Origin of the sequence: Methylobacterium sp. J-067 (assembly GCF_022829465.1) — a bacterium.
GTDB classification, from domain to species: Bacteria; Pseudomonadota; Alphaproteobacteria; order Rhizobiales; family Beijerinckiaceae; genus Methylobacterium; species Methylobacterium litchii.
Genome location: NZ_JAKSXZ010000135.1, coordinates 111,585 through 153,586 on the forward strand (window position 1 = coordinate 111,585; position 42,002 = coordinate 153,586).

The window sequence follows — 42,002 nt, forward strand, 5'->3', positions numbered from 1 at the left end:
ACGGACACCGAATCGCCGTCGTCCTGCCTGCCTACAACGCGGCGGCGACCCTGGAACGCACCCACCGCGAGATCCCCTTCGACATCGTCGATGACGTGATCCTCATCGACGACGCCAGCCGGGACGCGACGGTGGCGGTGGCCGAGCGGCTGGGCATCCACACGGTGCGCCACGCCAAGAACCTCGGCTACGGCGGCAACCAGAAGACCTGCTACCGCACCGCCCTGGATCGCGGCGCCGACGTGGTGGTGATGCTCCACCCGGATTATCAATACGCCCCGCGCCTCGTGACCGCGATGGCCTCCATGATCGTCTCCGGCGAGTACGATGCGGTGCTGGCCTCGCGCATCCTCGGCAACGGCGCGCTCAAGGGCGGGATGCCGCTCTACAAGTACGTCGCCAACCGGGGGCTCACCCTCGTGCAGAACTGGCTGATGGGCCACAAGCTCTCCGAATACCATTCGGGCTACCGGGCCTGGAGCCGCAGGGTGCTCGAAGCCCTGCCCCTCGACCGCTGCTCGGACGATTTCGTCTTCGACAACGAGATGCTGGCGCTCGCCATGCACCAGGACTTCCGCATCGGCGAGATCTCCTGCCCGACGCGGTATTTCGACGACGCCTCGTCCATCAACTTCCGGCGCTCCTGCATCTATGGCCTCGGCGTCCTACGCACGAGCCTCGCCTACCGCCTGCACCACGCCGGCCTGAAGGCGGACCCGCTCTTCGCGGACGCTCCCGCCCCCGTGGAGGCGCGTCCGTGAGGCGCCCCCCGCTCCGCCGCCTCGCCGGCCTCGCGCTGCTCACGGGGCTCGCTGCCGCGCCGCTGGCGGTGGGCGTCCTCGCCCCCGATGCCGCCGAGCGGCTGACCGCCTCGCTGCGGGGCCTCGGCCCGGCGGGGCCGGCGATCATCGTGGCGGTGCAGGCGCTGGTCGCCGCCTCGGGGATCGTGCCGGCCTCCGGCGTCGGCATCGCGGCGGGGGCGCTCCTCGGACCGGTCGAGGGTTTCTGCGTCGCCGCCCTCGGCACCCTGGCGGGGGCGCTCATCACCTTCGGCCTCGCGCGGACGATGCTCGGCGCCCGCACGCTGGCCCGGTTCGGCGGACGGCGGCTCGCGGCCCTCGACGGCGCCCTCAAGGCCGAGGGCTGGCGCCTCGTTTGCCTGATCCGGCTCTCGCCGATCATGCCCTTCGCGCCGACGAGCCTCGCCCTCGGGGCGAGCGCGGTCCCTCTACGCGACTACGCCCTCGGCACGCTCGCCGCCCTGCCGGCCCTGTTCGCCTACGTCGCCCTCGGGGCGCTGGGGCGCGGGGGCGGCCATCTCCTCTCCGGCGCCGGACCGGCGGAATGGCTGCGCCTCGGAATGCTCTGTGCGGGCGCGCTCGCGACCGTGCTGCTGATGCTGCGCCTGCGCCGGATCCTGGGCGACGCGCTCCCGCCGGAGAGCCTGCCGGACGGGGACATCCCCGCGTGATGCGCCTGCCCTCCGGCCCAAGATTCTGGTGCCTCGCTTATCTGGTCCTGTGCGCCCCGGTCTGCATCGCCCTCGCGCTGATCGTCCCGCCCGGCGAGGTCGCCGACGAGGGCGCCCACCTCGCCCGCGCCGCCGCGCTGATCCAGGGCGACATGGTCGGCCATCGCGAGAGCGTGCGCTATTCCGACGGCTCGACCCATCTTGCGGCGGGGGTGCGCCTCGACCCGGTCTGGGACCGGATCGGCCGCTCCCGGCCCAAGGATTTCGGCGGCGCCATCTCGGCGGTCGAGAGCGAGCCCGACGCGCGCGGCCGGATCTTCGTGCCGCTCTACACGGTCGGCACCTATCCGCCCTTCCTCTACCTGCCCGGCGCGGCGGGGCTCGGCATCGCGCGCGTCCTCGACCTCGCGGCGGAGGTCGGCTTCTATCTCGGTCGGCTCGGCAACGCGACGGCGACCCTGGCGATCGCGCTCGCCGCCCTCGCGCTCGCCCATCGCGGGCGGGTCGCGCTGTTCGCCGTCCTCGCCCTGCCGATGACCCTGTCGCTGGCGGCCTCGTTCAACCAGGACGCCCCGATCATCGCCCTCGCGGCGCTCGCCGCCGCGTTGCTCACGCCCCGGCCGCTCACCGGAGCGGGCGCCCGCTGGCGGCTGTCCGGCGCGATCCTCAGCCTCGCCCTCGTGGTGCTGGCCAAGCCCCCCTATGCCGGGCTCGCCGCCATGCTGCTGGTGCCCCTGCCCCCCCGGGGCGAGTGGATGCGCCACGCCGCCCGGCGCCTCGCGGCGGCGTTCTTCGCCGTGCTGCCCGCCATCCTCTGGACGGCGGCGGCGACGACCTATGTCGCGACGCCCGTGCCCCGCGCCGCCTACGAGGCCGGGCCGCTCTGGTCCGGCCCCCGCCCGGCGACCTTCACCGCCACCGATCCGAAGGCGCAGGCGCAGGTCCTGCTCGAAAAACCCGCCCGGATCGCCACCCTGCCGGGCCATTTCCTCGGCACGGTCAAGCACCTGACCATCCTCTACAAGGGCGCCATCGGCATCTTCGGCTGGCTCGACAGGCCGTTGCCGGGCGTCCTCTACGGGCTCTGGGCCGTGGCCCTGCTCGTGCCGCTCCTCCTGCTGCGGCAGGGCACCCTGCCCCCCTGGCCGGAGCGTTTGATCCTGCCGGCGGCGGCCGTCGCCTGCCTGTGGCTCGTGGTGATCTCGCAATACCTCACCTGGACGAATGTCGGCGAAAACCGGATCGACGGCCCGCAGGGGCGCTACCTCCTGCCCCTCGTGCCGATGCTCGTCCTCGCCTTCGCCCGCACCCGACGGGAGGAGGCCGGGCGCTGGCCGGCGATGCTTCCCGTGGCGGCGGCGGCCGTCGATGTCGTCGCCCTGCCGCTGGCGGCCCTGGCGATGACGATCCCCGCCTGACGCTTGCCGGGATCGCGCAGCCGCCTACAATTCATGGTTACTCCCCGGAGGGACCAGCCATGCGCGCCCTGTCCTGTCTCTTCCTTCTTCTGGGATGCCTCGGGTCCGGGGCGTGGGCCGGCGAGGCGGAACAGGCGGCGGCCCGGGCGGTCATCAGCCGGCAGGCCGAGGCCTTCGGCCGGGACGACGCCCCGACCGCCTACGCCCAGGCGGCCCCGGCGATCCGCGACATCTTCCCGAACGCGGACCTGTTCCTCGGGATGGTGCGCAACCAGTACCAGCCGGTCTACCGCCACCGCAGCTTCGTCTTCGGCACCGCCCGCGACGTCGGCGAGACCTCGGTGAGCCAAACGGTGGCGATCCAGGACGAGAACGGCACCGACTGGACGGCGGAGTACACCCTGGACCGCCAGCCCGACGGCGAATGGCGCATCACCGGCTGCCGCCTCGTCAAGGCGCCGGGGATCAGCGCGTGAGGGACCGGTCCAGCTCTCGGCACGCGAGTGCGATGTAGCGCGGGATCTCCCGCTCCTTGGCGTAATAGGCCACGAGCCGCCGGGCGATCCCGAGATGGGCGGCGGCGGCGTCGAGGGTGAGGTTGTTGCGCCTCAGGAAGGTCGAGAAGTCCGCGTTGGTCATGGCCGCCTCGGCCAGTTCCTCGATCGTCTCCGCGCCGATATCGAGGTCGTCGTGCCCCGGCCACACCACCGAAGCCCCCCACTCGCCCAAGCAGAGATCGGCGAACGGCACCGCGCCGTCGCGCAGGGGCTTGAAGACCTTAAAGGTGAAGATCACCGGCGCGAGGTCCACGATCTCCGCGCGGCCGGCGCGGGTCCCCTCCGCCCAGCGTACCGTGACGGCGAACCGTCCCGGCCCCGGCTCGACGCCCGCCAGCTTCGGCAGCGCGCGGCCGACGGTGACGATGTCAGTCTCGCTCATTGAGACGCCTCGAAAGACACGACCGTATCATACTGCACGCGACAGACTCCCTCCCCCCTTTGCGGGGGAGGGTGGCCCCCGATAGGGGGTCGGGAAAGGGGAGCGACGGTGCCGAACCGGGCACCACTTCTCACCATGCGCTCGCTTCGTTCTGAAGCGGGGTTCCCCTCTCCCGACCCCCACTCACGTGGGGGCCACCCTCCCCCGCAGAGGGGGGAGGGCGAGCGCCCTTCAGGTGCAACGGCATCGACTTCGACACGCAAGCCCGCATCGTGTAGAGGGACCGCCTTCCCACGGAGGCCCCTGTGCTCCACGTCTCGACCCGCGGCGAGGCCGCGCCGCTCTCGTTCTCGGATGCGCTGCTCGCCGGATTGGCCCGCGATGGCGGCCTCTACGTGCCCCAGACCTGGCCGCGAATCAGCCGCGACGAGATCGCCGCGCTGGCCGGCAAGCCCTATGCCGAGGCCGCCAAGCGCGTGCTGCGCCCGCTCGTGGACGGCGAGATCGCCGATGCCGACCTCGACCGGATGATCGACGACGCCTACGCCACCTTCCGGCACCCGGCGATCTGCCCGATCACCCAGATCGACGACAACCTGTTCCTGCTGGAGCTCTTCCACGGCCCGACGCTCGCGTTCAAGGACGTGGCGATGCAGCTGCTCGGCCGGCTGATGGACCACGTGCTGCGCCAGCGCCGCAGCCGGGCGACCATCGTCGGCGCCACCTCCGGCGACACCGGCTCGGCCGCCGTTGAGGCGTTCCGCGGGCTCGATCAGGTCGACGTGTTCATCCTCTACCCGCACGGGCGGGTCTCGGAGGTGCAGCGGCGGCAGATGACCTCCGTGGACGCCCCGAACGTCCACGCGCTCGCCATCGACGGCACGTTCGACGATTGCCAGAACATCGTCAAAGCCTTGTTCCAGCACGGCGATTTCGCCGACGAGGTCCGCCTCTCCGGCGTGAACTCCATCAACTGGGCCCGCGTCGCGGCGCAGGTGGTCTATTACTTCACCAGCGCCGTGGCGCTCGGCGCCCCGCACCGCGAGGTCTCCTTCGCGGTGCCGACCGGCAATTTCGGCGACATCCTCGCCGGCTGGGTCGCCAAGAAGATGGGCCTGCCGATCAAGCGCCTGATGATCGGCACCAACGCCAACGACATCCTCGTGCGCACCCTGGAGCACGGCGCCTACGAGTTGCGCGGCGTCGAGCCCACCACCTCGCCCTCCATGGACATCCAGATCTCCTCGAATTTCGAGCGGCTGCTGTTCGAGGCCCTCGGCCGGGACGCATCGAGCCTGTCGCGGCTCATGGCCGGGCTGAAGCAATCGGGCGGGTTCCACCTCGACGACGCGGTGCTCGCCACGATCCGCAACGAGTTCGACGCCCACGCGGTGCCGGAGAGCGCCGTGATGGAGGAGATCGCCTTCAGCCACGCGGCGACCGGCGTGACCCTCGATCCGCACAGCGCCATCGGCGTGAACGCGGGCCGCCGCCTGCTGGAGAAGGACCCGGCGACGCCAGTCGTGGCACTGGCCACCGCCCATCCGGCGAAGTTCCCCGATGCGGTCTCCAAGGCGACGGGCGGCCGGCGCCCTGCCCTGCCCCCGCACCTCGCCGACCTGATGGACCGGCCCGAGCGCCTGACCCGCGTCGCCAACGACCAGGGAGCCATCGAGCGCCTCATCCGCGAGCGCGCCCGCATCACGAAGGGCGGCTGAGCCACCGATGAACCAGCATTTCTCGACGCACGCCGCCTCCCCGACCCTCCGCGTCACCCGCCTGCCCAACGGGGTGAGCGTCGTGACCGAGCCGATGCCGGGGGTGGCGACCGCGAGCCTCGGCGTCTGGGTCGGGGCGGGCTCCCGCCACGAGCGCCCCGCCGAGAGCGGCCTGTCGCATCTCATCGAGCACATGGCGTTCAAGGGCACCGCCCGGCGCACCGCGCGGGGCATCGCCGAGGAGATCGAGAACGTCGGCGGCGAGATCAACGCCGCCACCTCCACCGAGACGACGAGCTACACCGCCCGCGTGCTGGGCGAGGATACCGGCCTCGCCCTCGACGTGATCGGCGACATCCTGACGAGCGCCACCTTCGACGAGGGCGAACTCGCCCGCGAGAAGGGCGTGATCCTGCAGGAATACGCGGCCATCGAGGACACGCCGGACGACGTCGTCTACGACGCCTTCACCGAGGCCGCCTTCCCCGGCCAGCCGGTGGGTCGCCCGATCATCGGGCGGCCGGAGACGATCCAGAGCTTCGACGAGGCGGGCATCCGCGCCTACCTCGCCCGCGAATACACCCCGGACCGCCTCGTGGTGGCGGGGGCGGGCTGCGTCGAGCACGAGGCCATCGTGGCGGCGGCCGAGCAGCATTTCGGGGGCATGAAGGCCGTCGAGGCGCCGCCGATGGAGCCCGGCCGCTATGGCGGCGGCGAGCGGCGGATGAAGCGCAAGCTCGAACAGGCCAACCTCGTGATCGGCCTGCCCGGCCTCTCCTTCCGCGACGAGGGCTATTACGCCCTGCACATGTTCGCGCAGGTGCTCGGCGGCGGCCTGACCTCGCGCCTGTGGCACGAGGTGCGCGAGACGCGCGGCCTCGCCTACGAGATCCAGGCCTTCCACTGGCCCTTCTCCGATTGCGGCCTGTTCGGCATCGGCGCGGGCACGGCGGGCTCGGACGTGGCCGAACTCGTGGACGTGACCTTGGAGGCCACCACCCGCGCCGCCCGCGACCTCGACGAGACCGAGATCGCCCGCGCCAAGGCGCAATTGAAGGTCTCGCTGCTCTCGGCGCTCGAGACGCCGGGCGGGCGGATCGAGCGCAACGCCCGCCAGATCCTCGCCTGGGGCCGGGTGATCCCCGCCGCCGAGGTGATCGCCAAGGTCGATGCGGTGACGGTCGAGGACGTGCGCCGGGTGGCCGCGACGATGCTCGCCGGGTCGCCGACGCTCGCCGCCATCGGCCCCATCGCGGGATTGCCGTCGCTGGAGCGGATCGCGGCGGGGCTGTCGGGCGGGCGCTGAACCGCCTTCAACTTGATTTGGCCGCAAAGGGGCGCGATCCGCGAACGGTGGACCGGCGCGCCCTCGGCCTTGCCGGGCCTTCACGCCGTCTTTACCAATCGAGGCCGCCAGGGCGGCCGATGCAGACACCCCCGGCCGGACACGTCAGCCCCTTGCGCATCCTCGCCCTCCTTCTGATCCTGGTCGGCGGCCTCGTCTCGGTCGGCCCCGCCCGCGCCGTGGAGGCGGTCAGGGTCGGCCTCGACCAGCCGGTGATCGACCTGACCGGCGCCATCGAGCGCTACCGGTCGGACGGCGACCTCGTTCAGATCTCCACCGCCGCCGGCAAGGACGGCATCAAGCGGCGCATCGTCGTGAAGGCCCGCGACGCGGGCGCCCGGCCCGACTGGATCGCCTTCGCGCTGACGAACGACACCGACGAGCAGATCGACCGCATCCTCATCGCCCCGCATTTCCGGCTGGTCGGCTCCGGGGTGATCTGGCCCGATCTCGGCGGTTCGCGCATCGCCGCCATCACCGCGAGCCAGGGCATCCGCCCCGAGCGCGACGAGAACCCGGACGCGGACCAGTTCACCATCACCCTCGATCCCGGCACGACGGTCACCTACGTCGCCGAGTTGCGCAACGCGAACGTGCCGCAACTCCACCTGTGGGACCAAGACGCCTACCGCCGGAAGACGGCGGGCCTGACGCTCTACAAGGGCATCATCATCGGCATCAGCGGGCTGCTGGCCCTGTTCCTCACCATCGTCTTCGTGGTGAAGGGCGCGATCATCTTCCCCGCCGCCGCCGCGCTGGCATGGTCGGTGCTCGCCTATGCCTGCATCGATTTCGGCTTCCTGCAGCGGGTCTTCCCCGTCACCGAACTGGCCGAGCGGGTCTATCGCGCTTCCGCCGAGGCGGTGCTCGGCGCGACGCTGCTGGTGTTCCTGTTCGCCTACCTGAACCTCGCCCGCTGGCACGTCCGCTACAGCCACGTCGCCTTCTTCTGGCTCGCCTTCCTCGCGGGCCTCGTCGGGCTCGCGGTGTTCGATCCGCCCGTGGCGGCGGGGGTGGCGCGCATCTCCATCGCGGCGGTGGCCGGCATCGGCCTGCTGCTGATCCTCTACCTCTCCGTCCACAACGGCTACGACCGGGCGATCCTGCTGGTGCCGACCTGGCTCCTGCTGATGATCTGGGTGACGGCGGCGGGCTTCGCGGTGACGGGCCAGATCGGCAGCGACCTCGTGCAGCCGGCGCTCATCGGCGGCCTCGTGCTGATCGTGATGCTGATCGGCTTCACGGTGCTGCAGCACGCCTTCGCGGGCAGCGGCCTCTCCCACGCCCTCGTCTCCGACACCGAGCGCCGGGCGCTGGCGCTGACCGGCGCGGGCGACGTGGTGTTCGACTGGGACGTGCCCGCCGACAAGATCTTCGTCGGCCCCGAGATCGAGGCGCAGCTCGGCCTGTCGCGCGGGGCGCTGGAAGGCCCGGCCGCGAACTGGCTCGGCGCCCTGCACCCGTTCGACGTGGAGCGCTACTCGGCGGCCCTCGACACGGTGATCGAGGAGCGGCGCGGCCGCATCGTCCACGATTTCCGCCTGCGCTCGTCCGCCGGCAGCTATTTCTGGTACCGGCTGAAGGCCCGTCCGGTGATCGGCGCCGACGGCGAGGTGATCCGCGTGGTCGGCACCATCGCGGACGTGACCGAGGTGAAGACCGCCGAGGAGCGCCTGCTGCACGATGCCGTGCATGACAGCCTCACCGGCCTGCCGAACCGCGAATTGTTCGGGGACCGCCTCGACGCGGCCCTGGCCTTCGCCGGCCAGGACGCGCGGCTCAAGCCCACGATCCTCGTCCTCGACATCGACCGCTTCACCGGCATCAACGACGCCATCGGCCTCTCGGCGGGCGATTCGATCCTGCTCACCCTGTCGCGGCGGCTCGGGCGGCTGCTGCGCCCGCAGGACACCCTCGCCCGCCTCTCCGGCGACGAGTTCGCGGTGATCCTGCTCTCCGAGCGCGACCCCGACCGGATCCTCGCCTTCGCGAGCATGATCCAGCGGGCCATCGCCACGCCGATCACCTATGCCGACCGGGAGATCTTCCTCACCGTCTCCATCGGGCTCGCCCTCTACGAGGGTGGCCAGAAGCGCGACGAGGTGCTGAAGAACGCCGAGGTCGCGATGATCCAGGCCAAGCGGCAGGGCGGCGACCGGATTGAGGTGTTCCGCGCCCACATGCGCGCCGAGCGCTCCGACCGGGTGATGCTCGAAGGCGATCTGCGCAAGGCCATCGAACGCAACGAGATGCGGGTGCTGTTCAACCCCGTCGTGCGCCTCGACGACCGCACGGTGGCAGGCTTCGAGACGGTGCTGCGCTGGGACCACCCGAAGCTCGGGCGCATCCCGGCGGCGACGTTCCTGCCGCTCGCCGAGGAATGCGGCCTCATCGTCAACCTCGGCATCTTCGCCCTGGAGCGCACCGCGCTGGAACTCGCGGCGTGGCAGCGCTCGCTCGAAGTCGAGCCGCCGATCTTCGCCGCCTGCAACCTGTCCTCGCGGCAGTTGCTGCGCCACGACCTCCTGCACGATGTGAAGACGGTGCTCGCCCGCTCCGGCGTGCTCCCCGGCTCCCTGAAGCTCGAATTCAGCGAGAGCCTCGTGATGGAGAACCCGGAATACGCGGCGCAGATGCTCTCGCGCATCCACGACCTCGGGGCGGGCCTGTGCCTCTCTGATTTCGGCACCGGCTACTCGGCGCTCTCCTACCTGCAGCGCTTCCCGTTCGACACGATCAAGGTGGACCGCGACTTCGTCCGCCAGATCGCCTCGGGCCAGACCGGCATCCTGCGCTCCATCGTGAAGATGGCGAGCGAACTGAACCTCTCCATCGTCGCCGAGGGCTGCGAATCGGAGGCCGACGCCGTGGCGCTGGTGGAGCTTGGCTGCGAATACGCCCTCGGCCCGGCCTTCGGCGAGCCGATGACCATGCTCCAGGCCCGCCAGATCGTCGGCGCGGCGCCGGAGGCCGCGTAGGTCCGGTTAAGCCCGCCTTAACCACGTTCACCCAGAGTCATCCACAGGTCGCGTGTGGGGGGATGAGCGGATGGCCGAGGCGGCGAGGCGTTTCCAACCGGCGGGCAGCCCGGATCTCGTGCGCCGCATGATCGCCCGGCCGGTGCGGCTCGCGCATCAGGCGCGCACCCGCCTGCCCGAGCGCGAGGCCACGCCCGTCCAGGCGCCGGCCATGGCCCGCGCCGAGGCCGCCATCGCCCGGCTCGAAGCCGAGCTCGGGGTGATGAAGGCGGTGGTGCGGGTGCAGCGGCAGGAGATCGAATCCCTGCGGGCGCAGCGCCGGCTGCTCACCGAATCCTCGCCCGACGACGACGTGCGGGCGACCCGCGAGCGCTGGGCCGACCTCGTCGATTCCCTGCTGATCCGCGCCCGCTGAAGGCATCCGGCCGGCGCTCGCCCGTCCGTTCCCGTCCAGGATGAACCAGTGTCGCACGATGTCCGCGGGAACACCGATCCCTTCCTTCCGCATCGTGCCGTGAGACGCGAGGGTTCCGCCATGCGCGCGCGCTGCTCGCTCGTCGTCAACGGCCGTGCCGTCCGCTGCTCGCCCGGCGACACGCCCCTCGAAGCCGCCCTGGCCGAGGGGATGATCGCGCCGGTCCCCGGCCTGCACGGCACGCATCTCCTCGGCCAGGGCGCCGCCCCGGCCGCCCGCCGCAGCCAGGGCCGCCGCGCCCGCGAGGCCCCCGCGCCGCTCTCCGAGGTGCCGGAGAGCCGCCCCGGCGAGGCCGTCCCGGCCCCCGCCCCGCAGGAGCGCGCCCGCCAGACCCTGAAGGGGACCGTGACGCAAGTGCGCCGCCTCGGCCCCGGCATCCTCGAAGTCGTCGCCACCCTGACCCGCCGGCCGCTCCACGAGCCCGGCCAGCATTACGCGGTGAGCCTCCCCGGCCTGCCGACCCAGACTCTGTGCCCGACGTTGCGCGTCGATGGCTCGACCGAGATCAACGAGGCGGTGTTCCACCTGAACCGCGAGGCGGAGGGCGACGCCCTCGACGCCCTCGCCATCGGCCGCGAGGTGAAGCTCAAGGGCCCGATGGGGCGCAGCCATTACCGGCCGGGCGGCGGGCGGCTGGTGCTGGCCGCCTCGGAGGCCGGGTTCGGGCCGATCTGGGCCATCGCCCGGGCCGCGCGCTACATCGAGCCGGATCGCGACATGGCGCTCGCCATCGGCGCCCGCGATGCCCTCGACCTCTACATGCGCGAGAGCCTCGACTGGCTGCGCGCCACCGGGGTCGGGCGGATCGTGCTCTGCGCCGAGCGGGGCCGCCAGCGCCCGCCGGACGTGCGCCCCGGCCCCGTGGGCGCCCATCTCCCGCCCTTGCGGGCAACCGACGTGATCCACGTGGCCGGCGACATCGGCACGGTCGGCGCCGTGCAGGCGCTGGCCGGCGCGGTCGGCGCGCGCTGCTACCCGATCGTGGTGGAATAAGGCCTCACTTTCCCTCTCCCACCGTCAGGCTTCCCGTGCCCGTCCGCCCGTAGCGGGCGGGGCGGTACATGTCCTCGACGCTGGCGCCGGGATGGACGTAGGTCCCCGGCGAGACCGCCCGCACCGCGTAGGCCACGGTGAAGACGGCCGGCTGGTTCGGCTCGCGGGTATAGGCCGCCACGAAGCGGTCGTCCCGGAACTCCGTATGGACCGGCTGCACGTCGGACTTCGCGAAGGCGAGGCCCTTGAGCGCGTCCGCGTCGAGGAGCTTCGGGTTGTCGATCTCCAAGCCGGCGGGGAGACGGTCCACGAGGAGCAGCCGCGCCGCCTCGGCTTTGGCCTCCGTCACCGTGAGCACCACCACGAGACGGTCGTTCTGCCGGATGCCGGTGGCGGGATCGACCACGCTGCCGTCGAGCCGGTGCAGGCTGCGCTCCACCGTGTAGCCGCGGGACTCGGCGGGCTCGGGATTCATCGGATTGCCGGACACGCCGAGCGACACCTGGACCGGCGCCGCCCCGGTGTTCACGAGCACGCGCCCCGCCCCCGCCAGATCCGCCTCGCGGAACGAGCGGGCGAGCGCCCCCTGCTGGGCCGCCCCGTCGAGGGTGAAGGAGAGGCCCTTCGCCTCGTCCGCCAGCCCCTGCGCGGCGAGCACCATCCAGGCGTTCTCCTGCGTGCTGGTCGGGCGTCCGTCGGCGCGCTCCTGGCCCAGAGCCGCGCTCGCGGGGGCGAGGGCGCCGTGGGTGAGGCCGGTCTCGGCGGCGAGCGCGATCAGCCCGGCCCCGTCGCGCAGGCGCGAGCCGTAATCGGCCCGGTAGGTGCCCCTGTCCCGCTCCGCCGCGAGCGAGGAAACCGCCGCCTCCATCACCCGCGCCGCACGGCCCCGGTCGCCCAGCAGCGCCAGGGCAGCGGCGAGCTGCGCCCGGCCGAGCGCCGTGCGGAAATCGCCGAGGCGGGAATCGGCGAGGTAGCGCAGATCGCCCATCACCGGGCGGCCGTTGCGGGCGAGCACATAGGCCGCGTAGGCGAGGTCGGCGCCGCCGTCGCGGACCTCGCTCGCGTTGGCGACCGCGTTGCGCAGCCGGTCCAGGGCGAGTGCGAACGGCCCCTGCGGCACGGCGAACTTGCGCTCGCGGGCGCGGGTGAGGAAGTCGGCGACGTAGGCATCGAGCCACAGGTCGTTCGAGCCCTCCGCCGACCACAGGCCGAAATCGCCGCTCGAATCCTGGCGCGAGAGCACCCGGTCGATGGCCTCGCGCACCCGCCCGTCCACGTCCGGATCGAGGGCGAGCTGGTCGAGGCTTGCGAGCCGGTTCACGTAGAGCAGCGGCATCGCCCGGCTCACCACCTGCTCCGAGCAGCCATAGGGATAGCGTTCGAGGGCCTGGAGGAGGGCCGGCACGTCGACGCCGGGCAGCATCGAGGCCGCGAGCGACACGCGGCCGGTGCCGGGGATCACGTCGGCCAGGAGGTCGGCCGTGACCGAAAGGCTCTCCCCCGGCGCGAGGGTGCGAACCGACCGCCGCAGCAGCGCCCCGGTGCCGGGGGCGATGCCGAGGCTGAGGCTGCGCGACAGGGGCGCGGCCAGTCCCGGCCCGGACAGCGCGACATCGAGCCGGGCGACGCCCGGCCCCGCCGCCGTGAGCGGCACGGCGAAGCGGGCCTGCCCGTTGGTGGCGAGGCGTAAGCTGGTGCGCAGGGCCTGCGCCCCCACGAGGACCGGCCCCGAGGGCACGATGTCGGCGACGTACTCGCCCGCCGGCCCCTCGACGTTGTCGAGGGCGACGAACAGGCGCGAGCGGTCGCCGATGTCGAGGAAGCGCGGCAGGGTGGCGCTCACCACCACGGGGTCGCGGATCGTGACGTCGGCCTGCGCCTGCCCGACGCGGGTGCCGCTCCAGGCGGTGACCATCACCCGGCCGGTGCCGTTGAAGGCGGGGACGGGGAAGGTGACGCTGGCCGTGCCGTCCGCCCCCACCTTCACCACGCCGGAGAACAGGGCCAGCGGCGCCTCGGTCGGCGGCGCGTCGGCGAGTTCCGCCCCGCCCGCGTCGCCGCCGGAGCGGATCGCCCCGGCGCTGCCCTGCATCCCGTCGATCAGGTAGCCGTAGACGTCGCGGAATTCCGGCCCCAGCGCCCGCTGGCCGAGGAAGTAGCGGGTCGGGTCCGGGGCGGCGTAGCGGGTCAGGTTGAGGATGCCGACATCGACCATCGCCACCGTGATCCGCGCCTCCTCGCCGGGGGCGAGACCCGCGAGCTTGACGGGCAGGGTTAGATCCTGCCGGGGCCGCACCTTCTCCGGCGCGTCGACGGAGACGGTGAGGGCGCGCCTGTCGCGATCGACCGAGAACCACGCGAGGCCGAGCGCCCGCCCCGGCTGGCGCCGGGCCGCCTGGTCGAGGGGCCGGTAGGCCGTCGCGACGAGGTAGGCGCCCGCGCCCCATTCCGCCTTCACGGGCAGGCGGATCGTGGTGCCGCCCTCCGGTACGCTCACCTCGCGGATCTCGTGAACCCGGTCGCTCACCACCATCACGCTCGCCTGGCCCGCGAATTTCGGGCCGAGCTTGGCGCTCATCGTTTCGCCCGCCGCGTAGGCCGCCTTGTCGAGGGTGAGGTCGAGGAGGTCGGGGGCCTGCGCCGTCTCCGAGCCCGCCCAGCCGACCTCGAAGCCGAGGCTCGCGGCCGCCTCGGCGAGGCCGGGCGCCGTCACATCGAGGCGGTAGGCGCCGAGGCCGACCGGCGCCGCAATGCGGCCCATCGCGTCGGCGGCGAGGTCCAGCGTGCCGCTGGCGATCCGCTTCGTGGTCTTGGCCGCCTCGAAGGACCAGCGCCCGTCCGCGCGGTACCATTGGTAGGTTTTTTCGATTTTGTTCAGCGTCCAGGATACGCCGGCCTTCGGGACGCGATGCCCGTCCGGCGCCGCCATCACCACGTCGAAGGCTGCGAGGTCACCCTCCTTGAGATCGGAAAAACCCTTGCGCAGGGCCAGCACCGGGCCCGACGGCAGGATCGGCAGCGTGACGCTGCGGGAGAGTGCCCGCCCGCCGGGCTCGCCCACCGCGAGGGTGATCTTCGCCTCCAGCGGACGTGGGGCGACCACCTCCGGCACCGGCACGGCGAGGCTCGCCGCGCCCTGCGCGTCGGTGGTGGCATGGGCGGAGAGTTCCCGCGTCGTCGCCTCCACGGGCTCGTCGTCGAGGCCCACCGTGAACCCGTCGAGGCCCTCGATGCCGCTCGTCGCGGCGGCCTGCACGGTGACGCTGCCCGACACGTCGAGCCCCGCCCCCGGCGCGCCGTAGAGGAAGCGGGCGGCCACCGCCACCTGCGCCGGCTCGCCCCGCTTCAGGCTCGGGCCGGCGGGGGTGAGGGTCACGTCCAGCCGCTCGGGGACGTAATCTTCCAGAAGGAAGCTCGCCTCCCCCACCGGGGGCGCCTTCGGATCGGTATAGGCCGCGATCCGCCACGTCCCGTGCATCGCCCCCGAGAGCAGCGGCAGCGGATAGGCCCGCCCGCCGAGCCCCTGATCGGCCACCGAGACCCGACGGTACTCCACGCCATCGGGGCGCTTCACCACCAGGGTGAGGGGCAGGTCGGGCACGGCGTTGCCGCGCGCGTCCCGCAGGAGGGCGGCGACCTGCACCGTCTCGCCGGAGCGGTAGACCCCGCGCTCGGTGAACAGATAGGCATCGAGCCCGCCGCCCTCGGGGCGGCCCTTCACGCCCCGGTCGGTGAGGTCGAACGCGCCCTGGTCGAGGTCGAGGAAGCCGTAATCGTCGCCGAGCTGCGCCACGACGAGGCTCGGCGCGGTGCCGCCCTCGCCCCGGCTCAAGCCCGCCTCGAAGGCGGCGTGGCCCTGCGCGTCGGTCTTGCGGGTCGCCAGCACCTCGTTGTCGCGGGCGACGAGGCGGATCTCGGCCCCCTCCGTCGCCTTGGCCGTGCCGAGCGAGCGCAGCACCACGTGGACGCCGTCCCGCCCCTTGGTCGCCGTCAGGCCGAGATCGGAGACGACGAACCATTGCGTGGCCTGGGCTTCGTAGCTCTCCTCGTCCGGTGAAGCCGTGCCGGAGGGCCGGGCGATCATCACGTACACGCCGGGTTCGAGCTTCCCCACCGCCTGCAGCACGGGGAAGGCGGTGACGCTCTCCTGGTTGATCTCGGCCTTGGCGGTGTCGAGGCTCCCCTTCCAGACGCGCACGCCCTTCTGCGCGGCGATGCCCTTGGCGGTCGATCCGCTGAGCTGACCGAGGAAATCCTCCGAGCGCAGGGTCGGCAGCAGGCCCCGGTCGCCGATGCGCAGCACCTCGACATCGAGCTTCGGCGCGTTCACCGCGACGACGGGAATGCCCGCCTGACCGGTGCGCGGCAGGACGTAGTTGCGGCCGGTGAAGCGCGCCTGGGGGGCGCGGTCGCGCACGTAGATCTCGTAATCGGCGGCCTTGAGCAGGGTCTCGCCGACCGACGAGGGCAGGCCGGGGCGCAGCACCACCGCGTAGCGGGTGCCGTGCTTCAGCCCATCGACGCAGACCTGCGACCCCTCCCCCGTCACCGCCGCCGCGGCGCTGCCGGAGACCGCGACGAAGGGCGCGAAATCCGCCTTCGGCGCCACCGGCTCCGAGAAGGTGAAGCACAGGCGCGGGGCGGCGGCGTCGGAATCGACGGTGTAGTTGAGGATGCGGAAGCCATGCTCGGCGCGCAGCGCCTCGTAGGTCGCGCGGGTCGCGGAATCGTCGGCGAGCGCAAGGCTCGCGGCATAGGCATCGAGCGCCGGGCGCCATTCCTCCTGTTCGGCGGCGTTGGCGCCGAGCAGCGCCAGCGCGGCGGCGGCGTCCGGCGCGGAGCGGGCGCGCTCGTAGGCCCGGTAGGCGGCGGCGAGCGCCTGACCGCGCAGGCGCGTGCGGCCCTGGTAATCGTTCTCCTCCGTCTCGCCCGCCGCCGCTTCCGCCGCGCGGGCATAGGCGCGCCAATTGGCCGGATCGCCGGGATCGGCCGCGATTGCGGCGGCCAGCGGTACCAGGGCTTCGGCGGGCTTGTCGGCTTCGAGCAGCCCCTCGCCCTTGCGGCGGGACTGCGCGGCGGGGGCAAGCGAGCCGCCGGCCTCGGACTTCAGTGTCGCTTCGAGGCGGATCGCATCGCTGGCGAGACCGGGGCGGACGAAGCTCCGCGCGAAGGCGGCGGGTGTCGGTTTCGTCTGCGCGAGCGCCGGCACCGCCAGGAGCAAGGCGGCGAGGCCGCCCGCGACCGCTTGGATCCACCACCGCGCCATGGGCCCCTCCCCCGCCGCCGCGACGCGAATCGCGGCGGTATCGCGCGGGGGAGATTACAGGGCGGGCGGGGGAAGGGAACCGCTCAGTAAACCTGCGCCGGCTCTTCCTGCGGGCGGTTCGTCTGGCCGTCCAGGGTCTTCTCGATGACCTTGGCGAGCCCGATCATGATCTGGTCGATGGCGTAGTCCTTCGGCGTGTAGACCGCCCGCACGCCCATGTTCTTCAGGACCAGCTCGTCGTCCGGCGAGATGATGCCGCCGACGACGACGGGGATGTGGTCGAGCCCGGCTTCGCGCATCTTGGCCCGGACCTCCCGCACCAGCGGGACGTGGCTGCCCGACAGGATCGACAGGCCGACCACGTGGGCCCCCGTCTCCTTCGCCTTGGCGACGATCTCGGACGGGGTCTGGCGGATGCCGTCGTAGGTCACGTCGAAGCCGACGTCGCGGGCACGGAGCGCAATCTGCTCGGCGCCATTCGAATGGCCGTCGAGGCCGGGCTTGCCGACCACGAGCTTCGGCTGCTCGCCCAGGCGCTCGCCGAGATCGGCGATGAGGAGACGCGCCTCCTCGGCCGCCCCTGCCGAGACGGTCTCCCGCGTGACGCCGGTCGGCGCCCGGTATTCGCCGAACACCCCGCGCAGGCAGGAGCCCCACTCGCCGGTCGTGACGCCCGCCTTCGCTGCCGCGATGGAGGCCGGCATGATGTTGGCGCCCGAGCGCGCCGCCTCCTCCAGGCCGGCGAGCGCCGCGCGCACCGCCGCCGCGTCGCGGGTCTCGCGCCACGTCTTGATGCGGCCCGCCGCCTCCATCTCCACCGTCTCGGAGACGGAGAAGATCGCCCCCTCCCCGGCGGTCAGCGGCGAGGGCTCGCCGTGCTGGTACTTGTTGACGCCGACCACGATCTGGTCACCCGCCTCGATGGCCGAGATGCGCTTGGCGTTCGATTCCACCAGGGCGCGCTTCAGGGCGCCGGTCTCGACAGCGGCCACCGCGCCGCCGATCCCGCCGATCCGCTCCAGTTCGGCCCGGGTCTGGTTCTTCAATTCCTCGACCTTCGCCTCGATGACGTGGGAGCCGTCGAAGATGTCGTCGTATTCGAGGAGATCGGTCTCGAAGGCCAGGATCTGCTGCATCCGCATCGACCATTGCTGGTCCCACGGGCGCGGCAGGCCGAGCGCCTCGTTCCAGGCCGGCAATTGCACGGCGCGGGCGCGGGCGCGCTTCGACAGGGTGACGGCCAGCATCTCGATCAGGATGCGGTGGACGTTGTTCTCGGGCTGCTGCTCGGTGAGCCCCAGCGAGTTGACCTGCACGCCATAGCGGAAGATGCGCTTCTTCGGGTCGTCGATGCCGTAGCGTTCCTGAGCGATCTCGTCCCAGAGTTCCGAGAACGCGCGCATCTTGCAGATCTCGGTGACGAAGCGCAGGCCGGCGTTCACGAAGAACGAGATGCGCCCGAACACCTCCGGGAAGCTCGCCTCGTCGAAGGCGGGATCGTCGCGCACCGTGTCGAGCACGGCGATGGCGATGGCCAGGGCGTAGGAGAGTTCCTGCACCGGCGTCGCCCCCGCCTCCTGCAGGTGGTAGGAGCAGACGTTCATCGGGTTCCACTTCGGCACTTCCTTGGTCGTGAACAGGATCACGTCCTTGGTCAGCCGCAGCGAGGGGGCCGGCGGGAACACGTAGGTGCCCCGCGACAGGTATTCCTTGATGATGTCGTTCTGGGTGGTGCCCTGGAGGGCGCTCAACGGCGCGCCCTGCTCCTCGGCGACGGCGAGGTAAAGAGCGAGCAGCCACGGAGCCGTGGCGTTGATCGTCATGGAGGTGTTCATCTGCGCCAGCGGGATGTCCCGGAACAGGGTCCGCATGTCGCCGAGATGCGCGATCGAGACGCCGACCTTGCCGACCTCCCCGCGCGAGAGTTCATGGTCGGGGTCGTAGCCGGTCTGGGTCGGCAGGTCGAAGGCGACCGACAGGCCGGTCTGGCCCTTGGCGAGGTTGCCGCGGTAGAGTTTGTTCGACTCGGCCGCGGTGGAGTGACCCGCATAGGTGCGGATGATCCACGGCTTGTCGCGCTTCACCTCGGCGATTCCGGCGCTCGCGCCCATTCCACCCACTCCGTGACGACTTTTGATGCCGCGCTGAGAACGCCGCTTGCGGCGCAGCGTAGCCGAGCCTCATGCCGCCGTCATCCAGGGTGGGTTGCACGAAAAATCGGGGTTGACGGTGAAGGGAATTTGAGATGCCCCTCACCCCAGCAGTTCCGCCACCTCTCGCGCCGCCGCGCCGTAATCGGCGAGGTGGACGCCGTCGCTCAGCGCCCCCGGCCGGGCGAGCCCTCCCCGCCCCTCGCGCAAATCGGAAAAGGGGTCCGCGAAGGCGCAGCCGTGCTTGGCTGCGATCCGGGCGAGGCGGGACGAGTAATCCTCCACCGCCGCCGGCTCGCGCTCCTGGCCCGGCACCGGATCCATCGGCGGCAGGGCGAGCACCACGACCCTGTCCGCGTGGTCCCGCAATCCGCGGACGAGCGACGTGGCCGCAGCCTCGAACCGGGCGATGGCCTCCGGCGAGAGCGGGCGCTCGCGCACCGAGAGGTCGTTGCTGCCGGTGACGAGCAGGGCGACCCCCGCCCGCCGGACCGGAAGCAGCTGCGGCAGGCGTTCCGCGTAGCCGCCGGTCGAGATGCCGCCGATGCCGGCGCTCACCACCGGCCGGTCGCCGAGGGGATAAGCGCACAGGAACTCGGCGTGGGAATCGCCGACGATCCAGGCGAAGCCCGGCGGCGCCGCCGCGAGGTCCCGCCGGATCTGCGGGATGCGCATCGCGATGCGCTCCCGGCAGATCCTGAGGAAGCGCTGCCGCTGGAGCCGCCGCGCCAGCCAGCGGAGCATCAGCGCCCGAACCGCTCGAACTTCGGGAAGCTGCGGGCCATCATCAGGCCGACCTCCGCCCGGTGGCCGAGCCACTTCTCGAGGATCGACGCGTTGGCGAGCCGCCCCTCGGCCGAGCCGTCCTGCCAGGGCAGGCCGTCCTCCAGGCGGAAGACATGGGCCTGGGTGAGTTGCCCGCTGCGGCAGCGCTGCAGCCGCACGCCCTTGCCGCGCGACAGCTCGGCGACCTCCGTGACGGGGAAGACGAGGAGCAGCCGCTCGGTGTTCACCACCGCCACGTGGTCGCCGTCGGCCGGCACCATCACCGTGGCGGTGGCGTCGCCGTCGAGGCCGAGCACGCCCTTGCCTTTGCGGGTGTTGGCGACGAGGGCATCGGAGGGCGCGACGAAGCCCCGCCCATCCGAGCCCGCAATCAGCAGCTTGGTCTCCGGCCGGTAGGGCAACGCCGCCACCACCTCGGTCCCGTCGTCGAGATCGACCATCAGCCGCACCGGATCGCCGAAGCCGCGCCCGCCCGGCAGCTTCGCGGCGTCGAGGGTGAAGATCTTGCCGTTCGAGGCCAGCAGCAGGATCTTCTGCGTCGTCTCGCTCGGGAAGGCGATCTTGAGCCGGTCGTCACCCTTGAAGGCCACGCCCGACAGGTCGGCCACATGCCCCTTCAGGGCGCGGATCCAGCCCTTCTCCGAGACGATCACCGTGATCGGCTCGCGCTCGACGAGGGCCGCCGTCAGGTCGACCCCGGCCGTGTCCGGCGGGTTCTCCAGGCTGGTGCGGCGCTTGCCCAGCTTGGTCTCCGGCCCGAACGTCTTCTTCACGGCGCGGATCTGCGCCTGGATCGACTTCCACTGCGCCGGCTCGGAGGCGAGCAGCCCGTCGAGTTCGGCCTTCTCGGCGGTCAGGGCGTCGAGCTCGCGCTTCAGTTCCATCTCCTCCAGCTTGCGCAAGGACCGCAGGCGGGTGTCGAGGATGGCGTTGGCCTGCACCTCGGTCAGTTCGAAGCGGGCCATGAGGGCGGGCTTCGGCTCGTCCTCCTCGCGGATGATGCGGATCACCTCGTCGAGGTCGAGATAGACGATGAGCAGACCGCCGAGGATTTCTAGGCGGCGGTCGATCTGGCCGAGGCGGTAGCGGGAGCGGCGCTGCAGCACCACCCGGCGGTGATCGACCCATTCCCGCAGGCATTCGGCGAGCCCGATCACCTTCGGCACGAGGCCGCCGACGAGGACGTTGAGGTTCAGGGAGATCCGCGCTTCCAACTCGGTGAGGCGGAACAGGGATTCCATCAGGATGACGGGATCGACGCTGCGCGAGCGCGGCTCCAGCACCACCCGCACGTCCTCGGCGGATTCGTCCCGCACGTCGGCCAGCAGCGGCAGCTTCTTCTCCTGAAGGAGCTCGGCCATCTTCTCGATCAGCCGGCCCTTCGGGATGCCGTAGGGGATCTCGGTGACGACGATGTTCCACGTCCCCCGGCCAAGGTCCTCCTTGTGCCACCGGGCGCGGACCCGGAACGCCCCGCGCCCGGTGCGATACGCCTCCGCGATCGACTCGGCCGAATCCACGAGGATGCCGCCGGTCGGGAAATCCGGCCCCTGCACGAACTTGGCGAGCTGGCCCGAGGTCGCCTCGGGGTGGTTGATCAGGTAGAGCGCCGCGTCGCACAGCTCGGCCGCGTTGTGCGGCGGGATCGAGGTCGCCATGCCGACCGCGATGCCCTGGCTGCCGTTGGCCAGCAGGTTCGGGAAGGCCGCCGGCAGCACCACCGGCTCTTCCTTCTCCCCGTTGTAGGAGGGCCGGAAATCGACCGTGTCCTCGTCGATCCCGTCCAGCAGCAGGCGGGCCACCTCGGTGAGCCGCGCCTCGGTGTAGCGGTAGGCGGCGGGGCCGTCGCCGTCGATGTTGCCGAAATTGCCCTGGCCATCGACCAGCGGATAGCGCTGCGCGAAATCCTGGCTGAGGCGCACCAGCGCGTCGTAGATCGCCTGATCGCCGTGGGGGTGGAAGTCGCCCATCACGTCGCCGACGATCTTCGCGCATTTCTTGTGCGCGGTGTTCGGGTCGAGCCGCAGGAGGCGCATGCCGTAGAGGATGCGCCGATGGACCGGCTTCAGCCCGTCGCGGGCATCGGGCAGGGCCCGGTGCATGATGGTCGAGAGCGCATAGGCGAGGTAGCGCTCTTCCAGCGCCGACTTCAGCTCGACGCTTTCGATGCCGTCGCCGGACGGCGGCTCGAAGGGCTGGCCCATGGTGGTTTCCGGCTTTCAGACTGGAACGTAACGCGAACAGATTAACCTTCGGCGACGCCGAGCGCAACGAATCGCGCCCGCTCTTCCGGTGGCGTGAGGCCGCGCGGCCCCCAGACGTGCCGGTCGAGGAAGTATCCCGTCAAGGTAAACCCTTGCGCAACGCCGTCAGGGCCGGGCGCCCCGCCCTCGCGCAGGAAGGTCGGCAGGGCCAGCAGGCGGTCCTTGTACGGCTCGCCGGCCGCCGCGCTCACCGCGCGGCCGGTGCGGGGGGAGACGTAGGCGAGGCGGTCGTTGCCCCCGGTGGCGGCGCAGGCCGAGAGATCGAGGCCGAAGCCGAGTTCGGTGAGCACGGCGAGTTCGAACCGCACCATCAGCGGCGGGGCGATGGCGGGGTCGTCCAGATGCTCCACGAGGATGCCGGCGGCTTCGTAGAGCGCCGGGTGCGGGTCGCGCTCGGGCAGGAGGCGCAGCAGCGCGCCGAGGGCCCCGAGCCCGTAGAGGGCGAGCCCCGAGCCGATCATCCGCGAGACCTCGGAGGCCAGGGGCTCGACGGCGAAGGCGCCCAGACCCTCGTCGAGCCGCGCCCGCCACGTCACGCGCACCCGGTTGCCCGGCTGGAGCACCGGCTGCATCCGGCGCGAGCGCCCGCCATGCACGAGGCCGAGATGGCGCCCGTGTTCGGCGGTCATGGCTTCGAGGATGACGCCGCTCTCCCCGTGCCGGCGCAGGCCCAGCACCAGGGCGTCGTCCGTCCATTGCATGGGAGGGATATAGGCGTTTTCCGCGTCGCTGCATCCGCCGCACGGCGTGGCCGTCGCGTCAGACCCAGGCCCGCTTGGTCGCGACGATGTTGCGCGCGCCGGCATGTTCGGCGTCGGGGTTGCGGAGTTCGCGGAAGCCGGGCGCCCGGCCGTCGATGAGATACACGACGAGCATGAGGACGAGGGTGATCTTGATGCGCATGGCCACGCCTGAGGACCTAAGCGTGGCGGTGTAGGATCGATCGCTTTTGAATGAGTTGCTGCAGCGCACATTAACCCTGGGTCGGGAGCCTCTTTCCTTCTCCCGTGGTAAAGCGACCCTTCCCGGCCGCGCGGCGGCGTTAACGGATCAGGCTTCCATGCGGATCGTCGCCCCCGCCCTGGCTCTCGTCCTTCTGGCCTCCCCCGTTTGGGCGAAGGAGGTGGGCTTGGTGGGCGAGGCGACGATCGGCGGCGCGTCCCGCCATGTCACCCTGCGGCTCGCCTGCGATCCGGCCCATGCGGGGCTCTCGGCGGCGCTGACGGTCCCGCGCTTCGCGGATCTCTCCGCCACCTTCGCCTTCGACGCCTTCGAGGGGCCGGGCGGCACGGGCAAGCCCCTCACCGCGATCCGGGTGGCGGGGGCGAACGGCGTGCGCAGCATGATCGCCCCGGCGAGCGGCGCGGTGGCCGCCGATCCGGCGACGAGCTTCACCCTGACCGTCGCCGGCCCGAGGCGCACCGAAAGCCCGCTCCGGGGGATCGCGCCGGGCCTCGCGGAGGCGAATGCGCGGATCGTCTGGACGCAATCGAGCCCGCGCGCCGGGGATGCCGCGATCATCGCGACCTTCCCCGTCATCGACGCGGCGGTCATTCGGAAGGTGATCGAGCCCTGCGCCGGGCCGTGATGCCTGCCGCCATCACCGTCATTGCGAGCGCAGCGAAGCAATCCAGGGAAGCGCCACGGTCTGAAGCGTCTCGTTGCCCTGGATTGCTTCGCTGCGCTCGCAATGACTGCGGGGGTGTCAGGGCTCGTCTCTGTCGGTCGGGGGGCTTTCGGCCGCTTGTCGAGGCGTTCCGCGCAGATCTCGGCGACGAGGCGGCTCAGCACCTCGACACGCTCGATCAGCCACGACAGTTCCTCTGCCGTGATTTCGTATTTGTAAGAGTACCGGGCCTTCACATAGGCATCGTGGAGCAGTTCGAAGCGGCGGTGGGCAATGCGCGTGTTGCGCGGCCATGCTTCCACCAGCCTATAGTCGAGGTTTCCGCCCCTTTGGGAACCCCGGTTCAGCTCACCTCCACCTGCGCCACCCCCGGCATGGCGCGGAGCATGCCCGCGAGTTGCGGCGTCGCCTGGTAGCGGCCCGGCAGGCGGATCTCCACCTCGCGCCCGCCGCCGTCGAGGCGCAGCACCAGCGACACCTCCCCCTCCCCGCGCATGGTCAGGCGGCTCTGCACCGCCTGGATGCCGCGCGGGTCTTCCAGGTGGATGCGCATGCCCTTCTGGAAGCGCGCCACCGCCGCATCCAGCGGCTCGGCGGTCATGATGCGGGCGCGGACGTCCTCGCCCTCCAGGTTCGCCTGCAACTGGAGCACCAGCGGGCGGCCGGGCTCCAGGATGTCCCGGTACTGGCCGAGTCCTTCGGAGAAGATAATCGCCTCGAAATGCGCCGTCCGGTCCGACAGCGTGACGATGCCCATCTTGTTGCCGGTCTTGGTGCGCCGCTCGGCCCGGTCCAGCACCGAGGCCGCGACCCGGCCGACGCTCGTCGTGCCCGCCCGCACCGCCCGGCAGAAATCCGTCCAGCTCTGCACCCGCAGCTTGTCGAGGAGGTCGCCGTACTCATCGAGCGGGTGGCCCGAGATGAAGAAGCCGATCGCCGCGTATTCGCGCTTCAGCGTGTCGGCCATCGGCCACAATTCGTGGGGCGGGATGCGCAGGGACACGTCCGCCGAGGCGACGCCGCCGAACATGTCCGCGACGCCGGTCGTCTCGGCCTCGACCGCGCTGGCGGCGAGCCGCATCATCGGCTCGACCGCCGCGAAGGCCCGCGCCCGGTCGGGCTCGATGCCATCGAGCGCGCCGGCCTGGACGAGGCTTTCCATCGTCCGCTTGTTCACGAGGCGCGGGTTGAGGCGCCGCGCGAGGTCGGAGAGGTCGGTGAAGGGCTTGTCGCCCCGCGCCTCGACCAGCGCCCGCACCGCCTCGCGGCCGACGCCCTTGATGGCGGCGAGCGCGTAGAAGATCTTGCCGTCGCGCACCTCGAACACCTCGCCCGAGGCGTTGATCGAGGGCGGCTCGACGGTGATCTTCAGGCGCTGCGCGTCCTGCCGGAATTCGGCGATCTTGTCGGTGTTGTCGATGTCGAGCGTCATGGCCGCGGCCAGGAACTCGACCGGATAATTCGCCTTCAGGTAGGCGGTCTGGTAGGTCAGCAGGGCGTAGGCCGCCGCGTGGCTCTTGTTGAAGCCGTAATCGGCGAACTTGGCGAGCAGGTCGAAGATCTCGTTCGCCTTGGCCTTGGTGAGGCCCCCCGCCTCGCAGCCCTTCACGAAGCGCTCGCGCTGGGCGTCCATCTCCGAGCGGATCTTCTTGCCCATGGCGCGGCGGAGCATGTCGGCCTCGCCGAGGGTGTACCCGGCGAGCACCTTGGCGATCTCCATCACCTGCTCCTGGTAGACGATGATGCCGAAGGTCTCCTTCAGCATCGGCTCCAGGCTCGGGTGCGGGTACCAGTTGGCCTCGTTGCCCGCGTCGCGGCCGAGCTTGCGCTCGCAATAGACGGGGATGTTGGCCATCGGGCCCGGCCGGTAGAGGGCCACGAGGGCGATGATGTCCTCGAACCGGTCGGCCTGCATCTCGCAGAGCGCCTTGCGCATGCCGGCCGATTCCACCTGGAACACGCCGACCGTCTCGCCCCGGCCCATCGGCTCGTAGGTCGCCCTGTCGTCGAGCGGCAGGCCGGCAAGATCGATCTCGATGCCGCGCTGCTTCAGCAGATCGGTGCAGCACCGCAGCATCGTCAGGGTCTTGAGGCCCAGGAAGTCGAACTTCACCAGCCCGGCCTGCTCCACCCACTTCATGTTGAACTGGGTGACGCGCATCCCCGTCTTCGGGTCGCGGTAGAGGGGGACCAGCTCTTCCAGCGGCCGGTCGCCGATCACCACGCCGGCCGCGTGGGTCGAGGCGTGGCGGTGCAGGCCCTCGAGCTTCTTGGCGATGTCGATGAGGCGGCCGACGATGGGCTCCTCCTCCATCGCCTGCTGCAACTTGGGCTCGCCCTCGATGGCCTGGGCGAGGGTGACGGGGTTGGCCGGGTTCTGCGGCACGAGCTTGGTGAGCTTGTCGACCTGCCCGTAGGGCATCTCCAGCACGCGGCCGACATCGCGCAGCACGCCGCGCGCCAGCAGCGTGCCGAAGGTGATGATCTGCCCGACCTGCCGCTCGCCGTAGCGCTCCTGCACGTAGCGGATCACGCGCTCGCGGCCCTCGACGCAGAAGTCGATGTCGAAATCCGGCATCGAGACGCGCTCGGGGTTCAGGAACCGCTCGAACAGCAGGCCGAACCGCAGCGGGTCGAGATCGGTGATGAGGAGCGACCACGCCACCAGCGAGCCGGCGCCGGAGCCGCGCCCCGGCCCCACCGGGATGTCATGCTCCTTCGCCCACTTGATGAAGTCCGACACGATCAGGAAGTAGCCGGGGAACTTCATCGAGACGATGACGTCGAGCTCGAAGGCGAGCCGCTTGCGGTAATCGTCCTCCGTGAAGCCCGGCGCGGTGCCGTGCTGCTGCAGGCGCAGTTCGAGGCCGGCTTCTGCCTGACGGCGCAATTCGGTCGGCTCGTCGGCGGCGATGGCCTGGGCCACGGCGCCGGACGCCTCGGCCAGCGTCGCGGCCTCGCTCCCGGCGACGCGGGAGAAGTTCGGCAGGATCGGCTTGCGGGTCCGCGCCCGGACGGCGCAGCGCATGGCGATCTCGACCGTCGCCGTCAGGGCGTCGGGCAGGTCGTGGAACAGGGCCGCCATCTCGGCCCGGGTCTTGAAGTTGTGGCGCGGCGTCAGCTTGCGGCGGCGGTCGTCCGAGACGATCCGGCCGTCCGCGATGGCGAGCAGCGCGTCGTGGGCGTCGTAATCGTCGGTCTTCGAGAAGAACGTCTCGTTCGCCGCCGCGACGCCGAGGCCGTTTCGGTCCGCCAGATGCAGGAGCGCCGCCTCGATCCGCCCCTCCTCGGGCAGGCCGTGGCGCTGGATCTCGACGTAGAGGTTGTCCTCGCCGAAGGCCCGCTTCAGGCTCTCCAGCCGGCTCGCGGCGAGTTCGGGGCGACCGGCGCGCAGCGCCGCGTCGAGGGGGCCGCCCGCCCCCCCGGTCAGGGCGATGAGCCCGTTGGCGTAATCCGCCAGCACGGCGGCGGCGACGCGGGGCGCCTCGCCCAGCGGCGAGTCGAAATAGGCCCGGCTCGCCAGCCGCAGCAGGTTGGCATAGCCCTCCTCGTCCTGCGCCAGGAGCACCACGCCGTGATAGGTCGGCAGGGTGCGGGCATGGGGATCCGCCCCCTCGAAGGCCACGGAGAGTTGCACGCCCGCGATGGGCTGCAGCCCGTCCTTGGCCGCCTTCTCGGAGAATTCCAGGGCGCCGAACAGGTTGTTCGTGTCGGTGAGGGCCAGCGCCGGCTGCCGGTCGGACACGGCCGCCTTCACGAGGTCGCCGACCTTCACGGCGCCTTCGAGCAGGGAATAGGACGAGTGGACGTGGAGGTGGACGAAGCCCACTTCCTTCAAGTGACGTGTCATGTCCGGCCTTGTTCGGGGGCCGTGGAGGATCGGCCCTGGCCGCCCCGGAGTCGACCGCCCGGAGGCCACTCAGCCCAGTTATCCACCGCCCGAGGCCCGTATTCCCCGGCACTGTGGCAAGCCGGTGAAAAGCGGGGACATCCTGTGGACAACCGCTTCCGGCGGGAACTTTCGCGCAGGTGGACGCGCATCCTCAACGGATCGGTGCGAGGGCTACCGCCCAGGCGCCGAACGCCCCGAACAGAATTCCGAAGGCCATGAACTCCACCATTCCGGTCAGGATCGCCCGCTTGAGCATCGTCGCCGCCTCCCGCATTCGTTGAGGCAGTATGTTCTTGTTTTGTTCTTTTGGAAATGGAGTTTTGCACGTCAGGCGAGTGACTTTCGAAGATGGTCAATGAAGGGTTGCGAAGCGGCTCGGCCGGCTAATCCAGCGGCGTGATCTGCCCGTCGCGGATCGTCACCCGCCGGTCCATGCGGGCGGCGAGGTCGAGGTTGTGGGTCGCGACCAGGGCGGCGAGGCCGGAGGCCCGCACCAGGGACATCAGCACCGAGAAGACATGGCCGGCGGTGCCGGGGTCGAGGTTGCCGGTGGGCTCGTCGGCCAGGAGCAGCCGGGGGCCGTTGGCGACCGCGCGGGCGATGGCCACCCGCTGCTGCTCGCCGCCCGACAGTTCCGCCGGGCGGTGGGCGAGCCGGGCCTGCAGGCCGAGGAAGGTCAGGAGTTCGGAGGCCCGCGCCTTCGCCTCGCCGCGCTTCAGGCCCCGGATGAGCTGGGGCATCATCACGTTCTCCAGCGCGGAGAATTCCGGCAGGAGGTGATGGAACTGGTAGACGAAGCCCATTTCCTCCCGGCGCAGGCGGGTGCGCTCGGCATCGGCCATCGCGGAGGTCGGGCGTCCGCCGATATAGACCTCGCCCCCATCCGGCCGTTCCAGCAGGCCGGCGAGGTGGAGGAGCGTCGACTTGCCGGCCCCCGAAGGCGCCACGAGGGCGACGAGCTCCCCCGGCCAGATCGCGAGATCGGTCCCGCGCAGGATGTCGAGGGCGCCCTCGGCCTGGGCGTAGCGCCGCTCGACCTGCGCGAAGAACAGGGCCGGCACCGGCGGGGCATCGGCTGGCTGGGGGCCAGAGCTCATGGTGATGGCCTCAGCCGTAGCGCAGGGCCTGCACCGGATCGAGCCGGGCGGCGCGCCACGAGGGATACAGGGTGGCGGCGAGCGACAGGAGCAGCGTGGTCACCACCACCGCCGTGATCTCGCGCGGGTTCATCTCGGCGGGGATCTCGGCGAGGAAGCGCACCGTCGGATCCCAGGCGCCGGGGAAGAGGAAGCGCTGGATCGGCTTGATGTTCACGGTGATGAGGATGCCGAGCACCAGCCCCGAGAGGGTGCCCACCACCCCGATCAGCGCGCCGTTGATGAGGAAGACCCGCATCACCGTGCCCGGCGTCGCGCCCATGGTCCGCAGGATCGCGATGTCGCTCGACTTGTCGCGCACCAGCAGGATCAGGCCGGAGACGATGTTGAGCGTCGCCACCACCACGATCAGGCTGAGGATCAGGAACATCACGTTCCGCTCGACTTCGAGGGCCCCGAAGAAGGTCCGGTTGCGCTGGCGCCAATCCGTGAGGAGCAGGGGCCGCTCGGCCGCCATCTCCAGGGGCTCGCGCATGTCTCCGACATGGTCGGGATCATCGACGTAGATCTCGATCAGCGAGACGTCGCCCTCGCGGTTGAAGAAGGTCTGCGCCTCCGCGAGGGGCATGAACACGAAGGTCTGGTCGAACTCGGTCATGCCGACCTCGAACACCGCCTTCACCGTGTAGCTCTTGGTGCGCGGCGCCGTGCCGAAGGGCGTCGAGGCGCCCTTGGGCGTCGAGAGGGTGATCGTGTCCCCCGCCTGCAAGCCGAGGGTATCGGCCAGCCGCTTGCCGATCAGCACGCCGCTGCCGTCATCGAAGCCTTCCAGCGTGCCGCCCCGGACGGAGGTGGTGACGGCGGCCAGCGAATCGAGATCCTGGGCGCGGATGCCCCGCACCAGCACACCCGAGCCGCCATATTGCGAGGAGGCGAAGGCCTGCCCCTCCACCAGCGGCACCGCCGCCTTCACCCCCGCGACCTTCGACAGGCGGTCGGACAGGTCCTGCCAATCGGTGAAGGAGCGGTCGATGGGCGTGGCGAAGAGATGGCCGTTGATGCCCACGATCTTCGAGAGCAGTTCGGCGCGGAAGCCATTCATCACCGAGAGCACGATGATGAGGGTGGCCACACCCAGCGCGATGCCGAGCACCGAGAAGAAGGCGACCACCGAGACGCCGCCGCCCCGGCGCCGGGCGCGGAGGTAACGGCCGGCGAGCAGCCACTCGAAGGGCGCGAAGGGCGGCGTGCCCGCCTTCATGTTGGCGGCGAAACCGGAGGCCCAGTCCGCCGCGCGGCCCCTTAGCCGGCCAACCATCGGTGCGAGCCCCGCCATCGGGCTGCCTTAGACGCGCTTGATGCGGGCCAGCAGGTCGATGGAAGCAAGGCTCTCCCGCTCGCCGCCGGCCCGCCGCTTCAGCTCGATCTTGCCCTCGGCGAGACCCTTCGGCCCGACGATCACCTGCCAGGGCAGGCCGATCAGGTCGGCGGTGGCGAACTTGGCGCCCGGCCGCTCGTCACGGTCGTCGTAGAGGACGGAGAGGCCGGCGGCCTCCAGCTCGCCCTGGATCTGCGCGCAGGCGGCATCGGTGCCCGCATCGCCGACCTTGAGGTTGATGAGCGCCACGTCGAACGGGGCGACCGCGTCCGGCCAGATGATCCCGGCCTCGTCGTGCGAGGCCTCGATGATCGCGGCGACCAGCCGGCTCGGGCCGATGCCGTAGGAGCCCATGTGGACCGGGCGCTCAATGCCGTCCGGCCCGGCGACCTTGGCGCCCATCGGCTCGGAATACTTGGTGCCGAAATAGAAGATGTGCCCGACCTCGATACCCCGGGCGGAGAGGCGGCTCTCCTCCGGAACCTCGGCGAAGGCGGCCTCCTCGTGCATCTCCTCCGTCGCGGCGTAGCGGGAGGTCCAGGCGTCCACGAGGCCCTGCAGCCCGGCGACGTCGTCGAAATCCACCGTCTCCGGCGGAGTTTCCATGTCGAGATAGGCGTGATCGCAGAACACCGCGCTCTCGCCCGTCTGGGCGAGGATGATGAACTCGTGCGAGAGGTCGCCGCCGATCGGGCCGGTGTCGGCGCGCATCGGGATCGCCTTCAGGCCGAGCCCGGCGAAGGTGCGCAGGTAGGCCACGAACATGCGGTTGTAGGCGTGGCGGGCGCCCGCCTGGTCGAAATCGAAGGAATAGGCGTCCTTCATCAGGAACTCGCGGGAGCGCATCGTGCCGAAGCGCGGCCGCACCTCGTCCCGGAACTTCCACGAGATCTGATAGAGGTTCTTCGGCAGGTCCTTGTAGGAGCGCACGCTCGCCCGGAAGATCTCCGTGACCATCTCCTCGGCGGTCGGGCCGTAGAGCATCTCGCGCTCGTGCCGGTCCTTCAGGCGCAGCATCTCCTTGCCGTAGGCGTCGTAGCGGCCGGATTCCCGCCACAGCTCGGCGGATTGCACCGTCGGCATCAGGATCTCGACGGCGCCCGCGCGGTCCTGCTCCCGGCGGATCACGTCGCACACCTTATTGAGCACCCGCAGGCCGAGCGGCAGCCACGCGTAGATGCCCGCCGATTCCTGGCGCACGAGACCCGCGCGCAGCATCAGCCGGTGGGAGACGATCTCGGCTTCCTTGGGCGTCTCGCGCAAGGTCGGCAGGAAGTAGCGGGAGAGACGCATCGATCGCTTCGAACGGGAGCCTTGCGGGGCTCGGTGGCCCCGGCGCGGGGCACACAACACGTCACTGTGGCAAAATACAAGCGGATCGTGGTTCCGGCGAAAGATCGCTCCGGTTTCTCGCGGCGAAGATCCGCAACCGGGGCGCGAACACGCCGTTCCCCGTGGCCGGCAAAAAAGCGCAGATTTTTTCTCCGACCCCGGTGACAGCACGCATTGTTGTTCCTATAAGCGTGCCGCGATGTTTGCGACGCCCGAGAGGGCCGGCGCAGGGTCCGAGTCTCGGGAGGAAAAACCGGCCACCACGCAGGCAATGCGTCGGGCAAACCAAGGCCGAAAGACTGCCATTTCTAAAAGCAAGGCCTTGTGGCCTTGCTTTTTTGTTTGTGCGCACCCCGCCGAGATCATGGAGAGGCGACCGAAGCCTTTCCGTTACGGCCACGTTTACTTCAACCCCACGCTGTATTCGTGAGGCGGCGACCTCAGCGAATGCCGGCCTCGGCGAGCTCGCGGCGCCAGAGGGAGGCGGAGATCTGCGCGCCCTTCTCGGTGGTGAAGGCATAGGGCGACTGGCGCAAGGCGGTCCCGTCCGGTCGGCGGATGATCCAGCGGAAGCTCGGCGACGCGCCCGTGCAGGGCACGATCTCGACGGTGTGGGTCTGATCGATCTGTACGCTCATGCAGCACTAACGTTCGCAACCGCGAGATTGCTCCGCGCGGCGTTCTGCGGAGCCCCCGGCTGTGGCGCGGATACCACAATGGTTGGTTGATCTGTCCCAGTAAGGATAAGCTGCCACACTCTGCCCGAACCGACCCCGCAAGGATTGCGCATTCGAGGAACAGGAGCGGCGGAGCCGATGAACAAGCGCAGCCAGCAGGCGGACGAGGCGACGGTCGTGGCCTTTCCGGCCCGGCTCGCACCGACGGTCGCCGACGAGGCGGTCGCGTCGGTGATCGAGGTGTTGCAGGAGCAACTGGTCCTGGCGCGCGAGGGCAAGCTCCGCTCGGTGGCGGTGGTGTCGGTCTCGGCGGACGGCGAGGCGATCGGCACGCAATGGTCCTGCCGCAAGGGCGACCTGACCAGCCTGATCGGCAAGCTGACCGTCCTCACCCACGACATGATGGCCTCCCGCGAGTAGCGCGGGTCGGAGCGCTCCGTCCTTTGGGATGGGGCGTCCGCACAATCGAGATTAAACACAGTTGCAACGCCCGGACCTCTCACGGGGTCGGGCGTCGGATCGTGTGCGATGTGCGAGGGAGCGAAGTGGCTCCCCGAGCAGGACTCGAACCTGCGACAAGGCGATTAACAGTCGCCTGCTCTACCAACTGAGCTATCGGGGATCGCGGGGGTGTCTCTACACAGCGCTGGCGGAGGGCGCAAGCCCTGTTTGCCGGGATAAAGGCCGGCGATGCCCCCGTGGCCGAAAGGCAACGCCTAAGACAGCCGCCAAGGACAGGGGCGAAACGCCAAAAGCCCCGGCCTTGCGGGCGGGGCTGTGTCGAACCGAGCGATCGAGAAAAGGGTTGGAGGCCTCGGAGGGAATCGAACCCCCGTACAAGGATTTGCAGTCCTCTGCGTCACCACTCCGCCACGAGGCCATCCGGTCGCGGCGCAAGGCCGCGCGGGGCCTGGCGGATGGCCCCGGAGGCCGCGTCTCTAGCAGAGGTCGGCCCCGGCAGGCAACGGGCGAGACGCACCCAATTCAGGTCTGCCACACCCGCGGCATCGGCAGGCCGCGATAGGCCGCCGTGAACCGGGCCATGCGCTCGCGCAACGGCCCCACAATCGGCCCGAGCATCCGCAGAACGAGATGCCCGTTCCAGGCGCTTGCCGCCGCCTCGATCCCCTCCTCCGGCCGCTGGAGCCCGGCGAGGATCGCGCGGGCCTCCTCCAGCCGGGGCTCGGCGCCGGGGGAGGCGTCGAGCAGGGTCGCCGCCGCCCCGGCCCCGCCGCCGATGGCGGGGCGGGCCAGCAGGTCCGTCACCGGGCCTTCGAGGAGGGCCGTGTCGGCATAGGCGAGGCGCCCGCCCCGCCGCACCCGCCACGCATCGGCGAACAGCCCCTGCCCGATCCGCTCCCGCCGGGCCGCCCGGCCGAAGGCGACAATCTCCACCGCCAGCAGCCCCGCATCGGCCGCGAGGTCCACTTCGAAGCGGCGGCGCAGCCGCGCGTGGTCGAAGAGGATCGTCTCCTGCGGCAGCCACGCCAGCTGCGCGCCCTCCCCGATCCGCACCCGGTTCTCGATCACGCTGTCCGGCCCGTCCGAGCGGTAGATCTTCTCCGCCGCCGCGGTGGTGAAGACGAGGTCGCTGCCGCCCGCGAGGTCGAGATCGACGTGGAAGATGTCGCCGCAGGCGATGCCGCCCGCCGTGTTGACCAGAACCGCCTCCGGCACGTCCCCGACGCGGGGAAAGCGCAGGCGCGAGGGGCCGGATTCGGCGAGGTCGCGCAGGCGCGTCGGCCCGCCCTCCCCGCTCGGCCCCACCGCGAGGCGGATCGTGCCCACGGAGCGCTGCCGCAAGGGGGCGCCGTTTGCCTTTTCCGTGTGCATCGCCCTCACCCGCGCGCTGCCTGTTCCGCAGGCAGCGGCTCCGGCGAGGACGGCCGGTCGAGGATGCGGCGGCCGAACAGGCTGGCCACCAGCTCCACCAGCACCCGCGCCGAGCGCCCGCGCTCATCGAGGAACGGGTTCAGTTCGACCACGTCCAGCGAGCCGACGAGGCCGCAATCGTGCAGCATCTCCATGATCAGATGCGCCTCGCGAAAGGTCGCCCCGCCCGGCACCGCCGTCCCCACGGCCGGCGCGATGGACGGGTCGAGGAAGTCGATGTCGAAGCTGACATGGAGATGGGCGCCGGCCTCGGCCGCCCGTTCCAGCACCCGGCGCAGGGGCGCGACGACGCCGAACTCGTCGATCTCCCGCATGTCGGTGACGCCTACTTTCCGGGCACGGACCAGGGCGCGCTCCCCGGCATCCACCGAGCGCAGGCCGAAGAGATGGACCCGGCGCGGGTCCAGCGGCGGCGGCGCCGGCTGGCGGAATAGGGCCGTGAAGCCGGGCTCGCCGCAGAGCGCCGCCAGGGGCATTCCGTGGACGTTGCCGGAGGGCGAGGTCTCCAGGGTGTTGAAGTCAGCATGGGCGTCGAGCCACAGCACCATCAGCGGCCGCCCGGTGCGGGCGCAATGGCGCATGGCCCCATCGACGGAGCCGAGCGACAGGCTGTGGTCGCCTCCGGCGGCCAGCGGCACCGCCCCTTCGCCGAGCGCCGCCTCGACGGCCTCCGAGAGCGCCTGCGCCCAGGCGGCCACCGCCGGCAGGCCCGTGGCGCCGGGCGCGAGGCCGGCGGGGGCGATGTCGCCCCGGTCCTCCACCGTATGGCCGAGGTCCCGCAGCGTGCGCACCAGCCCGGCGGTGCGCAGGGCCGCCGGCCCCATGAGCGCGCCCGGCTCGTGGGTGCCGACCTCGATCGGCGCGCCGATCAGGGCGATGCGCTGCGGGGCCGCGTCGGACTCATGCATCGTCGCTCTCTCCGGACTGACGGGCGGGCTTTAGCAGAGACCGGACCGCGCCGGCATGACGGCGCCGGTTTGTGATCGCTCCGGGACTTCAATCCACGGTTTTGCCCAAAAAACTGGCACGGCCATTGCCTAAGCCTGCGACGTCTCGTGCAGACGACAAGGGGAAGACAGTGAAGACTTGGAAGACCTGGAGTTCGGCCGCCGCGCTGGCCGCCGGCCTCGCCCTCGGTACGCTCTCGACGGGCGCCGCACGGGCGGAAGAGACCATCAAGGTCGGCATCCTCCACTCGCTGTCGGGCACGATGGCGATCTCGGAGACGACCCTGAAGGACGTCATGCTGATGCTCATCGCCGAGCAGAACGCCAAGGGCGGCGTCCTCGGCAAGAAGCTGGAGCCGGTGGTGGTCGATCCGGCCTCGAACTGGCCGCTCTTCGCCGAGAAGGCCCGCGAGCTGATCTCGAAGGACAAGGTCTCGGCCGTGTTCGGCTGCTGGACCAGCGTGTCGCGCAAGTCGGTGCTGCCGGTGTTCAAGGAACTCGACAACATCCTGTTCTACCCCGTCCAGTATGAGGGCGAGGAGAGCGAGCGCAACGTGTTCTACACCGGCGCCGCGCCGAACCAGCAGGCGATCCCGGCGGTGGATTACCTGATGTCCGAGGATGGCGGCGGCGCCAAGCGCTGGGTGCTGGAGGGCACGGATTACGTCTACCCGCGCACCACCAACAAGATCCTCGAAGCCTACCTCAAGTCCAAGGGGGTCGCGGCCGAGGACATCATGATCAACTACACGCCGTTCGGCTTCTCCGATTGGCAGACCGAGGTCTCGAAGATCAAGGCGTTCGGCTCGGCCGGCAAGAAGACCGCCGTGGTCTCGACCATCAACGGCGACGCCAACGTGCCGTTCTACAAGGAACTCGGCAACCAGGGCATCAAGGCCACCGACATCCCGGTCGTCGCCTTCTCGGTGGGCGAGGAAGAGCTCGCCGGTATCGACGCGAAGCCGCTGGTCGGCCACCTCGCGGCCTGGAACTACTTCGAGTCGATCAAGACGCCGGAGAACGAGGAGTTCATCAAGAAGTGGCAGGCGTTCAAGAAGAACCCCAAGGCCACCACCAACGACCCGATGGAGGCGAGCTACATCGGCTTCAACATGTGGGTGAAGGCGGTCGAGAAGGCCGGCACCACGGACCCGGACAAGGTCATCGCGGCCCTGCCGGGCATCGAGCAGAAGAACCTCACCGGCGGCACCGCCCAGATGCTGCCCAACCACCACATCACCAAGCCGGTCTTCATCGGCGAGATCGAGGCGAATGGCCAGTTCGACGTGGTGTGGAAGACCGACAAGCTGATCCCCGGCGAGGCGTGGTCGAAGCAGCTCGACGGCTCGAAGGACCTCGAGGCCGATTGGGTGAAGCTCAATTGCGGCAACTACAACACCAAGACCAAGAAGTGCGGCGGGGCGTAGCCGCCTGAACCTCCCTCCCCCCGCCCGGGGGGAGGGACCGTCCGGCCCGGCCCACCCGAAATGACCCGATGACCCGCCTTCTCACCCTCCTGTTCCTGCTCCTCGCCGGCCCGGCGCTCGCGCAGGCGCCCGACCCCTACGCGCAGCTTGCCGGCGACGGCTATGCCGAGATCGAGGCCGGCGTCGCGGGGCTCGCGGCGAGCGGCGACCCACGGGCGGGGGTGATCCTCTCGGCCCTGTCGGACGGGCGGCTGCTGGTCCGGCCCTCGGACAAGGCGCTGCTGATCCGCCAGGGCGCCGGGGTCGTCGACGCGAGGACCGGCGCCGCCGCGCCCGACGATCCCGCCCTCAAGCCCGTGCGCGCCAACAACCGCGTCCGCCGCGGCATCGAGGCGGCGCAGGGCCAGTTGAATCTCGTGAGCCCCGATCCGGCCAAGCGCCGGGAGGCGGCCGATGCCGTGTTCAAGGCCCGCGACGCCGCCGCCCTCCCCGCCCTCGACACGGCGCTGGCCCGCGAGAAGGACGCGGGCGTCAAGCAGGTGATGAGCGAGGCCCGCGCCGCCGTCCTCCTCGCCAAGCCCGGCACGGCCGAATCCGAAAAACTCGCTTCCCTGCCCGCCATCCAGGCGCGGGGCGACGGCGACGCCATGGGCATCCTGCGCGGCCTTGGGGCCGATCCGAGCGAGGCGGTGCGCGCCGCCGCCGGCCGGGGCATCGCGGCCATCGAGACGCGGCTCGCGATCCTCGGGGCGCTGCAGAACGTCTGGTACGGGATTTCGCTCGGCTCGGTGCTGCTGCTGGCGGCGATTGGGCTGGCCATCACCTTCGGTGTGATGGGCATCATCAACATGGCCCACGGCGAGATGGTGATGCTCGGGGCCTACACGACCTACCTCGTGCAGGAGGCGATCCGCACCAAGGCGCCGGCCCTGTTCCCGTGGTCGCTGGCCATCAGCATCCCCTGCGCCTTCCTCGTGGCGGGGCTGGTCGGGGTGCTGATCGAGCGGTTCATCATCCGCTTCCTCTACGGGCGGCCGCTGGAGACCCTGCTCGCCACCTTCGGCGTCAGCCTCGTGCTCCAGCAGGCTGTGCGCTCGCTCTTCGGGCCGACCAACCGGGAAGTCGGCGCCCCGGCCTTCATGAGCGGCGCCTTCGATTTCTACGGCCTCTCGATCACCTGGGGCCGGATGTGGATCATCCTGTTCTCCCTGGCCGTGTTCCTCGGCCTGCTGTTCGTCCTGCGGAAGACCTCGTTCGGGCTGAAGACCCGAGCCGTCACCCAGAACCGGCGGATGGCCGCCGCGATGGGCATCCGCACCCCTTACGTCGATGCCCTCACCTTCGGGCTCGGCTCCGGCATCGCCGGGATCGCGGGGGTGGCCCTGTCGCAGATCGACAACGTCTCGCCGAACCTCGGCCAGGGCTACATCATCGATTCGTTCCTCGTGGTGGTGTTCGGCGGCGTCGGGAACCTCTGGGGCACGCTGGTCGCGGCCCTGACGCTCGGCGTCGTGAACAAGCTCGCCGAGCCGTATATCGGCGCGGTGCTCGCCAAGATCGGGCTCCTGATCTTCATCATCCTGTTCATCCAGAAGCGCCCGCGCGGGCTGTTCGCGCTCAAGGGCCGGGCGGTGGAATCGTGAGCGCCATGCCCTCCCGCACCCGCCTCATCGACCTGAAGGGCTGGATCTTCCTTGGCCTGCTGGCGGCCTTCTGCCTCGCCGTGCCGGTGCTGAACCTCGCCGTGCCGGAGGGCTCCGGGCTGCACCTGCCGACCTATCTCGTCTCGCTGTTCGGCAAGTACCTCGCCTACGCCCTGCTCGCCGTCAGCCTCGATCTCGTCTGGGGCTATTGCGGCATCCTCTCGCTTGGCCACGGGGCGTTCTTTGCGCTCGGCGGCTACGCGATGGGCATGTACCTGATGCGCCAGATCGGCAGCCGGGGCGTCTACGGCAATCCGGTCCTGCCCGACTTCATGGTGTTCCTGAACTACAAGAGCCTGCCCTGGTACTGGCTCGGCTTCGACCATTTCGCCTTCGCGGCCTTGATGGTGCTGCTCGTGCCGGGGCTTCTGGCCTTCGTGTTCGGCTGGCTCGCCTTCCGCTCGCGGGTGACGGGGGTCTACCTCTCGATCATCACCCAGGCGATGACCTACGCCCTGATGCTCGCCTTCTTCCGCAACGACATGGGCCTCGGAGGCAACAACGGCCTCACCGACTTCAAGGATCTTCTGGGATTCAACGTCCAGGCTCGGAATTTCCGCGTCGGCATCTTCGTGGCGACGGGGATCGCCCTGGCGCTGGGCTACCTGATCGCCCGGGCGATGACGGTCTCGGCCTACGGCAAGATCCTGATCGCCGTGCGCGACGCCGAGAGCCGCACCCGCTTCCTCGGCTACCGGCCGGAGCACTTCAAGACGTTGGCCTTCACCGTCTCGGCGATGATGGCGGGCGTGGCCGGCGCCCTCTACGTGCCGCAGGTCGGCATCATCAACCCCGGCGAGTTCGCGCCGGGCAACTCCATCGAGGCGGTGATCTGGGTCGCGGTCGGCGGGCGCGGGACGCTGGTCGGCGCGGCGCTCGGCGCCGTGATCGTCAACTACGCCAAGACCATCCTGACCGGGGCGATGCCCGATGCGTGGCTCTTCGCGCTCGGCGCCCTGTTCGTGGTGGTGACGCTGTTCATGCCGCGCGGCATCGTCGGGACGCTCATGGAGAAGTTCGGCAGCCGCCGGGCGGCGGCGAAGCTCCCGCCGGAGCCCGAGATCGCCCCGAAGCTCGCGGAAGAGGGACGAGGCTCGTGAGCGACACCGCCGTGATCGACCGCCCGGAGACTTCCGCCGGCCCGGCCAACAAGACCAAGGTGACAGGGGCGCTCCTCTACGTCGATGACCTGCGCGTGACCTTCGACGGCTACAAGGCCCTGCGCGGTCTGTCGCTGACGCTTCTGCCGGGGGAGATGCGGGCGATCATCGGCCCGAACGGCGCCGGCAAGACCACGATGATGGATTGCATTACCGGCAAGACGAAGCCCGACAGCGGCATCGCCCTGTTCGACGGCGCGCACGACCTCCTCGCCCTGGACGAGCCGGCCATCGCCGACCTCGGCATCGGCCGTAAGTTCCAGAAGCCCACCGTGTTCGAGAGCCACACGGTGGCAGACAACGTCCTGCTGGCGCTCAAGGGACCGCGCGCGGCGGCCGCCTCCCTGTTCGGATGGCGCAACCGCGTGGCGGCCGAGCGCATCGACGCGATCCTCACCACGGTCGGCCTCATCGCTCACCGCGCCCGCCCGGCGGCGGACCTCAGCCACGGCCAGAAGCAATGGCTGGAGATCGGGATGCTGCTGGCGCAGGACCCCAAGCTCCTCCTCGTGGACGAGCCGGTGGCGGGCATGACCGACGCCGAGACCGCCCAGACCGCCGAGCTGCTGCGCCGGATCGCGGGGGACCACGCCGTGGTGGTGGTGGAGCACGACATGCATTTCGTGCGGGCGCTCCAATGCCGCGTCACCTGCCTGCACGAGGGCGCGGTGCTGGCGGAGGGCTCCATCGACGCGGTCTCGGCCGACCCGAAGGTGGTCGAAGTGTATCTGGGGCGGTGACCATGCTGAGCGTCGAAGGCATCGACCTGTATTATGGCGCGGCGCAGGCCCTGCGCGGCGTCTCCCTGACCGCCGAGGCCGGGCGGGTGACGACCGTGCTCGGGCGCAACGGCGTCGGCAAGACCTCCCTGCTCCGGGCCATCGTCGGGCAGCAGCCGGTCAAGGGCGGCGCGATCCGCCTCGACGGCCGGGAGATCCAGGGACTTGCCCCCTACGACCGGGCGCGGGCAGGCATCGCCTTCGTGCCCCAGGGACGGGAGATCTTCCCCCTGCTCACCGTGAAGGAGAACCTGGAGACCGGGTTCGCGCCCCTGAAGCGGCGCGACCGCCACGTCCCCGCCGAGATCTACGACCTGTTTCCGGTCCTGAAGGACATGCTGCACCGGCGCGGCGGCGACCTCTCCGGCGGGCAGCAGCAGCAGCTCGCCATCGGCCGCGCCCTCGTCACCCGCCCGAAGCTCCTCGTCCTCGACGAGCCGACGGAGGGCATCCAGCCCTCGATCATCAAGGATATCGGCCGGGCCATCACCTACCTGCGCGGCAAGGGCGAGATGGCGATCGTACTGGTCGAGCAGTATTTCGAATGGGCCCGCGATCTCTGCGACAGCTACGCCGTGATGGATCGCGGGCAGGTCGTGCTGGCGGGTCCCCGCGCCGGAATGAACGAGGCCGAGGTGCTGCGCTGGATGTCGGTGTGAGTGGAAACCGCTCATCTCCGGCGCGAGAACGCAGGGTCCTTAAATCTCCCTCAAGGCAAAGCTCCTAGCGTCCCCTGCAATCAGAGTTTGCAGGGATCTGTCATGCGTCTTTCTTCGCGGCTGAGTGCGCGCCTTCCGGCGATGACCATCGGCTTGGCCCTCATGAGCGCCGCGACCATGGGGGGCATCAGCTGGTACTCGGCGCGGACGAGCCTGCTGAAGGCGGCGAGCGAGCGGCTTCACCTCGCCGCCTCGGCCCGGCAGGACAGCATCGAACTCACCGCCGACCGGATGCAGGCGGATTTCGTCGCGGTGGCGGCGCATCCGCAGATCGTCTCGAACTTCCCCGACCTGATCGAGACCCTCGATCCCGCCAAGCCCGAGACGGCCGGCATCGTGGACGCCTTCCGCGCGCCCAAGGCCGTCGCGGAGCGGATCGCCCTCGACGGCGGCCCGGCGGCGGGCATGTACGGGCGCCGGCACGGCAAGGTGCAGGAGATCGCGCGCAAGCTCGTGGCCCAGCCGGGCTACGCCGACCTGATGTTCCTCGATGAGGCGGGCCGCGTCGTCTACACGACCACGAAGGGGGAGGATTTCGCTGCCACCGTCGCGGACGGCCCGCTGAAGGCCACCGGCCTCGCCCGCCTCGTGGAGCGCCTGAAGACCGCCGAGCCGAACGCGGTCCTGTACGAGGATTTCGCCCCCTACCCCGTGGGCTCCGGCCCCTCGGCCTTCGTCGGCCGGGCGATGTCGAAGCGCGCCAACGTCGCGATGGGCACCTCGCAGGCGGTGGAGCGGATCGGCTTCGTCGTGATGCGCGTGACCCCCACCCTGTTCGATCAGGTGCTCGCCAAGCGCACCGGGCTCGGCGAGACTGGGCAGGTGCTCGCCGCCGGGCCGGACGGCGCCCTGCGCAGCAACCCGCCCCTCGCCCCGCAGGCGAAGGCCGGCTCGCCGGTCTCGGGGCTCGGCCTCAAGGTCGCCGACATCACCGGCCGCGAGGGCTTTACCTACGAGGCCGCCGACGGCCCGCAGATGGGCGCCGCCGCGACGGTCTCGGTCCTCGGGGCGCCCTGGACCGTGATCGCGGAGCAATCGCGGGCGGAGGCCCTTGAAGACGCGCAGGCGCTCTCGCGCACCCTGGTGATGATCGGCCTGATCGTCCTCGCCGCGACGGCCGGGCTCGGCCTGTGGCTCGCCCGCTCCATCGTGCGCCCGCTCGGCGCCCTCACCCGCGCCCTGAAGGCGCTCGCCGCCCGCGAGGATCTGGCCGAAGTGCCGGGCAGCCGCCGGGCCGACGAGATCGGCGACATCGCCCGCGCCGTCGTGACCATCCGCGATATGACGCTGGAGGAGGCCGCGCAGCAACTGAAGACCACCGAGGCCGCGCGCCTGCGCGAGGAGCAGGCCCGCCGGGCGATGCTGACGGACCTCGCGGACCGGTTCGAGCACTCGGTGGTGGGCATCGTCGGCGAGGTGACGGGGGCGGTGTCGAGCCTGGAGGGCACGTCGGGCACCATGCGCCACGCGGTCGGGGAGACGTCGAGCCGGTCGGCCAACGTGGCCAGCGCCGCCCACCAGACCGCCGCCAGCGTCAACACCGTCGCGGCGGCGGCGGAGGAGCTTGG

Annotated in this window: 31 protein-coding genes and 2 tRNA genes (1 of these 33 only partly in view); 17 read left to right on the forward strand and 16 right to left on the reverse strand. The window is 70.8% G+C overall.

The features are described 5' to 3' along the window. The 4 genes in view from MKK52_RS20390 to MKK52_RS20405 are tightly spaced (at most 59 nt apart) and all read left to right on the forward strand, a layout consistent with a single transcriptional unit that may run on beyond the window. Positions 1-761: the 3' portion of a glycosyltransferase family 2 protein gene (locus MKK52_RS20390; RefSeq protein WP_243956943.1), read on the forward strand. Its footprint begins 7 nt before the window's first position; only the last 761 of its 768 coding nucleotides appear in the window; its start codon lies beyond the left edge, outside the window; it ends in the stop codon at positions 759-761. Next, positions 758-1,471, forward strand: coding sequence for a TVP38/TMEM64 family protein (locus tag MKK52_RS20395; protein ID WP_243956946.1), 714 nt, complete (start codon positions 758-760; stop codon positions 1,469-1,471). The genes MKK52_RS20390 and MKK52_RS20395 overlap by 4 nt, the downstream gene beginning before the upstream one ends. Further along, positions 1,471-2,889, forward strand: a complete 1,419-nt coding sequence (locus MKK52_RS20400) for a DUF2142 domain-containing protein (protein ID WP_243957068.1) — start codon at positions 1,471-1,473, stop codon at positions 2,887-2,889. Before MKK52_RS20395 ends, MKK52_RS20400 begins: the two co-directional genes overlap by 1 nt. A gap of 59 nt (positions 2,890-2,948) precedes the next feature. Continuing rightward, a complete protein-coding gene (locus tag MKK52_RS20405; RefSeq protein WP_243956948.1) occupies positions 2,949-3,365 on the forward strand; it encodes a DUF4864 domain-containing protein in 417 nt (138 codons plus the stop codon). Here the strand turns inward: MKK52_RS20405 and MKK52_RS20410 are convergent. Then, positions 3,355-3,828, reverse strand: coding sequence for a DUF2442 domain-containing protein (locus MKK52_RS20410; RefSeq protein ID WP_243956950.1), 474 nt, complete (start codon positions 3,826-3,828; stop codon positions 3,355-3,357). The two genes, MKK52_RS20405 and MKK52_RS20410, sit on opposite strands and share 11 nt — an antisense overlap. A 305-nt stretch (positions 3,829-4,133) precedes the next feature. Between MKK52_RS20410 and thrC the strand changes: the two genes are divergently transcribed. The 5 genes from thrC (at position 4,134) to MKK52_RS20435 (ending at position 11,337) form a co-directional block, all read left to right on the forward strand. After that, entirely contained in the window at positions 4,134-5,546 is a 1,413-nt protein-coding gene (gene thrC, locus MKK52_RS20415) for a threonine synthase (protein WP_243956952.1), read from the forward strand. Positions 5,547-5,553: 7 nt separating this feature from the next. Continuing rightward, the gene (locus MKK52_RS20420) at positions 5,554-6,852 is read left to right on the forward strand and encodes a M16 family metallopeptidase (protein WP_243956954.1); all 1,299 of its coding nucleotides are present in this window, start codon (positions 5,554-5,556) and stop codon (positions 6,850-6,852) included. A gap of 119 nt (positions 6,853-6,971) precedes the next feature. Next, entirely contained in the window at positions 6,972-9,869 is a 2,898-nt protein-coding gene (locus MKK52_RS20425; protein ID WP_243956957.1) for an EAL domain-containing protein, read from the forward strand. Between the two features lie 70 nt (positions 9,870-9,939). Next, the gene (locus tag MKK52_RS20430) at positions 9,940-10,284 is read left to right on the forward strand and encodes a hypothetical protein (RefSeq protein WP_243956959.1); all 345 of its coding nucleotides are present in this window, start codon (positions 9,940-9,942) and stop codon (positions 10,282-10,284) included. 120 nt (positions 10,285-10,404) lie between these two features. Next, positions 10,405-11,337: a ferredoxin--NAD(+) reductase gene (locus tag MKK52_RS20435; RefSeq protein WP_243956967.1), complete on the forward strand. Its 933-nt coding sequence runs from the start codon at positions 10,405-10,407 to the stop codon at positions 11,335-11,337. Between the two features lie 4 nt (positions 11,338-11,341). Here the strand turns inward: MKK52_RS20435 and MKK52_RS20440 are convergent, their stop codons facing one another. From MKK52_RS20440 to MKK52_RS20465, 6 genes are all read right to left on the reverse strand, one after another. Then, complete coding sequence (locus MKK52_RS20440; RefSeq protein ID WP_243956969.1) at positions 11,342-16,603, reverse strand: alpha-2-macroglobulin family protein; 5,262 nt, start codon at positions 16,601-16,603, stop codon at positions 11,342-11,344. Positions 16,604-16,686: 83 nt separating this feature from the next. Continuing rightward, entirely contained in the window at positions 16,687-18,714 is a 2,028-nt protein-coding gene (locus MKK52_RS20445) for a protein meaA (protein WP_243956971.1), read from the reverse strand. 141 nt (positions 18,715-18,855) lie between these two features. Further along, a complete protein-coding gene (locus MKK52_RS20450) occupies positions 18,856-19,497 on the reverse strand; it encodes an SGNH/GDSL hydrolase family protein (protein WP_243956973.1) in 642 nt (213 codons plus the stop codon). Beyond that, positions 19,497-21,743 carry a DNA topoisomerase IV subunit A gene (gene parC / locus MKK52_RS20455; protein ID WP_243956988.1) on the reverse strand — a complete coding sequence of 749 codons (2,247 nt, stop codon included), beginning with the start codon at positions 21,741-21,743 and terminating at the stop codon, positions 19,497-19,499. The genes MKK52_RS20450 and parC overlap by 1 nt, the downstream gene beginning before the upstream one ends. 41 nt (positions 21,744-21,784) lie before the next feature. Then, on the reverse strand, positions 21,785-22,504 hold the full coding sequence (gene recO, locus MKK52_RS20460; protein WP_243956991.1) for a DNA repair protein RecO: 720 nt from the start codon (positions 22,502-22,504) through the stop codon (positions 21,785-21,787). A gap of 58 nt (positions 22,505-22,562) precedes the next feature. Next, complete coding sequence (locus MKK52_RS20465) at positions 22,563-22,706, reverse strand: hypothetical protein (RefSeq protein WP_243956993.1); 144 nt, start codon at positions 22,704-22,706, stop codon at positions 22,563-22,565. 157 nt (positions 22,707-22,863) lie between these two features. Between MKK52_RS20465 and MKK52_RS20470 the strand changes: the two genes are divergently transcribed. Next, positions 22,864-23,391 carry a hypothetical protein gene (locus MKK52_RS20470; RefSeq protein ID WP_243956995.1) on the forward strand — a complete coding sequence of 176 codons (528 nt, stop codon included), beginning with the start codon at positions 22,864-22,866 and terminating at the stop codon, positions 23,389-23,391. Positions 23,392-23,773: 382 nt separating this feature from the next. On the opposite strand, the gene dnaE is transcribed toward MKK52_RS20470, so the two are convergent. The 5 genes from dnaE to MKK52_RS20495 form a co-directional block, all read right to left on the reverse strand. After that, positions 23,774-27,280, reverse strand: a complete 3,507-nt coding sequence (gene dnaE / locus MKK52_RS20475) for a DNA polymerase III subunit alpha (protein WP_243956997.1) — start codon at positions 27,278-27,280, stop codon at positions 23,774-23,776. A 425-nt stretch (positions 27,281-27,705) separates the two neighbouring features. Further along, entirely contained in the window at positions 27,706-28,419 is a 714-nt protein-coding gene (locus tag MKK52_RS20480; protein WP_243956999.1) for an ABC transporter ATP-binding protein, read from the reverse strand. Between the two features lie 10 nt (positions 28,420-28,429). Then, the gene (locus MKK52_RS20485) at positions 28,430-29,680 is read right to left on the reverse strand and encodes a lipoprotein-releasing ABC transporter permease subunit (RefSeq protein WP_243957078.1); all 1,251 of its coding nucleotides are present in this window, start codon (positions 29,678-29,680) and stop codon (positions 28,430-28,432) included. Positions 29,681-29,764: 84 nt separating this feature from the next. Beyond that, positions 29,765-31,090, reverse strand: coding sequence for a proline--tRNA ligase (proS, locus tag MKK52_RS20490; protein ID WP_243957001.1), 1,326 nt, complete (start codon positions 31,088-31,090; stop codon positions 29,765-29,767). A 479-nt stretch (positions 31,091-31,569) separates the two neighbouring features. Then, entirely contained in the window at positions 31,570-31,767 is a 198-nt protein-coding gene (locus tag MKK52_RS20495) for a hypothetical protein (protein WP_243957003.1), read from the reverse strand. A gap of 177 nt (positions 31,768-31,944) precedes the next feature. On the opposite strand from MKK52_RS20495, the gene MKK52_RS20500 reads away from it, so the two are divergent. Then, positions 31,945-32,226, forward strand: coding sequence for a hypothetical protein (locus tag MKK52_RS20500; RefSeq protein ID WP_243957005.1), 282 nt, complete (start codon positions 31,945-31,947; stop codon positions 32,224-32,226). Between the two features lie 126 nt (positions 32,227-32,352). Here the strand turns inward: MKK52_RS20500 and MKK52_RS20505 are convergent. The 4 genes from MKK52_RS20505 to rocF all read right to left on the reverse strand — a co-directional run bounded on the left by MKK52_RS20505 (position 32,353) and on the right by rocF (position 34,607). Beyond that, positions 32,353-32,428 (reverse strand) — tRNA-Asn (locus tag MKK52_RS20505). 184 nt (positions 32,429-32,612) lie between these two features. Next, a tRNA-Cys gene (locus tag MKK52_RS20510) sits at positions 32,613-32,686 on the reverse strand. A 104-nt stretch (positions 32,687-32,790) separates the two neighbouring features. Beyond that, the gene (locus tag MKK52_RS20515) at positions 32,791-33,639 is read right to left on the reverse strand and encodes an urease accessory protein UreD (protein ID WP_243957020.1); all 849 of its coding nucleotides are present in this window, start codon (positions 33,637-33,639) and stop codon (positions 32,791-32,793) included. Between the two features lie 5 nt (positions 33,640-33,644). Beyond that, entirely contained in the window at positions 33,645-34,607 is a 963-nt protein-coding gene (rocF, locus tag MKK52_RS20520; protein WP_243957029.1) for an arginase, read from the reverse strand. A gap of 170 nt (positions 34,608-34,777) precedes the next feature. Here rocF and urtA point away from each other — a divergent pair, with 170 nt between their 5' ends. From urtA to MKK52_RS20550, 6 genes are all read left to right on the forward strand, one after another. Then, the gene (gene urtA / locus MKK52_RS20525; protein ID WP_243957036.1) at positions 34,778-36,073 is read left to right on the forward strand and encodes an urea ABC transporter substrate-binding protein; all 1,296 of its coding nucleotides are present in this window, start codon (positions 34,778-34,780) and stop codon (positions 36,071-36,073) included. Positions 36,074-36,141: 68 nt separating this feature from the next. Next, entirely contained in the window at positions 36,142-37,716 is a 1,575-nt protein-coding gene (gene urtB, locus MKK52_RS20530) for an urea ABC transporter permease subunit UrtB (RefSeq protein WP_243957038.1), read from the forward strand. A 5-nt stretch (positions 37,717-37,721) separates the two neighbouring features. After that, positions 37,722-38,876 (forward strand): urea ABC transporter permease subunit UrtC, encoded by a 1,155-nt coding sequence (urtC, locus tag MKK52_RS20535; protein WP_243957080.1) that lies wholly within the window; start codon positions 37,722-37,724, stop codon positions 38,874-38,876. 14 nt (positions 38,877-38,890) lie between these two features. After that, complete coding sequence (urtD, locus tag MKK52_RS20540; protein WP_409564705.1) at positions 38,891-39,676, forward strand: urea ABC transporter ATP-binding protein UrtD; 786 nt, start codon at positions 38,891-38,893, stop codon at positions 39,674-39,676. Between the two features lie 2 nt (positions 39,677-39,678). After that, entirely contained in the window at positions 39,679-40,374 is a 696-nt protein-coding gene (gene urtE / locus MKK52_RS20545; protein ID WP_243957054.1) for an urea ABC transporter ATP-binding subunit UrtE, read from the forward strand. 102 nt (positions 40,375-40,476) lie between these two features. Further along, a partial coding sequence (locus MKK52_RS20550) for a cache domain-containing protein (RefSeq protein ID WP_243957056.1) occupies positions 40,477-42,002 on the forward strand: 1,526 nt, incomplete at its 3' end.

Bases quoted from the DNA above. Each gene is read 5' to 3' on its own strand.
- MKK52_RS20470 (WP_243956995.1), top strand. From the start codon at position 22,864: ATGCGGATCGTCGCCCCCGCCCTGGCTCTCGTCCTTCTGGCCTCCCCC.
- MKK52_RS20480 (WP_243956999.1), bottom strand. From the start codon at position 28,419: ATGAGCTCTGGCCCCCAGCCAGCCGATGCCCCGCCGGTGCCGGCCCTG.
- recO (WP_243956991.1), bottom strand. From the start codon at position 22,504: ATGCAATGGACGGACGACGCCCTGGTGCTGGGCCTGCGCCGGCACGGG.
- parC (WP_243956988.1), bottom strand. From the start codon at position 21,743: ATGGGCCAGCCCTTCGAGCCGCCGTCCGGCGACGGCATCGAAAGCGTC.
- urtB (WP_243957038.1), top strand. From the start codon at position 36,142: ATGACCCGCCTTCTCACCCTCCTGTTCCTGCTCCTCGCCGGCCCGGCG.
- MKK52_RS20430 (WP_243956959.1), top strand. From the start codon at position 9,940: ATGGCCGAGGCGGCGAGGCGTTTCCAACCGGCGGGCAGCCCGGATCTC.
- MKK52_RS20500 (WP_243957005.1), top strand. From the start codon at position 31,945: ATGAACAAGCGCAGCCAGCAGGCGGACGAGGCGACGGTCGTGGCCTTT.
- rocF (WP_243957029.1), bottom strand. From the start codon at position 34,607: ATGCATGAGTCCGACGCGGCCCCGCAGCGCATCGCCCTGATCGGCGCG.
- MKK52_RS20435 (WP_243956967.1), top strand. From the start codon at position 10,405: ATGCGCGCGCGCTGCTCGCTCGTCGTCAACGGCCGTGCCGTCCGCTGC.
- MKK52_RS20485 (WP_243957078.1), bottom strand. From the start codon at position 29,680: ATGAAGGCGGGCACGCCGCCCTTCGCGCCCTTCGAGTGGCTGCTCGCC.
- MKK52_RS20465 (WP_243956993.1), bottom strand. From the start codon at position 22,706: ATGCGCATCAAGATCACCCTCGTCCTCATGCTCGTCGTGTATCTCATC.
- MKK52_RS20515 (WP_243957020.1), bottom strand. From the start codon at position 33,639: ATGCACACGGAAAAGGCAAACGGCGCCCCCTTGCGGCAGCGCTCCGTG.
- MKK52_RS20405 (WP_243956948.1), top strand. From the start codon at position 2,949: ATGCGCGCCCTGTCCTGTCTCTTCCTTCTTCTGGGATGCCTCGGGTCC.
- urtC (WP_243957080.1), top strand. From the start codon at position 37,722: ATGCCCTCCCGCACCCGCCTCATCGACCTGAAGGGCTGGATCTTCCTT.
- MKK52_RS20400 (WP_243957068.1), top strand. From the start codon at position 1,471: ATGCGCCTGCCCTCCGGCCCAAGATTCTGGTGCCTCGCTTATCTGGTC.
- MKK52_RS20425 (WP_243956957.1), top strand. From the start codon at position 6,972: ATGCAGACACCCCCGGCCGGACACGTCAGCCCCTTGCGCATCCTCGCC.
- MKK52_RS20495 (WP_243957003.1), bottom strand. From the start codon at position 31,767: ATGAGCGTACAGATCGATCAGACCCACACCGTCGAGATCGTGCCCTGC.
- MKK52_RS20420 (WP_243956954.1), top strand. From the start codon at position 5,554: ATGAACCAGCATTTCTCGACGCACGCCGCCTCCCCGACCCTCCGCGTC.
- MKK52_RS20445 (WP_243956971.1), bottom strand. From the start codon at position 18,714: ATGGGCGCGAGCGCCGGAATCGCCGAGGTGAAGCGCGACAAGCCGTGG.
- MKK52_RS20410 (WP_243956950.1), bottom strand. From the start codon at position 3,828: ATGAGCGAGACTGACATCGTCACCGTCGGCCGCGCGCTGCCGAAGCTG.
- dnaE (WP_243956997.1), bottom strand. From the start codon at position 27,280: ATGACACGTCACTTGAAGGAAGTGGGCTTCGTCCACCTCCACGTCCAC.
- proS (WP_243957001.1), bottom strand. From the start codon at position 31,090: ATGCGTCTCTCCCGCTACTTCCTGCCGACCTTGCGCGAGACGCCCAAG.
- urtE (WP_243957054.1), top strand. From the start codon at position 39,679: ATGCTGAGCGTCGAAGGCATCGACCTGTATTATGGCGCGGCGCAGGCC.
- MKK52_RS20440 (WP_243956969.1), bottom strand. From the start codon at position 16,603: ATGGCGCGGTGGTGGATCCAAGCGGTCGCGGGCGGCCTCGCCGCCTTG.
- MKK52_RS20450 (WP_243956973.1), bottom strand. From the start codon at position 19,497: ATGCTCCGCTGGCTGGCGCGGCGGCTCCAGCGGCAGCGCTTCCTCAGG.